The organism is Indolivaga alginatilytica, assembly GCF_003201355.1.
Taxonomy (GTDB): Bacteria; Bacteroidota; Bacteroidia; order Bacteroidales; family Dysgonomonadaceae; genus Dysgonomonas_A; species Dysgonomonas_A alginatilytica.
The window spans coordinates 1-57,671 of sequence record NZ_QICL01000006.1; the positions used below are offsets into that span (position 1 = coordinate 1).

Annotated in this window: 37 protein-coding genes and 2 pseudogenes (1 of these 39 running past the window's edge); 23 read left to right on the forward strand and 16 right to left on the reverse strand. The window is 38.9% G+C overall.

Annotated features, from left to right (window positions below):
- Positions 1-113 precede the first annotated feature (113 nt).
- The 7 genes and pseudogenes from CLV62_RS06735 (at position 114) to CLV62_RS06760 (ending at position 10,298) form a co-directional block, all read left to right on the forward strand.
- Positions 114-647, forward strand: a complete 534-nt coding sequence (locus CLV62_RS06735) for a glycosyltransferase family protein (RefSeq protein ID WP_110310026.1) — start codon at positions 114-116, stop codon at positions 645-647.
- A 24-nt stretch (positions 648-671) separates the two neighbouring features.
- Positions 672-2,495, forward strand: a complete 1,824-nt coding sequence (locus CLV62_RS06740; RefSeq protein WP_110310027.1) for a RagB/SusD family nutrient uptake outer membrane protein — start codon at positions 672-674, stop codon at positions 2,493-2,495.
- Between the two features lie 703 nt (positions 2,496-3,198).
- The gene (locus CLV62_RS06745) at positions 3,199-4,095 is read left to right on the forward strand and encodes an alpha/beta hydrolase (RefSeq protein ID WP_110310028.1); all 897 of its coding nucleotides are present in this window, start codon (positions 3,199-3,201) and stop codon (positions 4,093-4,095) included.
- Positions 4,076-5,383, forward strand: a complete 1,308-nt coding sequence (locus tag CLV62_RS06750; protein ID WP_245904034.1) for a glycosyl hydrolase family 8 — start codon at positions 4,076-4,078, stop codon at positions 5,381-5,383. Before CLV62_RS06745 ends, CLV62_RS06750 begins: the two co-directional genes overlap by 20 nt.
- A gap of 369 nt (positions 5,384-5,752) precedes the next feature.
- Positions 5,753-6,862 (forward strand): annotated as a pseudogene (locus CLV62_RS06755) (endo-1,4-beta-xylanase); the annotation flags it as partial.
- Positions 6,854-7,876, forward strand: a complete 1,023-nt coding sequence (locus tag CLV62_RS21895) for a glycoside hydrolase family 43 protein (protein ID WP_185144250.1) — start codon at positions 6,854-6,856, stop codon at positions 7,874-7,876. The pseudogene CLV62_RS06755 and the gene CLV62_RS21895, both read left to right, overlap by 9 nt.
- 58 nt (positions 7,877-7,934) lie before the next feature.
- Positions 7,935-10,298 carry a glycoside hydrolase family 127 protein gene (locus CLV62_RS06760; RefSeq protein WP_110310029.1) on the forward strand — a complete coding sequence of 788 codons (2,364 nt, stop codon included), beginning with the start codon at positions 7,935-7,937 and terminating at the stop codon, positions 10,296-10,298.
- Between the two features lie 610 nt (positions 10,299-10,908).
- Here the strand turns inward: CLV62_RS06760 and CLV62_RS06765 are convergent.
- The 5 genes from CLV62_RS06765 to CLV62_RS06785 all read right to left on the reverse strand — a co-directional run bounded on the left by CLV62_RS06765 (position 10,909) and on the right by CLV62_RS06785 (position 17,514).
- Complete coding sequence (locus CLV62_RS06765; RefSeq protein WP_110310030.1) at positions 10,909-12,444, reverse strand: alpha-N-arabinofuranosidase; 1,536 nt, start codon at positions 12,442-12,444, stop codon at positions 10,909-10,911.
- 121 nt (positions 12,445-12,565) lie between these two features.
- Positions 12,566-14,239 carry an endo-1,4-beta-xylanase gene (locus CLV62_RS06770; RefSeq protein ID WP_110310031.1) on the reverse strand — a complete coding sequence of 558 codons (1,674 nt, stop codon included), beginning with the start codon at positions 14,237-14,239 and terminating at the stop codon, positions 12,566-12,568.
- A gap of 23 nt (positions 14,240-14,262) precedes the next feature.
- On the reverse strand, positions 14,263-15,297 hold the full coding sequence (locus tag CLV62_RS06775; protein WP_110310032.1) for a DUF5627 domain-containing protein: 1,035 nt from the start codon (positions 15,295-15,297) through the stop codon (positions 14,263-14,265).
- 35 nt (positions 15,298-15,332) lie between these two features.
- Positions 15,333-17,081: a RagB/SusD family nutrient uptake outer membrane protein gene (locus tag CLV62_RS06780; RefSeq protein WP_110310033.1), complete on the reverse strand. Its 1,749-nt coding sequence runs from the start codon at positions 17,079-17,081 to the stop codon at positions 15,333-15,335.
- Between the two features lie 25 nt (positions 17,082-17,106).
- Positions 17,107-17,514 carry a hypothetical protein gene (locus CLV62_RS06785; RefSeq protein WP_110310034.1) on the reverse strand — a complete coding sequence of 136 codons (408 nt, stop codon included), beginning with the start codon at positions 17,512-17,514 and terminating at the stop codon, positions 17,107-17,109.
- Positions 17,515-17,551: 37 nt separating this feature from the next.
- Between CLV62_RS06785 and CLV62_RS06790 the strand changes: the two are divergent.
- From CLV62_RS06790 to CLV62_RS06815, 5 genes and pseudogenes are all read left to right on the forward strand, one after another.
- A pseudogene (locus CLV62_RS06790) lies at positions 17,552-18,163 on the forward strand (glycoside hydrolase family 31 protein); the annotation flags it as partial.
- A gap of 284 nt (positions 18,164-18,447) precedes the next feature.
- Entirely contained in the window at positions 18,448-19,026 is a 579-nt protein-coding gene (locus CLV62_RS21900) for a hypothetical protein (protein ID WP_394337195.1), read from the forward strand.
- Positions 19,027-19,379: 353 nt separating this feature from the next.
- Complete coding sequence (locus CLV62_RS06805) at positions 19,380-20,525, forward strand: clostripain-related cysteine peptidase (RefSeq protein WP_110310036.1); 1,146 nt, start codon at positions 19,380-19,382, stop codon at positions 20,523-20,525.
- A gap of 837 nt (positions 20,526-21,362) precedes the next feature.
- Positions 21,363-24,476, forward strand: a complete 3,114-nt coding sequence (locus tag CLV62_RS06810) for a SusC/RagA family TonB-linked outer membrane protein (protein WP_110310037.1) — start codon at positions 21,363-21,365, stop codon at positions 24,474-24,476.
- A gap of 70 nt (positions 24,477-24,546) precedes the next feature.
- On the forward strand, positions 24,547-26,166 hold the full coding sequence (locus CLV62_RS06815; RefSeq protein WP_110310038.1) for a RagB/SusD family nutrient uptake outer membrane protein: 1,620 nt from the start codon (positions 24,547-24,549) through the stop codon (positions 26,164-26,166).
- Positions 26,167-26,393: 227 nt separating this feature from the next.
- On the opposite strand, the gene CLV62_RS06820 is transcribed toward CLV62_RS06815, so the two are convergent.
- Positions 26,394-26,801, reverse strand: a complete 408-nt coding sequence (locus CLV62_RS06820; RefSeq protein WP_110310039.1) for a hypothetical protein — start codon at positions 26,799-26,801, stop codon at positions 26,394-26,396.
- A 439-nt stretch (positions 26,802-27,240) separates the two neighbouring features.
- Complete coding sequence (locus CLV62_RS06825; protein ID WP_110310040.1) at positions 27,241-28,101, reverse strand: glycosyltransferase family 2 protein; 861 nt, start codon at positions 28,099-28,101, stop codon at positions 27,241-27,243.
- A gap of 78 nt (positions 28,102-28,179) precedes the next feature.
- Here CLV62_RS06825 and CLV62_RS06830 point away from each other — a divergent pair, with 78 nt between their 5' ends.
- Both CLV62_RS06830 and CLV62_RS06835 read left to right on the forward strand, forming a co-directional pair.
- Positions 28,180-29,043 (forward strand): glycosyltransferase family 2 protein, encoded by an 864-nt coding sequence (locus CLV62_RS06830; protein WP_170120026.1) that lies wholly within the window; start codon positions 28,180-28,182, stop codon positions 29,041-29,043.
- An 11-nt stretch (positions 29,044-29,054) separates the two neighbouring features.
- Entirely contained in the window at positions 29,055-29,918 is an 864-nt protein-coding gene (locus CLV62_RS06835) for a glycosyltransferase family 2 protein (RefSeq protein WP_110310042.1), read from the forward strand.
- 141 nt (positions 29,919-30,059) lie between these two features.
- Here CLV62_RS06835 and CLV62_RS21680 read toward each other — a convergent pair whose 3' ends face one another.
- The 9 genes from CLV62_RS21680 to CLV62_RS06880 form a co-directional block, all read right to left on the reverse strand.
- Entirely contained in the window at positions 30,060-30,215 is a 156-nt protein-coding gene (locus tag CLV62_RS21680) for a hypothetical protein (RefSeq protein WP_170120027.1), read from the reverse strand.
- Positions 30,216-30,309: 94 nt separating this feature from the next.
- Positions 30,310-31,071 carry a galactosyltransferase-related protein gene (locus CLV62_RS06845; RefSeq protein WP_170120028.1) on the reverse strand — a complete coding sequence of 254 codons (762 nt, stop codon included), beginning with the start codon at positions 31,069-31,071 and terminating at the stop codon, positions 30,310-30,312.
- Complete coding sequence (locus CLV62_RS06850) at positions 31,068-32,099, reverse strand: glycoside hydrolase family protein (RefSeq protein ID WP_110310045.1); 1,032 nt, start codon at positions 32,097-32,099, stop codon at positions 31,068-31,070. The genes CLV62_RS06845 and CLV62_RS06850 overlap by 4 nt, the downstream gene beginning before the upstream one ends.
- Positions 32,100-32,450: 351 nt before the next feature.
- Positions 32,451-34,085, reverse strand: coding sequence for a hypothetical protein (locus tag CLV62_RS06855; protein ID WP_221409226.1), 1,635 nt, complete (start codon positions 34,083-34,085; stop codon positions 32,451-32,453).
- Between the two features lie 79 nt (positions 34,086-34,164).
- Entirely contained in the window at positions 34,165-36,480 is a 2,316-nt protein-coding gene (locus tag CLV62_RS06860) for a fibrobacter succinogenes major paralogous domain-containing protein (protein ID WP_110310047.1), read from the reverse strand.
- Positions 36,481-36,555: 75 nt separating this feature from the next.
- On the reverse strand, positions 36,556-37,434 hold the full coding sequence (locus CLV62_RS06865) for a FimB/Mfa2 family fimbrial subunit (RefSeq protein ID WP_110310048.1): 879 nt from the start codon (positions 37,432-37,434) through the stop codon (positions 36,556-36,558).
- A 73-nt stretch (positions 37,435-37,507) separates the two neighbouring features.
- Complete coding sequence (locus CLV62_RS06870; protein ID WP_110310049.1) at positions 37,508-38,707, reverse strand: hypothetical protein; 1,200 nt, start codon at positions 38,705-38,707, stop codon at positions 37,508-37,510.
- Between the two features lie 656 nt (positions 38,708-39,363).
- Positions 39,364-40,212, reverse strand: coding sequence for a class I SAM-dependent methyltransferase (locus CLV62_RS06875; RefSeq protein WP_110310050.1), 849 nt, complete (start codon positions 40,210-40,212; stop codon positions 39,364-39,366).
- A gap of 16 nt (positions 40,213-40,228) precedes the next feature.
- The gene (locus tag CLV62_RS06880) at positions 40,229-40,618 is read right to left on the reverse strand and encodes a hypothetical protein (RefSeq protein ID WP_110310051.1); all 390 of its coding nucleotides are present in this window, start codon (positions 40,616-40,618) and stop codon (positions 40,229-40,231) included.
- A 180-nt stretch (positions 40,619-40,798) separates the two neighbouring features.
- Between CLV62_RS06880 and CLV62_RS06885 the strand changes: the two genes are divergently transcribed.
- The 9 genes from CLV62_RS06885 to CLV62_RS06925 form a co-directional block, all read left to right on the forward strand.
- Entirely contained in the window at positions 40,799-41,689 is an 891-nt protein-coding gene (locus tag CLV62_RS06885; RefSeq protein ID WP_110310052.1) for a HEPN domain-containing protein, read from the forward strand.
- A gap of 225 nt (positions 41,690-41,914) precedes the next feature.
- Complete coding sequence (locus CLV62_RS06890) at positions 41,915-44,446, forward strand: Kelch repeat-containing protein (RefSeq protein ID WP_110310053.1); 2,532 nt, start codon at positions 41,915-41,917, stop codon at positions 44,444-44,446.
- Positions 44,447-44,809: 363 nt separating this feature from the next.
- Positions 44,810-47,116, forward strand: coding sequence for a GH92 family glycosyl hydrolase (locus tag CLV62_RS06895; protein ID WP_110310054.1), 2,307 nt, complete (start codon positions 44,810-44,812; stop codon positions 47,114-47,116).
- Between the two features lie 344 nt (positions 47,117-47,460).
- On the forward strand, positions 47,461-49,293 hold the full coding sequence (locus CLV62_RS06900) for a carboxypeptidase-like regulatory domain-containing protein (protein ID WP_110310055.1): 1,833 nt from the start codon (positions 47,461-47,463) through the stop codon (positions 49,291-49,293).
- Positions 49,294-49,407: 114 nt separating this feature from the next.
- Positions 49,408-50,853, forward strand: a complete 1,446-nt coding sequence (locus tag CLV62_RS06905; RefSeq protein ID WP_317048074.1) for a glycoside hydrolase family 76 protein — start codon at positions 49,408-49,410, stop codon at positions 50,851-50,853.
- A 19-nt stretch (positions 50,854-50,872) separates the two neighbouring features.
- Positions 50,873-54,049, forward strand: a complete 3,177-nt coding sequence (locus CLV62_RS06910) for a SusC/RagA family TonB-linked outer membrane protein (RefSeq protein WP_110310139.1) — start codon at positions 50,873-50,875, stop codon at positions 54,047-54,049.
- Positions 54,050-54,092: 43 nt separating this feature from the next.
- Positions 54,093-56,162 (forward strand): RagB/SusD family nutrient uptake outer membrane protein, encoded by a 2,070-nt coding sequence (locus CLV62_RS06915; protein WP_110310056.1) that lies wholly within the window; start codon positions 54,093-54,095, stop codon positions 56,160-56,162.
- Between the two features lie 34 nt (positions 56,163-56,196).
- Positions 56,197-57,012 (forward strand): DUF3823 domain-containing protein, encoded by an 816-nt coding sequence (locus CLV62_RS06920; RefSeq protein WP_110310057.1) that lies wholly within the window; start codon positions 56,197-56,199, stop codon positions 57,010-57,012.
- Positions 57,013-57,120: 108 nt separating this feature from the next.
- A protein-coding gene (locus CLV62_RS06925) for a hypothetical protein (protein ID WP_110310058.1) crosses the window boundary here: on the forward strand, positions 57,121-57,671 show its 5' end (the start). Its footprint extends 1,636 nt past the window's final position; the window shows 551 of its 2,187 coding nt (coding positions 1-551); its start codon is at positions 57,121-57,123; its stop codon lies off the right edge, out of view.

The following is a 57,671-nucleotide window of genomic DNA, read 5'->3' on the forward strand; positions in this document are numbered from 1 at the left end:
TTTATCAGTTTAAGCTCTTTCTTCTTGGGAATCATAACTGAAAAATAATGGGGATTATTCTTTTAAGTTAATGATTTTCAAGAGATTGAGCAAATAATCAATCGCTTATTTTATTGATTATAAACATTTTAACTAAACAAATCAGCGGAAAAGTTCAACTACTGATTCGCATTACTAACTGGAAATCGACTTTACTGGGCGGATTTGCGGCAAAAAATCAGATGACCGACATGAACGATCGTTTCAGAGCCGGAGACCTCACTTTCACTACCGCAGGAGGCGAAACAATAACTTTGCCTGCCAATACCAACACTTCTGTGCCACGTGCCGTACTTAACGATCCGAATAACAACCATCAAAATGCATCGGACTATTTCATCGAAAACGGTTCTTACCTGCGTTGCAATCGTATCACTTTAGGTTACACTTTCCCTAAAAACAAATTGAAAAACTTGTCGGTAGAACAATTGCGTCTTTTTACAGGAGTGAAAAATCCGTTTACAATTACAAAGTATTCGATGTTCGACCCTCAAGTGCCCAACGGTGGTACTACCCTCGATCGGGGTGTCGATGGTACAGTATACTATTCGTCAAACACTTACTGGAGTCAACGTGAGTTTTTCGCAGGTATACAGTTAACATTCTAATGTAAATCTTAAAATCAACATAACATGAAACGAATAAGATTATATATCGCAGTTATTATAATAGTAACTGCATGGGTATTCCCCGGATGCCAACCCAATATGGATTATACAAATCCAATGGCGGAGAGCGATGCTAATTTTTATAATACGAAAAAAAATCTGATAGGGGCTGTCAACGGAGCATACAATATTATGCAACGTGGCGGAGGATGGACACGCTGTATGCCGTTCATGCTCAATGCCCGCAGCGATGAATATACATATACGAGCGGAGCGGTTGCCGGAGAGACTGCTTCTGCCAACATATCTCAATTTGTGGTGCAGGGCGATAATGAATTTATGTCGCTGTCTTATCAGGATATGTTTGTACTCCAATATGCTGCCAATCTTGCGATAGAAAGATTAAAGATCAATCAGGACGGAGCGTTCGACCTGAACAATGCCGAAGACAAAGCGTTATACGACCGCTTGATGGGAGAAAGCATATTTTTACGAGGACTAAGTCGTTTTTATCTCGTTTACTTCTGGGGAGATGCCATTCCCGATCGTAATTACACTACCACCGGCGGAGCCGACTTTAAGCTCGGTCCTTCCAGTCCCGGAGTTATTTATCAAAATATGATAAGCGATTTCAAAGAAGCAGCCAATCTCTTACCTGTACGTTCGATTGTATACACAGACCCCGAAAATCTTGGACGAGCCACCAAAGGCTCAGCCTTTGCCTATTTGGCAAAAGCATACATGGCTCGCCCTATTCTTGATGCAACGGCTAAAGCCGGTGATGCGGAGTGGGCTTTGGCGAAAGAAGCCTTAAAAAAGATTATAGACTCTAACGAATACGAATTAATAAACAACTATCGAGATAACGGTTCGGAAGCTAACGAAAACAATAAAGAATCGATATTTGAAGTACAGTTTTCGAGAAGCACCGATACCGACGGATTTAATCCGGTAGCAAACGGTGACATAGGCACTTGGACTATAAGCGGTCAGAATACATGGCGACAAATAGAGTTGACCGCTCCCAACTCAAGCGAATCGGGTCGCTGGTGGAACGGGCAACCATCTTTGGCGTTATACAATGAGTTTGAACAAGATGCAAACGGAAAAATAATCGATCCTCGTGCATATCAAGGTCTATGGATACCCGACGGTGCAAAGTATAAAGGAAAATCGGGTGCATGGATCGGTCATAATATCTTGTTCAGTGGAGGAACTTTCGATGAATGGAAAGGCAAGTGGTTTGGAGTACGTAAATATGGTGAAGATGAATATGTAAACGATGCCGGAAAGAGTGGTATAAACGACCGTCTGATTCGTTATGCCGATGTACTGTTGATGTATGCCGAATGTTCTATCGAAACAGGAGACGAAGCCACAGCACTTACCTATATAAACAAAGTACGTGAAAGAGCCAATAAAAAAATGCTTAACGCTACGGAAGCCGATCAAGGTATGTTTTATGCCACAGGAACAGGAAATCTGCCTACGGCAGAACAACTGATTTCGAAGGCTCCTACATTGGGACGAGTGGTGTCTGCCAATGGACAAGTAGTGTGTGAAGGCATAAAAATAAATACCGTTCGCCGCCTGTTGAAGCACGAATATTCGGCTGAATTGTATTGGGAAGGCTGGTGTTTTTTCAATCTCATGCGTTGGTATAACAACCCCAACGACCCCGATGCATCGTCGATACTGGATAATTTGAAGAACAAAAATGCTCTGCAAGTGGAGCAAACGGGACTGACAGGAACTATTCCATTCACTTATCAAAGACATCTGAGAATGCCTATACCTTCGTCCGAGCTCTCTACAAATAGCAATATGAAAGGTAATTCTGCAAATTAAAACCTGTGTAATATGTTTTGCCGGCTGTATAATCTTCTAATGACAGTCGGCAAAATGCTTACATATAATTGCAATCAGTAGTTGGATTGTCTCTAAAAAATGCTCTTTAAAGTTATTAATACTACGCACAATCAAAGATTGTTTGTGTCCCTTTTGCCACCTCCCCTCTATCCCCTCCACAAGAGGGGAAGCCAATTGACTCCTCCCTTGTGGGGAGGACGGGTGGGGTTAAAAGGAATCAAAAAGTCTTTTGCCGACCACTTACGGGTGTGATCCGTTAGCAACTTGCCATCGGAATAAAATAAGCCGTCCTGTCGGACTTTTTGTATTTTATTCTTATCGACTGCTTCGTTGAACGGATACCTCACCCCCGAAGTAAATGTCGGCTTTGCTTACGCCCGTCAGGTTCTCCGACATTTGCCGGTTGCACGGGGTACCCGATGTGAGAAGAAAGCGTAAAAAACAAAAAGAAATCAATCAAGAAAGTATTTTTTTGTTTTCGCTTTCAAGCACCTATCGGGTCGGGCAAGGAGGCTCAGTCTTGATCTTTTGTTTCGTTTTGCATCAAGGCAAAATGAAAGACAAACCTCGATAGAGGTGCGTCAGTAAAAAAAGAAAATAGAGCGTTTTTTAGAGACAATCCAACTACTGATTCGCATAAAAACTCTAATATTATTCACAACCATTAAAAAATAAAAATACGATGAAGAAGTTACTTCTGTTATGCCTCTTTGTTGCAGGTACATATATTAATATGTATAGCCAGAATTTCAAAAATGCACCCGACGGTTACGATATGCTGCGAAGCGGTATTCAAGAAGGGAAGATAGATACCATCGAGTACTCTTCGGCAACCGTAGGAACAAACCGAAGGGCCCTTGTTTATACACCTCCCGGATATTCGAAAGACAAAAAATATCCTGTACTCTATCTTTTGCACGGAATAGGTGGAGACGAAAAGGAATGGTTCACAAACGGGCAGCCTCAAGTGATTCTCGACAACCTGTATGCCGATAAAAAAATAATTCCCATGATAGTTGTGCTTCCCAACGGACGTGCAATGAAAGACGACAGGGCTACGGGCAATATCTTCGACAAGGATAAGGTAGAAGCATTTTCCGTTTTCGAAAAAGATTTAATCAACGATCTCATACCCTTTATCGAGAAAAATTACTCAGCCATCAGCAACCGTGAAGACCGGGCCATTGCCGGATTATCGATGGGGGGAGGGCAGTCCTTAAATTTCGGGTTGGGTAATCTCGATAAATTTGCATGGGTAGGAGGCTTTTCTTCCGCTCCTAATACCAAAGAACCCCAATTGTTGATGCCTGATCCGACAGAAGCCAAAGAGAAATTGAAACTGTTGTGGATCTCGTGCGGAGATCAGGATAACTTAATAAATTTCAGTAAACGCACACACGATTATCTTACAGCCAATCAAGTACCTCATGTATATCAGGTAATACCCGGAGGATACCACGACTTTAAGGTCTGGAAGCAAAACTTATATATGTTTTCGCAACTGCTTTTTAAGCCTGTAACACTTCGGTTGATAGAAGAATACAGTAATATTCCGATAGATGAAAACGTTGAAAATTGATGACAGCATAAATCTAATAACGATGAATCAGAATATAAAAATCGCTTTTTTTCTACTGACGTTTTGTTGTGTAAACATCAGTATCATAGGACAGACTAACAAAGGTGCTTATCATACAGGTACATACCGGAATGTTTTTCAGGAAGCCGGATATGCCCAATCCGATATAGACGCTAAAGTAGAGAAAGCTTATAAAGATCTTTTTGAAGGAGATAACCCCATTTACTTCGAGGTGGGCGACTCTATGGCGTATGTCTCAGACATTAAAAACCACGATGCACGCACCGAAGGTCTCTCTTACGGTATGATGGTTGCCGTTCAGCTTAACAAGAAAAATGTTTTTGATCGTATCTGGCGATGGTCTAAAACCTATCATCAGCATCAGGATGGAGCTAGGGAAGGATATTTTGCCTGGAGTTTCGATCCTGCAAAGATGAAACGAAACTCCGAAGGATCGGCTTCGGATGGCGAATTGTATTATGTTACTGCCCTTTTATTTGCATCTAACAGATGGGGAAACAACACCGGCATTGATTATTATGGCGAAGCACGCAGAATATTGGACAATATGTGGAAAAAAGACGGAACAGGAAATATCCGTAACCTTATCAATACCGAACACAAGCAAATAACATTTGTTCCCGAAGGCGATGCCTATAACTGGACAGATCCATCGTATCATTTGCCTGCTTTTTTAGAAATATGGGCAGAATACGCTAAAGACGGGCATGAACAGTTTTACCGGGATTGTGCCGATACGGCTCGTGTTTTCCTCCACAGGGCGTGCCATCCGATCACCGGGTTGAATGCCGATTATACCGAATTTAGCGGAAAACCGCATTCCACATCGTGGATGCCTGCCGCATTTCGCTATGATTCGTGGAGAGTGCCTATGAATATTGCGATGGATTACAATTGGTACGGAAAAGATAAAGAGTGGCAGGAAGATTATGCAGCATGCATTCAGAAATTTTTCAGATCGAAGGGCATAGATACCTACGAGGATCAGTTTAACCTCGATGGCTCGCGACCCGACTTTATTCTTAAGGCTGGCGATACCGAAGGGTTGAGGCATTCAATCGGGCTGGTGGCTACTCTTGCCACTACCGATACAATGAATGCGGACGATAAAAATATGGATTTTGTCCATGCTCTATGGAATGCCAAGCTCGAACCTTACGACGATGGTTATTTCGACCCATACTACGATGGGCTGTTGTATTTGTTCAGCCTGATGCACCTGAGCGGAAAATACAGGATAATAACCCCTGACTATGTATCCAAATAATTCGGAAACTATCTAACTTTTGAAGAATAATATTCAATAATCAGATGAGCCAGCATAGGGGCGTATAGCCTTTCGTCCTTATGCTGGCTTTTTATTAATCTTGAAGTAATAAACTGTATTGTATAAATACTTAAGTGAATCCAGAGGTATAAAGCTCTGAAGAATACGATGAATGTTACACATTAATAATAGTATGTAACGCACTGCAAAACATCTGAAACAATATAGTTTCTTCAATTATATCTTTCGCTATACTTTAGTTTATCCAAAATTTTCACACAAATCGTTCCTCATAGAATAACAACTTTAAATTATAAAATCAAACAATATAAATTTATGAAAAGAAAATGTACTCACCTTTCGCGTTTCATGTTCACGAGGTTGTTTCTCTGCCTAGCCCTATTCGGAGGTTTTTTTACTGCCAGAGCAGAGGGAATAAAAGAACCCGCACTAAAAGATGCACTCAAAGACAAGTTTAATATAGGAGTTGCTTTGAACCTTCAACAGATATGGGAGAGAGATGTCACTGCCACAAAGATTATAAAGAAGAACTTCAATTCTATTGTCGCCGAAAATTGCATGAAAAGTGCGATGCTACAACCCGAGGAAGGGAAGTTTATGTTTAAAGATGCCGATAAGTTTGTAGAGTTTGGAGAACAAAACCAAATGAAGATAATCGGGCACACACTCATCTGGCACTCACAAGCCCCCCGTTGGTTTTTTACCGATAAAGACGGAAAAGAGGTATCGAGAGAAGTCCTGATAGAACGCGTGAAGAATCACATAACCACCGTAGTATCCCGTTACAAAGGACGTGTAAAAGGATGGGATGTTGTCAATGAAGCCATTTTAGACGACGGTACTTTCAGAAAGAGTAAATTTTATAATATCATAGGAGAAGACTTTATAAGTCTCGCCTTTCAGTTTGCACGTGCCGCCGACCCCGATGCAGAATTATATTACAATGATTTTTCGATGGCTGCCCCTGGTAAACGCAATTCAGTAGTTGCACTGGTGAAAAAATTACAATCACAAGGTATAAAAGTGGATGGTATAGGAATGCAAGGACACCTAGGATTAGAACACCCTTCGATGCAAGAGTTTGAAAAAAGCATACTTGCTTTTGCTTCAACAGGAGCCAAAGTAATGATAACAGAACTTGATATATCGGTACTTCCTTTTCGTGAAAATGTAGGAGCTGAGGTTTCGGCAAATTTCGATTATAAAAAAGAGCTTGATCCCTACACTAAAGGATTACCTAATGATGTGTCCGAGAAATGGAATCAGCGTATGGGTGATTTTTTCGCACTCTTTCTGAAACACTCTAACGTCATCAATCGAGTAACGTTGTGGGGATTGTCGGATGGCGATTCATGGAAGAACAACTGGCCCATACACGGGCGTACCGATTATCCGTTACTCTTCGACCGACAACACAAAGCTAAACCTGTTATTGATGAGATTATAAAGATGGCAGACGCCGATCTGAAAAAAGGTAATAATCGAGCAAACACAACGAGAAGCCCCAGATACCTTGTTCCCAACGATTATATGGCAGACCCCGCAGCTCACGTGTTCGAAGGTAAATTGTATATATATCCTTCTCACGATTGGGAAAGTGGAGTAGAGGAGAATGATAATGGCGATCACTTCAATATGAAAGATTACCATGTATTCTCGATGCAAGATATAAACGGAGAGGTTACCGATCATGGTGTCGTGCTTACCGTTAAAGATATTCCTTGGGCAGGTAGGCAATTATGGGACTCGGATGTAGCTTTTAAAAATGGTAAATATTATATGTATTTTCCGTTGAAAGATCGTAATGATATCTTCCGAATCGGAGTAGCTATTAGTGACAAACCTTATGGATCTTTTATTTCGGAGAAGCATCCTATGTTGGGCAGTTACAGTATAGACCCGTGCGTGTTCGAAGATAATGGTAAACATTATATGTATTTTGGTGGAATCTGGGGTGGTCAGTTGCAACGTTATCGTAACAATAAGGCATTAGAATCTGCTGCTACTCCTGCCGATGATGAACCTTCGATATGTTCTAAAATTGCACAATTGAGTGATGACATGATGGAGTTTGGCGAACAACCACGTGATATTGTTATCAAGGATAAAGATGGCAAACCCTTGTTACAAGGTGATACTCAACGTCGATTTTTCGAAGCATCGTGGGTGCATAAATACAATGGGAAATATTATTTTTCGTATTCAACAGGTGATACGCACAACCTTTGTTATGCAACAGGCGACAATCCGTATGGTCCGTTTGTTTATCAAGGCGTGATAATGACTCCCGTTGTAGGTTGGACAACACACCACTCTATAGTAGAATATAATGGCAAGTGGTATTTATTCTATCATGATAGTGTTCCTTCGGGAGGAAAAACATGGCTCCGCAGTATGAAAGTTGTAGAACTAGAATACAACCCCGATGGAACTATAAAGACATTGGATGGAATGAATCAGTCGGAAGGATAAAAATAGTATATTGCATTTTATTAGCACTATTTTCTAAAATAGCCTTAAATAAAAAAACATGAAGAAACAGGTCTTATTTATCCTAGCACTTCTTTATCTGTCGTCTGCTATGGCACAAACACAACGAGAAGTAGAGTATTTTAAATTACAGGATATTCGACTTTTAGAAAGTCCCTTTAAACATGCCCAGGAGTTAGATAAAGAGTATTTATTGGCTTTAGATGCCGATAGATTACTTGCTCCTTTTTTACGCGAGGCAGGTCTTATACCTAAAGCCGAAAGTTATACAAATTGGGAAAACACAGGGTTAGATGGGCATATTGGTGGACATTATATTTCGGCTCTTTCTATGATGTATGCATCAACAGGAGATTTGTTGATAAAACAACGGCTCGATTATATGATTGATGAGTTGAAACACTGTCAGGACAAGAATGGTGATGGGTACATAGGCGGAGTTCCGGGAGGGAAAGCGATATGGGAAGAGGTAGCTGCCGGAAATATAAGAGCTGCAAGTTTCAGTCTCAATGACAAATGGGTTCCTCTATATAATATACATAAAACTTATGCCGGATTGCGTGATGCTTATCTTTATGCTGATAACAATATGGCGAAAGATATGCTCATAAAGATGACAGACTGGGCTGTTGATCTCGTATCCGGATTATCGGAAGAGCAAATTCAGGATATGCTTCGAAGCGAACATGGAGGCCTTAACGAAACATTTGCTGATGCGGCAGCCATTACAGGTAATGGTGATTATCTGAAATTGGCACATCAATTCTCACATCGACAGATTCTCGATTTTCTGCTTCAGCATGAAGATAAGTTGACAGGTATGCATGCCAATACACAAATACCTAAAGTGTTAGGATTTAAACGTATTGCCGATCTCGAAAATAATGAATCGTGGTCGGAAGCCGCTCGTTTTTTCTGGCAAACAGTCGTTGAAAAGCGTTCTGTATCAATAGGAGGAAATAGTGTGAGCGAGCATTTTAATTCGACAAGCGATTTTTCGAAGATGGTAAAAAGCATAGAAGGCCCTGAGACCTGTAATACGTACAATATGTTACGTTTGACCAAAATGCTTTATGGAACATCGAAGGATGAAAAATATGTGGACTACTACGAGCGTGCGTTATACAATCATATTCTTTCTACACAAAATCCCGTTCAGGGAGGGTTTGTATATTTTACACAGATGCGTCCGGCACATTACCGCGTATATTCACAGCCACAAACTAGTTTCTGGTGTTGCGTGGGTTCAGGTCTCGAGAATCATGCGAAGTATGGCGAAATGATTTACGCACATACTGAAAACGAATTGTTTGTAAACCTGTTCATCCCTTCCCGATTAGATTGGAAGGCTATGAATACGGAAATAATACAGCAGAATAAGTTTCCAGATGAGGATGAAACACATTTGACAGTGAATCCCGATAAGGATAAGATCTTTACCTTACAATTAAGATATCCTGAATGGGTAGAAAAAGGGGCTTTGAAAATTTCGATAAACGGCAAAGATTACCCTCTTTCGCAAGAGCCTGCAACTTATATAGCAATTAAACGGAAATGGAAGAAAGGCGATAAGGTAACAATGAAAATGCCTATGCACATAAAATTAGAGCAATTACCTGATAAGTCAAACTACTATTCTATTCTTTACGGTCCTATTGTATTAGCAGCCAAAGCAGGCACAGAGGATATGGAAGGCTTATTTGCCGATGATAGCCGTGGCGGACATATAGCACATGGAAAGCAAATTCCCATAAAAGATATGCCTATTATAGTGAGTGAACCCAATAAGATAGAATCATTGATAAAACCTGTGGAGGGGAAGTCTCTTACGTTCCATCTATCTGGGCTTTATCCCGATAAGTATGGTGATGGAATGGAGTTAATCCCGTTTTTCCGCTTACACGAATCACGCTATATACTTTATTGGGCACAAGCAACCACAGACGAAGTAAAGAATATGCAGAAAAGAATAGAGCAGGAGGAAGAAGTACGTATAAAGCTGGATGCTATTACCGTAGATAAGGTGGTATGTGGAGAGCAACAACCCGAGTCGGATCATTTTATACAATCGGATCATTCCAATAATGGTTTTGTTGATGACATTCATTGGCGTGAAGCCAAAGGATGGTTTAGTTATCGGCTACAAAATACAAACAGAAACAGTAAGGAGTTGTATATAAGCTATTTTAACTCTGACCCGAATCGCAGCTGTACCATTTATATAAACGGAATTAAACTAACTACATTGGACTTGGACGGCAAAGGCGGTGACAGTTTGTTCAGTACTGTTTACCCTATACCCGAAAGTGAACAAGGGAAAGATATTTTAGAGGTTAAGTTTGTAGCTTCTCCTGATAAAATGACAATGAAATTGGCGGAAACGAGACTCTTAAAGAACGATTAACTAATATCTGCTTATTGAAAAATACCCCCAAAAGTTATGCTTAACTTTTGGGGGTATTTTAGTCGTAATGCAATCAGTAGTTGAGTTGTTAGTCACAAACTCTCTTTTACTTTCGTTATACTACGCGCAATCAAAGATTGCTTGTATTCCTTTTGCCCAAATCCGCAAAAGGAACCAAAAAGTCTTTTGCCGACCACTTACGGGTGTGATCCGTTAGCAACTTGCCGTCGGAATAAAATAAGCCGTCCTGTCGGACTTTTTGTATTTTATTCTTATCGACAGCTTCGTTGAACGGATACCTCACCCCCGAAGTAAACGTCGGCTTTGCTTACGCCCGTCAGGCTCTCCGACCTTTGCCGGTTGCACGGGGTACCCGATGTGGGAGGAAAGCGTAAAAAACAAAAAGAAATCAAAGTCGAAAGTATTTTTTTGTTTTCGCTTTCGGAGCACGTATCGGGTCGGGAAAAGAGGCTCAGTCTTGATCTTTTGTTTCGTTTTGCATCAAGGCAAAATGAAAGACAAGCCCGATAGGGTGCGTCAGTAAAATGAGTGTTTATTTCCGACATCCAACTACTGATTCGCATTAGTAACTGACTCTAAGAAATTTCTCTTATTGTATTTCCAGTACAACGATAGATTTCGCTGGTAGCTTCAAATTGAGCTTACCATTTTCTATTTTAGCACCCGAAAATACCTGAGGTTTTACCAACTCGGGATTATCGAATGTATTGTGATCTTCGATGTTTTTCGAAGTCAATATTTTACCGCTTACTTTCCCTACTTTTGTATTGAAAACGTCTATGCTTACATTTTGGTCGTTATCCAAATCTATATTTGCTAAGGTTATATGCGTTAACCCATTCTTTTGCGATGCCGATGCACTCACCAACGGTACGTTACGACCTCTTATCTGTTTTGTTTCAGCAATAATATCCATGGGCAGATAAGTAGCATCTTGATGTACCCGATACATATCGAAGACATGGTAAGTGGGGGTAAGAGCCATTTTGTCTCCTTTGGTCAATATCATAGATTGAAGCACGTTAACTACTTGTGCGATATTAGCCATCTGAATACGGTCTGTATATTTATTGAATACATTCAGTGTAAGAGCGGCAACAAAAGCATCCCGCATGGTATTTTGCTGAAAAAGAAATCCCGGATTTGTACCCGGCTCCACATCCCACCATGTACCCCATTCGTCCACCATAAGCCCTACACGCTTGTCTTTATCATAGGTGTCCATAATAGCCATATGCTTTTGAAGCACATCTTCTATTTCGAGGCATTTACCCATCGTCCAGTAATGATCGTCGGCACTAAATTGTGTGGCAGAACCTTTGCTGCCGTTCCACCCTCTAACGGTATAGTAGTGAAGCGAAAGACCGTCCATCTTGCTTCCTGCTTTCTTCATCAATACATCTGTCCAATTGTAGTCGTAATCGCTTGCCCCGCTTGCTATTTTAAATAATTTGTTACCGCTGAAATTACGGCAATAGACAGCATAACGGCGAAACAGATCGGCGTAATATTCTGCTTGCATATCGCCTCCGCAACCCCAGCTTTCGTTACCAACACCCAGATATTTCACTTTCCAGGGTTTCTCTCTACCGTTTTTGCGTCGTAAGTTTGCCATCGGGCTTTCGCCGTCGGAGGTCATATATTCCACCCATTTGGCTAACTCTTCTACCGTTCCACTGCCTACGTTTCCACTGATGTAGGGTTCGCATTCCAGCAATTCGCACAGGTTAAGAAATTCGTGTGTACCGAAGCTATTGTCTTCTACAACGCCTCCCCAATTGTTATTTACCATTTTGGGGCGGTTTTCTTTAGGGCCTATTCCATCCATCCAGTGATATTCGTCGGCAAAGCATCCTCCGGGCCAACGCAGGTTGGGTATTTGTAGTTTCTTCAGAGCTTCGAGCACATCGGTGCGGTAACCTTTGGTGTTGGGTATCGGAGAATCTTCGCCAACCCACAGTCCGCCATAGATGCACGTTCCGAGATGTTCGGCAAAATGACCATATATGTGCTTACTGATAGTTTGTTTTCCCCTGTCGGGATAAACACGTATTTGTACGTCTTTTTGAGGATAGACGCATACACAAATGAAAGTAACGATAAACGAGAGTACGCATTTTTTCATGTTTTTTGTAATTAAGATTATTTGATATTCAGTTGTTTTTCAGGTTTCAATTTACTTAATATTCCTGTATTAAAAAAATACCCTCCCTTTTTATTACGAAGGGAGGATATTTTTTTCATTTTCAGAATCCTGTGCTTACATCTTTACCTGCAAGACCATCACAAAAACCTTTGTATGAAAGCTTACGGCGAAGGTTAAGATCCCAAAGAGCCTGTTGTTCACCCGGCAACCACTTAGAATCTTCGGGGCTATCGCTAACTCCCCACACCGTAATGCCATAACGCTGATTAGCGGGTGTATGTTTGAAATACATTTCGACTACATACCTGTACATTTCCGCTTGTGCTGCCAAATCGGCTTCGGTAGGGGTTTTACCCAATCGTATATCCAGTTCCGAAACACGTATAAGTTTACCGGTAGCAGCAAGTAACTGAAACATTTGCACTATCTTTTCCTTATCCGATGTCAACGAAAGGTGCATCTGAGTGCCTATACCGTCCACTTTTGCTCCTTTGCTTTCGATATATTGCACATACTGAATAATACCCCGGCATTTGTCGAGATTATATTCGAGATTATAATCGTTGATGAATAGCTTATCGCCTGCATTACCATACTGACGTGCAAGATTGAAGGCTTTTACCGCATAATCTTTACCTAAGTAGTCTTGCCAATAAAATTCGTCAGCCGCCTTATTTGTTTTGCCGATGCCTGTTTTCAGCTCGTAAGGCTTGCCGTCGTCCATCGGTTCGTTTACCACATCCCATGCTTTGACGTACTGTTTGCAGTGCGAAACCATTTCGGAAATCCATTTTTCCATCACCGAGCCGATGATTGTTTGCTCATCTTCCGAAGTGGTTTTTAATACATTAAGCGAAGAGCCGGCTATCTGGCTACGGGGGGTAGCATCTACTTTGCTGAGTACGATGTTGTCTATATAAATTGTAGCCGCAGATTCAGCCAGACTCATTATAACCCTGTTTCTGTCGTCTGCTGTTATGGTAGTATTGAGGCCAACACGTTGCCAATCCGTACTGGCATTGACTGTTCCAAAAGAGTCTGATGAATAGTTGCTACTTTGCATCTCTGGTCTTATAACAGCGGCTTTATCGGCTTTCACATCGAAGCTGAGATTGTAGGTCGATCCATTCAATAGAGGCAAGGGTAGGGAGTAGAGTATTTGTGCGTCCCAATAATTGGCTGAGGCGGAAGGATTGGTTACCCACATAGCATACCCTGCATTTCCATAGCCTTTGCCGTTGTCGGTAACACCCATTGTCGAACCATTTCCCCAGCCTGCCCAGCCTGCAATTGTTCCCAATTCAAAATCGCTGTTCGACATAAGATTAGCCGGTGCAATAAGACTATTGAGATAGCTTGCATTCTGGTTGGTGTGCCATACAAGGGTATGCCCGAAAACGCCTACTTTAGCTTCGCTTGTTGCTGCAAAAAGACGGTCTACATTCGTAAAGTTTAACTCGCCGTCGCTTTGTACTATTGCCCCATGCTTCATTTCGTAGCCGATGGTGATTTCGTCGAAATTGCTGTTAACGATCGAATTGGCTTTAACATTGTTCACATATTCGTCTATTCCGACTCCTGCTCCAACCCTGAAAACAGGGTTGTTTGCATAATCGACATAAGATTTCACAACATCGTATTTGCCAACGATTGCTTTAATGGAATTGCTCATATCCGGCTCCTGATAAGTTATAGCATCATGTCGGGCATCTTCGCAGGACGCAAACACGAATATCGCTGTCAGGAACAAAAATATATAATTAGTATATTTCATATTCAGATTTGTTAAGTGTTACTTTATTTAATGACAAAAGGAGTGAATGTTTCCATTGCCACACCACGGTCACGCACGACCAAAGTGTCGGTAAAAGAGTGAGTGGCATTGCCAAAATCGACATTGTATTTGATGTGTAAAACATTGCGTTTCTCTTCGCCCCACATATCGCCTTTTAGAACAAAGTTTCCGCTACCGGATATGTTATAAGCAACCGACTCGGGATTGGTGATAACACATTTTCCGTCTTTATCGAACTTCAATACCAACTCGTAAGGGAGATTTTCATTCTCTTTGGTTTTTGCGTTCAGCGAAATGGTAACTTCATCCATCGATTTTGTGACAACCTTGCATACTTCGTCTTTTTCCACATACTGATTGTGGTAGACAATTTTATTTTCCAAGGTCGTGTTGCCACTGTTGCCTTTCACTACATCTATGCCCCGGCGAAGATATGAGCCATGCCATGGATTGATATATTTAACGGCATAGAGGATATAATCTTTGGGAACGGTAGCCCAATCATCGGTTATCCGGCTATCGGGCTTCGGAAGGTTGCTCTTACCTCTCAGAATAGAATCGGCATTCTGAACCGAGGCTATACGCAATGGAATGACAAAGGTGTTTTTGACCGAGCGTGAGTCGGCAAAAAAAGCATCTGTCAATTTTACTTCTATTCCTCCCATAAATTTACCTTTCGGAATCATGATCTTCATATCGCTTGAAAGGGTGTAATACTCGGCAGGCATAGCTATTACCTGATCTCCATTGCTGTTGCCGAATCTAAGGCTTTCGCAAAGCGAATTGTCGACTACCACACCGAGCGAAATATCTTTCTTATTTTTATATACTCCGCCCATAGCTGCCATAATCAGGCATTTATGGTCATTGTCGAGCGAATTGTCGTATATATCCTCCCCCAAGGTTATTGTTCTGACGGGCGATTGATAAGCAAAATATACGGTCGAGTAATCGAAATCGGGAAATTCGTTCTCTTGATTTTCACACGAAGCGAATATTAATCCCAATATGATTGATGCAAAAAATAATTTTTTCATTTTCACTGTCTTTTATATATTAAAATTATAAGGCATTACCATCCTGCGTTTTGTACAAGGTCTAACTTCAATGCCTCTTGATAAGGAATCGGGGCATAATACATAAAATTGCTGTAAGTTCTGTTTTCTACAGCAGACACAGTATAGCTGTTATTCTCAATTTTTACACCGTTAGCCGATTCACTGATACTTTCTTTCCAGCGACGTAAATCCCAGAATCGGAATCCTTCGAAACATAGCTCTAACCGCCTTTCGTTGTGAATGAGTTTTCTCATATCGTCTTTTCCGGTAATAGAAGCTAAATAGGCATCGGGCTGACTTATTCCTGCTCTTTTACGGATAGCGGCTATAATTTCGCGTGCCGAATAGCTGTTTGTGCCTTTACCATCGGGACCCCATGCCTCGTTAGCTGCTTCGGCGTAGGCCAGAAATAATTCGGTGTAACGGATATGTACCGAATAGTGATTCTGGTCTGTCAACAAAGACGGGTTGAGATTTACATCCGAACGTAAGAGTTTACGCATATAATAGCCTGTGCGTGTAGAGGTACTTATTTTATCTACTGCATCGTTGCCGCCTTCGTTTTCGGTATAAATAACTTTATTTGAAAAGCTGCTCCGGTTATAAATTATGTAATTGGCTAAACGCGGGTCGCGTCCGTCATAAGGTTTCGTTGGATCATATCCACTCTTCGAGGCATCGGAAATAGGATATCCGTTTGCCATCGGAAAAGCATCCACCAGATTTTGTGTAGGATTGATCCTTCCGTTTCCGTAAAGCGTAGGCGGAAAATTGTTTTGCTCCAAACTACGGCTTTTGCTTATAGAGCCTCTCCATAGTATTTCCCCCTGATCCTTACCTGCTAGAATATCAAGTTTATCTACGTTCGAACCTAGAAAAAACAAGCCTCCTTGAGGATCGAGCCCGCTGATTCCTCCTACCAGCTTGAGCGATTCGCCTGCGTATTTTGCAGCATTTTCCCACGACTCTTGTCCATAAGCAGGACTCGCTGCCATTAGTGCTACTTTTGCACGGATGCCTTTAGCAATACGGGCTGTCATACGTTGTTTATTGTAATCACCCAAAACACGGTTGTAAGAATCTACGTCGACTCCCAGACTTGCATACATAGGTAACATTTGCGAAGCATCCGATATGTTGGAATAATCGGTAGGTAAATATTTTTCGGCTTCCGACAGGTCGGCGTAAATTTGCGTCAAACAGTCTTTGTAAGTATCGCGTGGTTTCTTAAAGTCCGATATGTTTTCAAGAAAGGCGGTGATGACAGGTACACCCAGCAATGTACCCTGAGCGTCATAGCCTCCATGAGCCTGCAACAGGCAGTACATAAAGTATGCCCTAAGACCGTATGCCTCACCTTTGTGGCGGGAATTATACAATTGACTCACTTTTTCGCCCGATATTGGAGCCCAGTTGATTTTGTCGGACTCCACTAATAACTTATTCAAATACATGATCGCAGTATACGACCTGTCCCATTGGTTCATAGGATTGAACTGAGCCGACCATTGCCCTGTTGCCATACGGCGGTAGTCGTTCGATTTGTCGTTCGATACGGCGTCGTCGGTGGCAACATCATTGAAGCTGAAACCGTAAATATTGGGTAAGGCGGTATACGCATTCAAAAGGAGCCCTTCGGCAAATGTAGGGTCTTTGTACACGTTTTCGAACGTAAAATGACTATCATCGGCCGGGGCAAACTGATCTTGGCAGCCCGATAGTATGGTTATAGCCAGCAGTAGAAGTATTATATGTTTTTTCATATCGTCACTTTTTTGTATATCTTAATTAAAATTTGGCAACAAGTCCCATTTCATAATATCTGTAATAGGGTGCATTACCTACATTGAGATCGAGTATGTCTTTGTTTTTTGACACAGTGAGCAGGTTAGATCCGTTAGCATATACTGTTAATCCCTTTACGAATTTGTCTTTCAGGATACTTTGCGAAAAGTTATACGTAAGTTGTACCTTGCTCAGGTTAAACCTATTGGTGCTGTACATCCAAAAATCAGAGTAACGGTTGTTGTTGGTATTACTTTGCGAACTGAGGCGGGGATAAGTAGCCGTGTTTTTGGTTGCCTCCGTCCAACGGTTCAGCACTTCTGTCGAGTACTTCTTATCGCCGTCTATCCAATAGTAGTTGCCCGATTTGATACCGTCGCCTCCTCTGTTTCCCGTACCTTGGACAAACAAGGTGAAGTTTTTGTACGAAGCGGATAGATTGAGTGCATACGACCATCAACGCTCGGTAACATCCGACAAGCGTGTGTTTATTCTTACCCGCTCTGCTTTTGCAGGGCAGCAACGGTATGCAGCTAACACGTGGTCGGGCGATATTGTTGCATCGTGGGAAACATTGAGAAACCAAATTTCGGCAGGTCTCAATTTCTCATTATGCGGGATTCCTTATTGGAACAGCGATATTGGCGGTTTTTTCCTTTGGGACTATAAGAAACCGCTCGAAAATGCAGATTATCGGGAGCTATATGCCCGTTGGGTACAGTTCGGAACGTTTTGCCCGATGATGCGTTCGCACGGAGCGGATGCTCCCCGTGAAATTCGCATTTATCCGGGTGCAAACGGCGAATTTACGTTATATGAAGATGAAAACGACAATTACAACTATGAGAAAGGGATGTATTCAACTATAAATTTTATATGGAACGATGCAAAAAATACATTGACTATTAACGACCGTAATGGTTCTTTCTCCGGAATAATTACCGAACGTAAATTCAATATTATACGTGTCGCTCCTGCCAATGGAACAGGTATAGTCTCTTTGGTGAAATCAGATAAAGAGGTAAATTATATTGGTAAGAAGGTTGTGATTAAATTATAGAATATCGGTTCGATTTGTTTTATCAGAATAACCAATTAAGGTCGCAGACCTTTTTATTGCTTTGGCAAGGCTCCCCTCTTAATCTCCCCAAAAGGGAGAAATAGCTCTCTCCTTTGGAGGGGTGGAGAGGCTTTATGTCGATGAATTATCGCATTAAATATTTAACGCTACTTAAGCATATGCTAATGAGTATAAAAAAAATATCTGCACTATTTATTGTTTTGCCTCTTTTTGCCTAAGGACAGGTTGTGAAACACCACCCGTAAGTAAAAGATGGAGTAATTATTGCATTACAAGAAGGGAGTCTTGATATAACTTATGTTGACGGAGGAGAAATTGCTATAACAGTAGATAAACAAACAGGAAAATTACTGCTTACTGAGCGATCAGGGAAAATAATGCTGAGCGAAATACCCGGTTCACGAAAATTAATACCCGACTCAATCATGGGTGAGCCTTGCTTTGTTTCCGAACAAAGTTTTGAATCACCTACCGATGAGTTTATTTTTGGTTTAGGTCAATTTCAGGATGGGCACTACAATCTGAAAGGGGTTAGCCATCGTTTGATTCAAGTTAATTCGCAAATCGCCATACCCTTCATTTTTTCAAGCAAAGGGTACGGTTTATTATGGCATCAGTATGGGCTTACCGATTTTAACCCAGCCGATAATTTTATTTCCCTCGATAAACAAGATAAATCAACCGAAAGCGAAAGAGTCTTATCAAAAACAGATACAAACCCATCTACATTAAACAATATGGCAGTTATTTTCTTAGAAGAAGGCGACTTGGATAATGCGAAAAAGCTATTCACAGAAGCAGTGAACGGAGGTTCTACGGAAGCACATCATAATTTACGTTAGTTACAACTGAAACGTGAAGATAAAGAGTCTTTCGAAAAAAATATCGGGAAATATCCATGGGTAGATAAACTTTGTGATTACCAGTCGTTCAGTGGAGAAAATTTCAAACGTTTTGGTATAGCAGCTACACCAATGTTATTTTTAATAGATAAAAATGGAATAGTAGTGGATCAGTTCACTAATTTAAAAGAAACAAAATTAATAGAATAAGTTGTTGATATTTAATTACTCTTTGATTACAAATAGAAGTCATTAACTAATGACTAGCTACATTAGTCCATGTTGACTGTGAAGTTCGCATGGATTTTCTAATCAATTATATTATGTGTAATGTAACTATATATAGATGATAAATGAATAAAATAATAAAAATAGCTTTAACTGCTTTTCTCGGGATATTTCTTTTATCCTGTGAAAAAGATGATGATAATTATACTGACTCAACTGCAACCAACCATGTAATTCTGGTATATCTGGGTGGAGATAATAATTTATCATCCGAAACTTATCAAAAAATAGAGGCCATCAGAGAAGGCTGGCAAGGAGGTTCAGGCAAAAAGCTATTGATATATACTGATCCGGCTGATACAAATCCTTCTTTAATTGAAATTGTCAAGGAGAATGGGCAGAATATTAAAAAAATAATACGCAACTATGACGAAGAAAATTCGGCAAGTAAAGAGGTTTTGTCGCGTGTAATAGGAGAGGTTACAAGTCTTTATCCATCACCTTCGTACGGATTTGTTGTATTTTCTCATGCTTCCGGTTGGCTACCTCAAAGTACATTGACAAGTCCCCGATCCATTATTATGGATAAGAAACAAGAAATGGAACTGTCGGATTTTGCTCAGGCTATCCCCGATAACACTTTCGATTATATCATATTCGAAGCTTGTTTTATGACAGGGATCGAGGTTGCTTACGAATTAAAAGACAAAGCCGATTATATTCTGGCATCTTCGGCAGAGATACTTTCTCCCGGTTTTACTTATATATATCCTAAGAGTATAAACCATCTGTCGGGATCTTTATCCGGTTTGCAGGCTTTTGGAGAAGACGCTTTTATCTGGTTTGATAACAAAGCCGGATATATGCGATCAGCAACATTCTCCATTATTAGAACATCTCAACTCGATCCTTTGGCAAATTGGATAAAGAATAACTGTGATCAAGCTAAACAAGTTAATATATCTGAGATACAACATTTCGACCGATATTCTTATCGCTTGTTCTTTGACTTCGAAGACTATTATGCATCACTTCTGAAAACAGATAATCAAAAGAGTGAGTTATCAACTTTAATTTCGAATTGCGTTGTCTGGAAAAATGCAACACCTGCTTTCATGAAAGACTACAATGGTTTTGATATAAAGAAACATTCAGGTCTAACCACTTATATTCCTCAGAAAAAGTATTCATTTTTGAACGAAGAGTATAAAAAGTTGAAATGGTATAAGTCATCTGCCTTCGAAAGTGACTTCGAATGGATAGTAGAGTGAAACATAAACTTGATAAGAAGACTATACAACTACAAAAATATCTTTCAAAAATATGCCTTGGAAATATCAATATGCCTTAGTGCTGAGATTAATGATTCTTTATTATAGAAAATAAGTAAATTAGACCGGAGAATTATAAAAGTAATAAATTACTATAGAGAGACTGCCAAACGGTGCAGAAGAGGATATGCGTAATGTCTTGAATTCTGGATAATTAAACTGGATTTTCAAGTTAACACAGATAAATATATTAATCAAGCCATTGATTTCTTAAGAGTTGAATTTACCGGATACACAAGTGATAAGATAAAATTAAGAAGAGTTATAAACCAGTTTGTTGACAAAGGAAATCTCAAAGCCATAGAATAAGGGATACTATATTTATGTGAATAAAATACCGCAAATATGGTATTTCGAGGTTCGTTAACAAATAATAAATTTGCATTATAAATTAACTGGTGATAATAAAAAGACTGGAATGAAAATATTATCTGGAATGAAAAACAAATTATGGGCACCTTTGAATAGTAGGAATTTTATTTCGATTATCTCAAAATATCCTTTTGCATTTATCTACACAAACTTAACCCTTTCCCTTTCTTTTGCACGAATGCGAATGTACTGCTGCTAATTTCTACTAGTAAGCAGAAGCTCTAACTGTAGCTTTGAAAATAATTTAGATACTCCATATACATGTCTTTACAATAGATATTCAAACTATTGGTATGGTTAACTGTATGGTATGGCTAATTAAAATAATATGAAGTTTCAATAAAAAACGAACACTTCCTCCTCCGACGGCAATTGGTATTGGAAGTGCTCTTGATAAAAATTATCATGACAAAAGTAATCTTTTTTTTCAGGGTAAAGAGCCCCTTTGCAAGTGTTAATAAACATATTTATGTTTTTTTAGGGTTATTATTTTGCTCAATTACCCTTTATTCGCAAACATCTCTGACAGGATATATCTTTGATGAGAAAACAAAAGAACCTATAATTGGTGCAGTTGTTGCGGAAAAATTTACAACAAATGGAGTAACCTCGGATGGTGAAGGAGCTTTTATACTCCGATCACCCGATAAACTACCGGTAACATTGGTTGTAAGCTTTCTCGGCTATAAATCCCAAGAGATAAATATCTCTGAGGAAAAAGAATCAATAAAGATTGCTCTGATTGAAGATGTAAATAGTTTAAATGAAGTTGTTATTGTCGGTTATGGTACCCAGAGAAGACAAGAGCTGACGGGAGCAGTATCCACGGTGCCTAAATTGCTGTTGGAGAATAATGTATCGCCAACAATCGATGGAATGTTAGCCGGATCCGTAGCTGGTCTAAACGTAAAGCAGGGTTCAGGACAACCGGGTGAAGCAGCTTCTATCCGTATTCGGGGAGGCAATTCTATTAATGCTAATAATGATCCGCTATATGTAATTGACGGCTTTATTTTTTATAGAGATGCCAGTTCTACCAAGACCGGACTGGGAAGTATCGAAAGCAGTATAAATCCTCTGGCATCCATTAATCCTTCTGATATTGAATCGATCGAAGTTCTTAAAGACGTTTCTGCAACTGCCATTTACGGTTCACGTGGAGCCAATGGGGTAATTATTATTACCACAAAAAAAGGTAAGCGAGGCGAAACCTCTGTCAATTACAGGCATTTTACAGGATGGAGTAAGCCTGCTAAAAAGCTCGACTTAATGAATGCCGGCCAATGGGCAAGAATTCAAAAAGACTATTTCAACAACAAAGGAAATTTCACTGACGAGGAGATATCAAAGTTGGGTAAAGGGTATGACTGGCAGGATGCTGTATTAAGAACAGGAACGACTCAAAATCACGAATTATCTATCAGTGGAGGCGATGATAAAACACGCTATCTTATATCAGGTAATTACATTAATCAGGATGGAATCATTATCAATTCAGGTTTTAAACGTTACAATGCCCGCGTAAATCTGGATAGAAATTTATATAAAAACCTAACAGCAAGTGTTTTTGTAACTTTTGGAAAAAGTACTCAAAACAGCCTCACCACTACCGAACCTGTGAACTATAATTCTTCACCTTTCTCGGCAGGAATTACCAATTCCCTCACTTATGCTTTGTTTATGCCTCCGGTAGTCCCTATTTATAATAGCGATGGAAGTTATAACTACAAGAACCCGTACGAGTATGCCTATTTTGCTATAGGTAGCAAAGCGGTAAACCCGGTATCGGATTTGGAAAATAGCGTAGCAGAAACCATCAACAACTCATTACTCGGTAATTTCCTTCTCCGTTATACAATTCTTGAAGGATTGGTTGCAAAAGTAAGTTTGGGTACGGATGTCAGTAATATTACACAAAATTTCTTCGCTCCATCTTACACTGCTATCGGGCTTGCGGAACAAGGCATTGGCGGTATCGGAACAAAGAGATATGAAACATTTCAGACCGAAAATACACTGGGATATACCAAGCAGCTAAATGATGCAAATTATATAGATTTATTGGGCGGCTATACCTATCAGAAGTCAGATATAAACTATGTTACATCTATTGCAACCCATTTTACAAACGAATCTTTAAAACACAATAATCTGGCGGATGGTTCTGTGGCTTACCCTCCTGTATCGGGAACATCAACAGCTTCATTGCATTCGGTTATAGGCAGGGTAAATTATACATTAGAACAAAGATATAATCTTACTGCAACTATTCGTGCCGACAATTCTTCCCGCTTTGCAAAAGAGCATCGCTGGGGTTACTTTCCCTCCATCGGTTTATCGTGGAATTTGGAGCAGGAGAATTTTCTGAAAAACCAAAGTACTCTTAATAATCTTAAGTTAAGAATGTCTGCCGGAACAGTTGGTAATCAGGAGATCGGAGACTATGAATATGCCCAAAGTTACAAAGCCAATCATTATAATGGTGGTGCGGCATACAAAAAAGACAATTTAGGAAATTCTAATTTGAAATGGGAAACTACGACTCAATACAATATTGGAGCCGATGCCGGGTTTTTTAAAAACCGTCTGAATCTGGTTGCGGACATCTATTACAAAAAGACATCCGATTTATTATTGAATGTGCCGGTAGATGCCTCACAAGGGGTTATCGAACAATTGGAGAATATAGGAAATGTAACCAATAAAGGAATTGAATTTGCTGTAAATGCAACATTGATCGATAATAAAAATCTGACATGGGTTGTAAATGCAAATATTGCCCACAATGTAAATGAAATAACAGATATGGGAAGCACCAAGAGGCTGCTTCAAGGCAATAATTCGGAGCAGATATTGCAAGTAGGCGAATCTCTGGGTTCATTCTATGGCCTTATTTTCGATGGAATTGTACAGACCGGTGAAGATGTCTCCAAACTCCCAACTACAACCAATGGAGTTCCTAAAGCCGGAGATCTTAAATTTGTAGATGTAAGTGGTCCTAATGGTATACCCGATGGTAAGATAGACCAATATGACCGTACAGTATTAGGCAGTATACAACCCACGCTTATCTACGGATTCTCTTCTTCATTGACTTACCGGAATTTCGATTTTTTTATTCTCCTTCAAGGTTCTAAGGGTAATAAAGTTTACAATTCGCTGCGTCGCACATTGGAACATCCGACCGATAGCTATAATATGTCTACGGCACTACTCGACAGCTGGACATCGTCAAACCCATCCAACAGGCTACCCTATATTACGGGTACCCGCCCTTATTCTTATATAGACAGCCGTTATGTGGAAGATGCTTCCTACCTCAAAATAAATAACTTGACAGTAGGCTACAGTATTAAATTTAAGAAATATCCTGTAAAGCTTCGATTATTTGCTGCTGCTCAAAATCTGGTAACTATATCCGACTATAAAGGATATGATCCCGAGATCTCAAGCGGTTTGGACATAGGTGCATATCCTACTGCACGCACATTTATGGCCGGTATGGAACTTTCATTCTAGGTTATTTAAAGAATCCACACTTTTATTTGAATTCAATACATATATCTTAATAATTTAACATTTTACAAGTATGAAAAAGTTAGTGTTATCCAAGGCTTTATTAGCCTTAGTATTGCTCGTTGCATTCTCTTCCTGTAACGATAAAGACGACGAAGGGTCTATTGTTGGCGGTTCGAGTGTTGTTAAAAGTGACGAAGAGGCTGTTGCTCTTGTCAATGGTGTGTATGGACCCCTTCAAACGGTTAGTTCTTCTTTCTCGTTTCTTATAGAATCGGCTACTGAGGGTACTATCAGTTTCGAAGGTGAAGAAAATGAAGCTGGACCTGAGGTGAGTCGCTTCGAAACAAAACCTACAACATGGTACCCTGTTAAAGTTTACAGCCGGCTGTATCAAGCTGTAGGTACTTCTAACGATGCGATAGAAAAAATAGGTGCTTCGACTGCTGTATCCGAAGCAACCAAAAAAGTCTCCATCGCCAGAGCTAAGTTTCTAAGAGGACTTTCCTATTCGTATCTGGTTCAGCTATTTGGGGAAGTTCCATTAGTACTACAAACCGGAACTTCAGTAAAAACGCGTTCGTCGATTAATGATGTATATACTCAAATCGTAAAAGACCTGACTGAAGCAGAGGCTGACTTACCCGAGTATGACAGTAGCCCTATTATTCCATCCAAGGGAGCTGCGAATGCCATTCTAGCAAGAGTATATCTTGCATGGGGACACAATCCGTTGACACAAGACCAACTGGCGGAGATAGCCAACAGCTCTTCCGACCCCGTACATGTTCATGTTGATAATGCAAAACTTACGAAGGCTGTAGAGTATGCCGATAAAGTGATCAAGAGCGGGAAATACAGTTTGTTGAGCGATTATACCAAATTATTTGGCAGATCGAATGAAAGCAAGGCGCCTGAGCATATCTTCACAATACGTCACGATGGTGATGCTGTAGATGCACAAGGCAATCACCAGACTCATTGTGCATTTACATTTGCTTTCGACCTTACTAAGGATAACCACATAGGACCTTCGAATGTTAAGCAACACGATGATTGGGATGCAGCCGATACACGCAGAGAGTTTTCATATACAACGTACTTGGAAAATCCACAGGAAAACAATAAAGGATATTATTTCTTACCACCTGTTACCCTGCCACGCTTTGGCAAAGGCATCGATCGCAGTTATGAGAACAGCGTAAACCATGCAATCACAACAAATGAAGTAGATCGTATAGAGATACGTTATGCCGAAGTGTTACTTATCAAAGCCGAAGCATTAGCTGAGTCCGGAAAAACCGGCGAGGCTCTACCTATTATCAATCAGGTTCGAGAAAGAGCTTACGGTAATACATTGCATAACCTGAAATCACTTACTGTTGACGATGTTCGTAAAGAATGGGGATATGAGTTTGTTTATGAACAAAAGAACTGGTTTAATCTGGTACGTTGGAAAACATTGATAGCAACTGTCAAAACAGTGAAAGACTTCGAACACTTCGATGATTCATATAAAACAGCCGGAGGAACAGGAAAAGATGGTAGTACTGTTAATGCATTTTTTGCAAAGGTATACAAACATTTGCATGCGAAATATGACAATGTGAGAGGTAAGCATTACCGCTTTCCGATACCTACAGGAGAGAAAGGTGAAGATTTAGGCATAACACCTCAGAATCCCGGATATTAAAAATATATTATAGGAAATCAAGGGACCCTACATTTTGTGTGGGATTCCTTGTTTATTATTGCATTAAACTGTAAATAGCTAAGACTTAACTGACATTCTTGAAAAGTAATCCCATTTTGTTGTGGTATCAATATATTATTCTGATTATTTTCTAATATTGATAATAAGATAGGGTATAAAAAAGGGTTACAATGATTGTAACCCTTTTTATATATGATAAATCGATTCTATTTTTTTTCGTATTTCCTTTCAAGTTCTTCTATCTCTTTTTTTAGTCTTTTTCTATGAAAGTAGAATATGACTATATACATAATTATGCTGGAAGCCAATACTCCCAGGCAAAAAAGAAAGTCTATGCTATTTACTCCCACATAGAAAAAAGTAGCATAAGATAATGATAAGATTGTAATACTTGCTACAATACAATTCAATATTTGGATTAATTTATAATCATTCATATTAGATTGCATAACTATGGTACTCATTGCTAAAAAAAGAATCAAAAGACACCCTGTTTTGTCATCTCCTTTAATAAACATTTTGAGAGGGCTAATAGGCGTCGGAATAACACAAAATGCTATAAAAATAGCTACTATTACTATTAGAATTAAAATATTTTTGTTCTTTTTGCTCATAATAAGGTTGTTTAGAACTGCAAATATAATATTAAATTCTTATTTAGGTTGCATTTACTCTTCAGATGGAAACAGGCAGATTTATATTAATTCCTGAAACAAGTTTGAAATAATCTTACCATCTAGTAGTAAATGTGCAGGAGAGTGAGTTTCTTTAGTAGAATATTTCTCATTGGTGTAGCATTCCTTCCATTTATATAAAGCAATCAATATGTCATTAATACAACAGTCTCATAAATTTCGCTCATTTTGTGTGTTAAATAGCACGCTTGAAAGGTGAAGCTATTACTAATTTAGATGAAAGACCGATTAGAAAAACAGGAGCAGGGGAATGTATTAACTAATTAATGATATTCCAAACTACTATGAGATCCATCGATATCAATTAAATACGAATTCACCCCTATATTCAGTTGAGGATACATCTAAAGTTATAGTTTTAAAAATATAGATAACTAATAAAATCAGAGAATATTTGTTGATCAAATACTTTCAGCTTTAGATTTTGCTTCATTAATGAATCGAGTATAGGTTTACTGATTTGTTTATTTAAGTTCTTGTTGCGACTCATAAACTGCGAAAAAACAGCCTCTTCATTTTTAGGTAGACGAAAGCCACAGGTTCTTAGATACTTTATTCTGATTAAATCAGCATAATGACATTGTCGGAAGTAATCTTTTGATGAAATTTGTTTTTCATGTATACGGTAATGCATCAAAATATCAGGGGTATTTATAACTTTCCCGATCAAAGATATTTTGCACATCAAATCATAGTCTGAAGAATAATAAAACTCTTCATTGTAATAATTTACTTGTGCTAAGACCTCATTTCTTATGATAAGAGAGGGATGTAGAAACATATTGTTTTGTAACAGAAATATTTTTAAAAGAGAATAACTTTTCGGCTTTTTCTGAATATAACCGGTATTTATAAATTGAAAGTCTGTTCCCATTGCTAATATTTCAGTATCCTCTTCCATTATTTGGACTTGCCTTTCTAATCTGTTGGACATGGCAATATCATCCCCATCCATAACACAGATATATTTACCTTTTGCCATTCTGCAACCCTCATTTCTTGCATTATAATTACCTTTGTTAATTGCTCTGTCGATGTATATAATTCTAGAATCTTTCTCTTCTCTTATCATAGAGGAGGTATTATCTGTAGAGCCATCGTTTATAATGATAAACTCAAAGTTGTGATAACTTTGATTAAGAATACTATGAATGGCTTCTTTAATGAAGCCCTCAATATTATATACAGGCATTATTACCGAGACCAAAGGTGTTTTCATCTTTTGTGTTTGAAGATATACGAATATACAAAAATATTCTTAACTTTAAGCATTGACCTTTATCTCAACGTTTATGCTATGACTTGGTTAGTTTCTGTAATTATACCCACATATAATGTTGAGCTATATCTTGAGGAATGTGTTTTATCTCTTCTGAATCAAACCTATATAAATCTCGAGCTGATTTTTGTCAATGATAATTCCACAGATAGGAGTTTAGCTATTTTAAGACAATATCAATTAATTGATAATCGCATAAATATTATTAACTTAGATACCAATAACGGTCCCGGATATGCCCGTAATATTGGAATTGAAAAAGCTTGTGGTAAATACATCTTTTTTGTTGATGCAGACGATTATATAAATGATGATCTGATTAACAACTTAATAGAACATCTAAAGTTTAAGTCGGCTGATATCTTAATATACAATGGTACCTCTTTTGATGAAGATTCTGGAAAGCAGACTAGTATCAAGTATTTTAACTTAGATGAAAGCTTTTTTAGTTATGGCAAAATAAAATCGAGGTATCAAATGTTTTTGGCTGACTGTCACTCCCCCTGTCTGAAAGTATATCACTGCTCTCTATTTAAAGAATCATGCATCAGATTTCCATCTCATGCATATGGTGAGGATGTCGAATTTTGGATAAGATGTTTACTACATACAAAAAAAATCTCCTATATTGATTTTGTTGGATATCATAGAAGATATAGAACTGGATCTATTATGACTAGTGGGTCACTTAAGAATATAAAAGACAGAATTGATAGTTTCGACACGCTACTGGGAATTTGCCAACAAAATATTGCTCTTTATAACTATATTGTTGGAATTTATATTCCTTCTGTTGCACGAAAAGCTCTAGCATCAGATAATAAAGCCTTGATTGATTATCTGAGCGTAGCGATGAAAGAACTTGAAATTAAATACGATTAAAATACTATATTATGAAAGCTCCCTCAATAAGTATTGTAATGCCTGTCTATAACTCCTCACGCTATCTATCGGAATCTATTGACAGTATTTTGTCACAGACTTTTAGCGATTTTGAACTGATTATAATAGATGACGGATCTACAGATGGTAGTCGTGAAATTATAACAACTAATTATAAAGATTCGAGAATTAGGCTGATAAAAAATGAGCATAACTTTATACAGTCTTTAAATATTGGGATGACTCAATCAAAAGGGAAATATATAGCCCGTATGGATGCCGACGATATAATGTTACCTGAAAGATTACAAATGCAGTATCATTTTATGGAAGAAAATCCGGATATAGATATTAGTGGTACCTGGATGCAGGTTTTCGGAGATATGGATGGCATATGGAAAAATACAACGGCGAGTGACGAGATAGAGGTGCAAGCAATACTTCATAGTCCTCTGTATCACCCTACCGTTATACTAAAAAGAAGTATTATTACTCAATTTCCATTGGTAAATGATACCAATCAAGTATACAATGAAGAATATATATATGCCGAAGATTATCAACTGTGGACCGAGTTAATGAAAAGAGGATATAGATTAACAAATCTGCCTCACGTATTATTGCGATACAGAAAGAGTGAAGGACAAATAAGTCGACAAAAGCAAACAGAGATGCAAAATACAACTCTCAGGATACAGACAGAATATCTTGAATATATAATGGACAAGATAGCAAAACTAGATGAAGATTATTATAATATGCTAGATCATTCTATAACCTTATGCAATAAAGGTAAAGTTCATTTTATCGATTTACAAAAAATCGTCTATATTATTGCATCTAGAGTTATTCCCGGTAGTTCTGTTCATCAATAAAATAGTTTGTATCTTTTCTGTTGTTGGCACGATATTGCTAATATAAAAAGAGATAAGGGAAGAACCATTATCGATTAGTATACTTATTATTTTTTATAATCAGATTAATATAATTCGTGAATGTATTTATCCGGTTATTAACTAGTTGGATATTTGAGTCTTGCATAATCCTGCCGACTGCTCTGAAAAACCGAGATAATTAGATGAATATACACTGATTCCTACCCCGTTACCGCAATATCCTACATAATAATTAAGACCTCCTCCACAATCAAAACCACCTTTAAGGGTTTTCATCTCTTTCTCACTCCTAATAAACTGAGAAATGTAACAAATATATTCTGAGTTTTTTTGTAGTGCTGGTATCTTCATAAACATAGTTCTATTAGTTTTATATACGATTGTCTATCTCTTCTTTCGAGCTGTTCTTCATTAGTAAATGTTGGCTATCTGATATCTGTTGGGATACAAATGACCGGAATTGGCTATTATTCCCTCTTGGATGCCAGAGGTGAAACAAAACTTTATTTGTACGATAGACTTTATAGTTAAGGGCTACAAACCTGAAATGCCTATCAAAGTCATCATTTCCCCAGCCATAATGTTTTTCATTTTCCATTCCTGCTTGTATATATTTTTCTCGATCTACGATAACTGCTCCGCCAACCAGTAAGTGTGGATATAATCTATCCATCTTATTTTGATGCCTATGCAATATTTTCAGATCATTTTTCTTTATAAATAAGGTTCTGATTATTTCTGGTATTTCCAGACATATTCCATTATAGGGTAAAGTAATATCTGCTTCTTTATTTCTTAATTTTGTAACTGCCTCTAATATGGCATTTTTGTCAATTACAATATCCGAATCCCAAAGTGCAATATAAGGAGACGAAATATCCTTTACCATTTGGTTAAAATATTTTGTTCGATGGAAAATAGGATCCCTATCTTCAATAAAAAGATATCTTACTTTTTTATTTAGCAGATATTTTAGAATTCCATTGTTATAATTGTCAGCTTCGAGAATAACAATATTGGTGTCAAAGTATCTGCACAAACAATTTATCACTACAATTATATTCTCTAATCGTTGAATAGAATCCAACTTTATCGCAATAATAAAAGTTACATCACTTAAATTTGTTTTCATAGTTGACATTCTTTATTATCAGAAAAATATAATGTAGGTATGATACAAAAAATATTTGGTAAATTACCATATTTACTGAGGTATTGAGGGGCTTGTAACAAATTCCATATTCCGGAGGATTCTATTTTAGAAAATGTCAGATCCGATATAGTGTTTAACTCCTGATCTGTAAATAATTCTTTCAAGTCTTTAATTATAAGATATATACTTGAAATGCCATCCTGAAAAAATATATTCTTATCCCTTAGTTCATCATTAAAAATAGAGAAGATATTCAGGCTATTTTTTAGTAGTGTGATATGCCTTGCCCAGTTCTCTAGTTCAATCTCTTTGTTTACTAAGTTTATAGCCCAAAGCAGTAGCAACTTATTGGCGTTGAGTATTGGAATAGTAGATAGGGCATGATATGATAATTCCTCCAGTATTTTAGTTACTCGATTATTATAAAATTGAAGTTTATGTAACTTGCTTAATACTGCTAAGAATAATGGAAGTCTGCATTCTTCTATATTATAAGATAATGATTCGTTGAAGAAATCAGAGTTAATCTGTTGATATATATAATTAACTGTTTGAATAATGATTTCTTGGTATATATAATTATTTTCACTAGAGACTTTCTGATCTTCGAGCCTCAAACATAAATAATATAAAATAGGTATTAAAGAAGAGCTTGTTAACTGAGTGTAATATCTAGGATAGCTGAGTTGTTTTATAATCTCGTTATCTATATCTTCTAACACATGATTAATATTCCCTTCCACATACTTATTTTTGATGAGATAATGAACACCTAAGCCAATGCCGCTTAAACCATCTTTTATATCTATCTTTTTCAGTGTTTTGATATTCTCAAAAATATCATCCAGAAGTTTCTCTGCAGCTAATAGATATTCTTTATTATCACTCTTTCTTCCTATATAGAAAAAATAGAGGGATAGTCTCATCTTTCCGTGATCAAGTCCAAGAGAATTATTATTCTTTGAAGAGAGTAGGAGTGTCCTGTTCAAAGTCTGCAAATTAAGCATAGCAGGTTTAATTTAAGGTTATATTGATATCGTAAAGTCTTTGATTTTCAAATATAGAATAATATTTCTATGTGCAAAAAGAAATGAAGTAATCTTTGCTAAGTAAATGTGAATAGAGGGCTTAGTGTAGCTACCTGTTTTTTGTTGTTGGGACAGTTATACTGCCGCTATGATAAGAGACCATTGTATTTTGGTATTCAATAATTGATGGGTATTGGTGGTCTTGGAATATGAAATATCACCACAAAAGACCCATCGAAGCATAATTTGGCTATGACAGAAAAAGCAGGCTCTAAAAGCCTGCTGAGATTATATTTTGTCATACGGGATGTCCCGATAATAGGAGAGGAGTTAATGTGCCTGAACGATATATAACATCAGACGTCCCCGATCGTAACGGGTGAGATAAACTATGCCGACCCGGTCGACTCCCGTATTATTTGCTGTGGCAAATAAATAGTATGGCCCCGGATTGGGACCGGCAATCATAGTTGCACCGCCTGTTGATGAGTCATTGATTGATGAGAGGGATAACCAGCTTACACTCGCATCATTTACCTGCCCTCCTACATAAATAGGCGTTGCGGAGGAGATCAAGCCTCCGATCGCTCCTACCGCTGCCGTGGCTCTGGTTACTGCGATCGTCTTTACAATATTACCAATTTTTAATGTGATTGTTCCGGAGGTAAAAGCAGCTGTTACACTCATCGTTACATTCCATGAGGTTATATTACCAATTATCGTCGGAGCAGGAACAACAGCTGTTATTCCTCCACTGCCAATAGCACTCAACGTATTTGGAGAGGAGGCATTGGTCGTTACCGTAACCGCAGGGATTCCGTTGTATGCAAGTTGGTTGGCAAGCATATTTAAACTGGAGTTCGACACGCCCAGATAATATTGTCCGTTGTCCAAAATATCGAATGAGTTCAGGTCTGTCACACTGAGAGTCACTTTAATAGCATTTGATGCCGGATTGGCTATTGCCTCTGCTACCGTAGGATATCCGCTATCTGTAACCGAAGTAATGGTAAAAAGATAATATTTGTTGCGGTACACATTAACCAACTGAGTTGGACCCATAAATACAAGGCGATAGTAGCCTACAATACCATTGTAGGTTCCTTTGATGATCACTGACGTTGCACGCTCTTGTGACTCATAGAGATATATGGGATTGGCTACAGTTGTGTTATTGGTTGCCGGAGCTATACCCGTAACGCCGTCACCCGTTGTCGATGTAAGATAGTCGGTCAGATTACCCGCATTACTCTTTATGGCTATCCCAAGATCAGCTAATGCGCCGTTTCTCGGTGCTCCGACTACTGTTGCTCCGGAAAGTGTGAAAGTGTTGATGACTTCCGAGGCATCGACAGTTACTTTAGCAACAATTCTATTGATTGGCAGTGCACTTCCTCCGGCTACTCCGGTACTGTTGATAACGGTATTTTCATTGATTGCAGCGACTACCGGCATTAATGCCGACATCGGGATAGCCAAATCCGGAGTATAGGGCACCGTAGTTTGGGGTGAAGCTAGCTGCGGCGAAGTAAGGAGATTAGCGACTGCTGCCGTTAAGGTTTTGCCCGTAAGTTGCGCTGTCAGATTATTTTGATCAAAAGAAAATGACGTTCCCGAAGCATCTTGAAAATTAGCAGGAGCATTAGCAATAACCAGAATACGGCATGCCGTTGTGGTTTTGGTTAAGATAACAAATGTTTTTCCATCCAGAACTATAGACTGTTGCACTTCTGAAAATATGGCATTGTTATCGCTACCACTAAAAACAAATACCCACGGCGTTGCATCTACTGAATTTTCCAATGCCGATCCTATGCGGGTCTCGGGTCTCTCGTAGTTTCCTGCATTTGTAATCAGTTGTATACGCACCTTTCCACCAATATCAGGAGTCTCGTCAATAGCAGCGCTTTCCTTAGTGCATGAGCCTAAAGTCAAAAGTACCATTCCCAATATTATGTATTTCAATCTATTAATCATAATAATTATTGTTGCTTTTAAACTGAAAAATACTATCTGCCTGCCATAATATATAAGTCGATATCAATTATTGCTGTATGCAGCGTACCGAAAAAGCACGCGCTTTAGCATATGTTCCATTGTTTGGTGTAACTGTCGATGAATTAAACAGCAGTATATTGGCATTAGAACCTACTATGTCACTTGTGACATAATTACCGCTAGACGTAGTTTGCAACCCACCTCCGCTGATACGGTTACCTGCCACCGGTAAAAACACCGAGGCATTGGTGGCAGCATTAAAAAATACTCGTCCGTAAGTTCCAAACTCATAATTGTTGACGCCTGTAACGTTAGCCGAGCTTTTTACGAGTCTCCTGTCAAAAAAACCGTCGGAATAAAATCCCCACAAGCTATTTCCTGTATCGGGTGCAAAGGTGGTAAATTCGGCACCTGTGGGATGACGGTAGCCTGCAGGACATGGATCGTTGTTCGTATTCCAGCTTGCAGCAATGCCGGTCGGATATCCTGTAATAGCTCCGGCAGGATTCAACGGATGGAAAACCCGGTTGGCGTTTGCCGTAGAACCATTATAAAGGTTCCATTGGAACATATATCCTACCTGTGTAGGGAAATCGGCAAAAGTTGTTGAAGATACGGCTGCTCGCGGAGTAAAGAGGTTATGATTGGAAATATCCGCACCTCCCAATCCGCGCAAAGGATCGGACAGATTGAACGCAGACCATTTGACGGTGCTGTTGATGACACCGGGAGCTTCGCCCTGACGCACATAAAGATAAGAGGTGCCACTAGTCGTAGTAACTCTTATAAGACCGTAACGGGGTGCAGTGGTTGCCGAAGCAAGTGTACCGGTCAACCCCACGCGGAAATAGATTCTATTGATGCCACTCACAGTGGTTGTGCCGTCCGTGACCGGATAGTTTTCAGCATTGTTGGGAATATTCGGGCTGTCCAGTCCCAATTTGGGATCAAAACTTCGTCCGGAGCTCAATAGGATGAAGTCTCCCTGCATTACGGTCGCAGTCCAATCTCCGACGTTATTGGAGTAAACAATGCGTTCTCCGGTTTGATTCCAACGGTGGAATGTTCCTACATACGGAGCGGTAGACCAAGCGGGCGGTATTGCCGGCAGTACTGTGGTGACAGTTATCTCGCGTCGTAAGCCTCCTGCATTCAGGTATATACGATGAATGTACGTAGTGTTAGCTACCAATGTTCCGTAAAAAGAGGTATAAATATCTATGTATCCCAAACCTGTAGCCGGATTGTAGTTTAAGTTACCCGCTGTCGGACCTAACAAATCATAGAATACATTGTTTACGTTGAACTGTGTAGTGCCGGTAGCTCCCACGTACCCTATAGCATCAACGCTGACGCTGGGCTGATTGGAAGTAAAGTAAATCCTTGCCCTGTTTCTATCGGTAATGGATGCTGTCAGTGAAGCTACATTCAGTGTGCGATTGGTTATATTGCCATTTACATTTTCCGGACCCCATTCGGCAATGCTGATATTTACTTCCATCGGGTAATTCACGATGGCATTTACAATGAAATTGGTATTGGGTGTCATTGTATAATCATTATTATCCTCATCCATTCCGAAAGTACAGCTTGGGTTGAGATTATCACCTGTAAGAACTGAAAAACCGACAAGCCGGTCTTCCTGATCAGCCGGTGTAAATTTATTTGGCGGTAGAATTACTCTTTTTACTATTTTAGCCCATGGATATCCTGCGATAACAGTATCTGCAAAATATTCGGGATTTGCGGTTGTCGTAAATATACGTTGTGCTGTATGAGTCCCTGAATAATTTCCTGTAATAGGTACATTATCAGGTAAATTATGAAATTCAACACCTGTAAAAGTTGTGGATAAGTCTCTTTTAGACTTTAAGACCAAATCGAACCTTACAGCCAAATGTTCTAATGCTACATGCCAATTACTATAATATACGCCTTCCACCACTACGCCTTCCTGATCGGGTAATACTGTAACATTAGGCACATAGAGGGTCATAGGTATATTGTTATCAGAATTTATACCTGACGAAGGAATTTGTATATTATTCAATCCTGCTTGATTTCTTATGGCTTCCAGTGAATTAAAAGATTCGTCGGGTGCATTTGCTATAAAGAAAAAATTATATTCACCTGCATGCATATTAAGAGTGACCGTGGTTATATCTCCTGAATAATAAAAATTATTCTTTATATTTTGGTCTGTTACATTAAATGCCATTATTCTCAAATTAGAAATTTTACTGTCAGCCCCTATACTTAAAGAAACAGGAGCAGCTATAGGCGGATTATCATCAGAGCAAGATAATAAAGAAAAAATAGCTATTGTTAGCAAAATTAATTTATGGATATATTTTGGTTTCATATATATTCTCCTTCATTTTCACATTGTAAATAGTACAAAATATTTAATACTATATTTTAAATAATTAACTATTGCTTAGTTAATTATTTTATCCCATTGATGGGTCTGATTCCATTCTGTATTTTTTATTGTTACTGATATATCTGCTGAACCATTATATTCAATCAGAAGGTTAAGCGTTTTGTTCTGAATAGTTTGTAGAGGAGAACCATCATTGTCGGTTGATACCTCATCGATCAATGTACCATCATGGAAAATCTTAACTGAGAAATTTTCCTCTCTTGAAGGAAAAAGACGGAATGTTTTAGCTATAAACTCGTTTTGTGTATTGAATGATGATTCGGGTATATATGAAGCACCATTGCCATAGTATTGTCCTGTAAAGTCCATATATGTTTTTGTTGTACCAACCACGAAAGAATAATTATCGTCGTTGAAACCTGCAAATTTCTTCAGGTTTCTGACTGTAATGTTCATTGAAGCCACAACTCGTGCTACGTATAGTGTGACATATTCATTAGCCGACTGATTATTAATAACCGGTGCAGAACCAAACAGGATATCGTCCGGAATCTGATAAATATTAGGAGATGATATTCTTCTCAATCTGGCGTAACCGTCTCTTAAAAAAAGGTCGGGACTCAAGGATGTTATATCTATCGATCCATTCAATGTATTGCACCAGGCCACTACTGTCAATTTCCCGGCATTGGGGTAGGATAGAATTTCTGTCTTGCCAAGTTGGGTTTCTTTTGTATCAAGAAATTTTTTGTTTTCATCAAATATATATAGAACAATGTCGTTTACAATCGATTTATCATCTGCAGAACCACTGCCCTCGGCAATCTGTACAGTTACTGCTATCTCACACGGTGGCACATCCTCTTTAATGCAAGCATTTGCAATAAGAATCAATGTTGGAAAAGCGAATAATATGTATAGTGCTTTCTTCATATTCGACAGTTTATATATTCTTTGATTGTTTATTGGCAAGGGATACTTTGGTTTCCCTTGCCAATGGGGGATATTATTGAATTACTTTATCTACTATAAAAGGAGTCCATAGTGCGCTATTTACAGTAATATCAACATATGCGTTGTCATATATTTCTGTAGGGTCGGGGCTACCTCCTCCTCCGGTATTTGCATTTCCGGTAAGTGTAATATTAATAACATATTTTTCACCGGAAGCAATTGCATTCGCCAAACCGTCGCTACCACCGAAAGCAAATGACCAGAAGTAATTTGGCTCTGTTAAATTGCTTGCATTTCTGGTTTGATTTGGATCATAACGTCCGAAAATTGTTACATATGTTTTATTGGTTGTTATGGATGGGAATACATAGAAACCTTCGGTTGCAGTTTGAGCAGCGACAGCCGGTATTGTAACAGCAGATGTCATCGGAAAGTATGTTACCGGAGCCCATTTATAAATAGGATTTACAACAAAATTTCCGGCTGCGGGTTGGTCTATATAAAGAGCAGGATTTATAAAAATACCATTATAGAAGAATGCTTCTCCTGCAGGTATTTGTGCTTGTGTTGGTTTAAAATCACCATTATTCATGGTAAAACGAGTCCATGCTCCTCCATTTATTATGGATACACCGTCTAAAATGACATTCCCTGAGTCGAAGTTAGTCATTTGATTATTAACTCGCACGTAAATTTTAGCCGGTATATATCCTAGATTTACTGTTGCAGTTCTCAATGCATTACCGTTGCCATCTACTCCATTTGCCACCAGATTTGCATTACCTGACATCCATACATTTTGGCTGATACATTGACTGCCTACATTAGGATTTCTATCAAGAGCTGAAACTACAGCATTCAAACTAGCTACATTGGTAACCGCATCAAATGCTCCGGTGGAGAACTGACCGGTATTGGTAATAATGATAACCGAAGTAGCTTTGGTTGTTCCATTAATTGTAGGAACTGTATTTCCTCCAATTATATCTGCTGCCGGAAAATAGAAAGGACCGGTATCGAAAGTATTATCAGCTCTCACCAAAAATACAATCAGGTCATTAATCACATTGTCCTCATCTACAGGATTATTATCTACTGATCTGACTGCGGTTTGAGCTCCTTTCAAAATAAGGTTGATTTTCATTGGCTCTGGTTTGCTGTCATCTCCATTTTCACCATCTTTATCATTCGAACAGGAAAACAGCATTGTAGTCACTGCGAAGATCGCTAATAAGAATTTAGTTTTTTTCATTTTCTTAAAAAATTAGTTTGGTAATTAAAGTCTGTTTTTATTATTTTCTTTCAAATAGTCACAATATGTCTTGTACTACGTAATTCAGGACAGAAATTATCAGATATATGGATAAAATTTCCCTTAATTAATTGCACTGGACGTCCTGTTGTAAAATTTGAGCTTCGTATCCGAATATTGAATAATTTTGTATTTATTCTTTAATTCAGCTATTTTAGCTTCTTTTTTTGTTTTTATTATATTGTTTTATAACAATTTAAATAATGAATTGTTTAAAGCGTAACTTAATGTCTAATTTATCTCATAATAACTTGGAGATAAACGAAAGACACATTTTTCTTATTCGAGTGATTTAGATGTTTTAACATCTGTGACTGTTTAGAGGAAGGAAGATTAGATTTTTCTATATTCTGATATCGTGTTTTATTATCTAAGAAGTCGCTTTCCATCCAACACTTTTGTTTATCGACCTACTTGGGTATTTGAACATAAAACGCCAGATGGTTTAAAGATTTATACCAATGTTCTTTTAAAAGTAATTGAAGACTGCTGTGTATTTATAAGAGTTTGTAAAGCTAAAGATAGGACTGAATTTATCTTAATGGCATGAAAAACTACCTTGATAATCTTTCATGCCATTATTTGTTTATTGAATTTTATACGCCAAAACCTTTCTCTTTTCTGGCTTCAATATAAAGCATGGGAATTGTCAACCGTAATTCGCCTTGCCGATTGGCATAAGCATTCAGTTTTTGTTCGAAATTGTCGAAAAACAATTCTTTATCAGCTTCTTCAAACATATTTCTCCATGAATCGATAAAACCAATAATTATAAATGAATGATTAAGGAATGCTGATCCATTGTAAAATCGCATGCTATGTTCAGACTTTATTGTATTTATTATTTTGAATCCGCTATTTTCAAATAGTTTTATGGAGCTTTCTTCCGTTCCCCGATGATTTATATGATTATCTAATTGTGCCAGATATTTTTCAAATCCTAATTCAAGTAAGCTTTCTCTAAATAGCTTATAGAATTCATCGAAAGTACCTGTGAGGTTTGTTGTTGCACAGAATGTTCCTCCCTGTTTCAAAGTTCTGTAGCTTTCATTCATAACCTGAAGAGGATCTTCAAAGTTGTTTATACCAAGGTTGGAGGTTATCAAGTCAAAATGATTATCCGGAAAATTAATACTTTCGGCACTGCCTTCAATTATTGAGATATGATCGAGTTGAAGTGTATCTATTTTAGCTTGGGCCCTTTTTACGGCTTCCTCCCATGGATCAATTCCTGTTGATTTACAATTGTTTCCGAGTCGGTTTGCTATCTCGATTAATGGAAATCCCGTGCCACAACCAATATCTAAATAATTTTGATATTTGCGAATCGGAAAGTTATCTAAAAGTAAAATACCGAACGGTGCTGCCCATATGCCTAATTCATCGCAGGCATTTGTAACATCGCTTTGTAAATAATTCAGGTTCTTATTTAAATAATTTTTCATAATTACCTCCTACTGTTTATTTATGGCTATTGCCTAAAATTTGTTTTACTTCGTCGAGATTGAAACAGGCTTTTACCTGGAAGAATTTTTTCAGCTCTATAGATTGTCCTTCAAGCTCTTCTTTTAAGTTGTTATCAGGGCTAATGATAAAGAAAATAAATTTGCAACCGGTGGCTGCGGCAAGGGGGATGAATTCGTTAAATACCCACAGTGTATCTGCTTCTTCATTCTCAAAACCATTGCGGGTATCTGCCATATAATGACAGTTTTCGTTTGCTTTCATTATTTCAATAGCGTGAAGAAGTGGTTTACGGTAATCATTACCTTGGCAGAACTTCTTCCATTCCACATAAACTACATTGGTATCGGGTAAGTAGGTAACATCACAAAATTCTGATCGATACATATTTTCATAGATTATTTTTATTCATTGTCTATTGTCTTATGCAACTATAAGAGGATATAGATACAAATATACGATTTGGTCTGAAAAGTTAATTCCGGTTTTTCTTTTTTCTATATCTTTAGGGTCACAGACCCTTTTATTATTTTTATAGCTAAATTTGCAGTAAACGAATATATCTGTATGAGAAAGTCAATATCATATTTACCATCAACCAACCAGAGAGATTTACATTTTATTGTTGAGTCTGTTTTACAAAGACTAAAACAAACCGAAATGATAATCCTCTTTGGCAGTTATGCCCGAAATGACTATGTGGTGTATGATGAAAAATATGAGTTTGGCAAACTACAGTTTTATGTAAGCGATTACGATATATTAGTTATCACAAGCGGAGTATCGGATGGAGGAGCAATCAGGTCACTCAGTAATATAGAAGATTTGTATTATGACAGGGCAAAAGACCCTGACAGACAGCCTCCTGTTCAGTTTATCAGCGAAGATATGAAGAAGCTGAATAAATATCTGAATGAAGGGCGATACTTTTATACGCAAATAAAGCAAGAGGGCGTTGTTCTATATGATAGTGGTAAACATAAGTTAGCTAGAAGACGTAAATTGAATTTCGAAGAAATAAAGCAACAGGCACAGGAATATTTCAATGATAAGTTTGTTTATGCAAATAGTTTCTTAAGAAGTGCAAATCATGACTATAACGATAAAGAATATAAAATGTGTTCTTTTCATCTTCATCAAACTTGTGAAAACTATATTTATGCAATCCGTTTAGTTTTTACATTAGAAAATCTGAAACAACATAATCTCACGAAATTATTAAACTCAGTAAAGAAATATTCAACAGACTTTGTAAAAGTATTTCCACAAGACACTCCAGAGGAAAAGCGGCTTTTTGAACTTATCAAAGCAGCTTATGTAAATGGACGTTATGACCCTGATTTTGTAGTAACAAAAGAGGATGTCGATGCACTTATCCCGAAAGTCGAGTTACTGCGGGATATTACAGAGTCAATTTGTGAAGCGAAGATTAAGGAGTATGAAGAAAAAAAAGACTAGCTAATCTAGTGAAAAAGGAGCTGCAAATCATTTGCAGCTCCTTTTTTGTTTCCTATCTATATTAGCTTCTTTTTGATTGAATAATAGAGGACTGTCATTTGCTGAGGGAGATTAACATTTAAAAACATATGTGTGTTTTTTGAGAGTCTGAAAACCGTACTGGAAGTAATTTCAGAAATTAACAAGCTAATTTTCTATATTTGTAGATAATAAAGTATTTTTATTATGAAATTATTTGTGTATTTCGTTTTATTACTCTTCTTTCCTCTAAATATCTTTTCTCAGGGACTACGATTTCATGGAAATGAAAGTGTAATTAATGAGAGAACTTCATATTCCGTATTTGAGAATGGATCTCCGTCTTTTTCCGAAAAACTGGCTATTAATTTCGAATTATCGTTGCTGCCACCCTCTAATGTCGGTTATATTTTCAGATTAAAGGATACTAATCTGAATACGACTTATAATTTGATGTATGATAATGAAGGGCGCGAAAATACAGTCTTTAAATTTAATGAAGAAGGGCGAAACAATTTAATTACTGTCGTTTTTAAGAAAGAAGAGCTTTCTAACCGCCAGTGGGTGAGTATCGGTTTGTCATTTGATCTCCGGCAAGATTCGATGATTTTGAGAATTAATGATGAAGAAACCAAAATCGGAGGTTTGAACCTTCTAGAAAAATGGAATCCTGTTATTTATTTCGGTAAGAGCGAGCATGTGGTCGATATCCCTTCGTTTGCAATTAAGAACCTTATAGTTAAAGATAAGCAGCAGGAATATTTTTTTCATTTAAATGAAAATGAGGGTGAATTGGTACACGATTCGAGAGGTAAAGTCAGAGGTCAGGTTTCGAATCCTGTCTGGCTGATTAATAATGCTTATTACTGGGCGCCAAGGGCTTCTTTTAAGTCGAATAATGTAGCAGGCTTAAATTTCAATACCCAAACACAGAATATATACTTTTTCGACAGGGATTCTATCGTATTCTTCAATGTTCGTTCGAATACTGTATCATCTAAAAAATATGGTAACGAATTACCTGTAAAACTCAGGCTAGGTATGAGTTTTGTGGATAAGGCAGACGATCGTTTGTATGCCTACGAGGTATATTCAGAAGAACCTGCGGGGTCTGCTACTTCTGCTTATCTTGACCTCAATACTTTAATGTGGACACCGGAGTCTATCGACAGGTTACCGACTCAACTACACCATCATAATGGCTATTACGATTCAGCCAATCACCGATACCTTGTATTCGGAGGTTTCGGAAGCCAGCATTATAGTAAAGAATTTTATTCGTATGACCTGATCGAAAAAAGATGGAGTTTACTTTCATTCGAAGGAGATAAGATAACACCCCGATACTTCTCGTCGATGTGCTATGAGAAGGAAGCGAATGCCTTATATGTTTTTGGAGGTATGGGGAATGATTCGGGAGACCAGACTATCGGGCGTCGCTATTATTATGATTTATACAAGGTCGATCTTAATGAAAAGAAGATAACTAAGCTATGGGAAATACCTTGGCAGGGAGATAATGTGGTTCCTGTACGTAGTATGATAATGCTCGATGATTCGTGTTTCTATACGTTATGTTATCCCGAACATTTTTCGAACACATCTTTGAAACTGTATCGTTTTTCGATTAAAGATGGAAGTTTTGATATTCTGGGTGATTCGATTCCGATTCGCTCCGATAAAATTACTACCAACGCCAACTTGTATTACAATGAGAAGCTGAATGAATTGTATTGCACCGTTCAGGAGTTTGATGAGAATGATATATCATCTGTTGCCCGTGTATATTCTTTATCTTTTCCCCCGATAAGCTTCGATGAACTTGTAGGGAAAGGTAAAGATGAGTCAATGGCGTATATCTGGATTGTAATGATCTCATTATCTATTTTAGCGGCAGGTATATACTTTTTCTTCTATAGAAAGAAGAAAAAAACTGAGGATGATATTGAAGATGAGGATAATCAGGTTTTGATTTTAGAATCAAAGGATGGAAAAATACGTGAATCTTTTTTGCGAAAAGACCAATCAAATTCAATTTATCTCTTTGGCGAATTTACGGTAAAGGATCGGAACAATAAGGATATTAGTTATATGTTCAGTACAAAGTTGAAGCAAACTTTCCTACTGATTCTTCAATACAGTATCGAAGATGGTATATCCTCCCAACAATTAAGCGACATTCTATGGCCTGACAAAACTGAAAATAAAGCCAAGAATCTGAAAGGTGTAACTCTCAATCATATACGAAAAGCTTTGGCGGAACTCGATCATATAGAACTCATTCATGATAAAGGTTTCTTTAAAATCGTATTAGATGAGGGATGTTACTGTGATTGCCTGAGATTTTTTGAAATAACCAAGGGGGCAAATATTATTAATAACAAAGAGCTGATCGAAATTTTAACAAGGGGTAAGTTCCTGAAAAATACAGAAGACGAAATGTTCGATTCGTTTAAACAGGAAATTGAAAATAAAGCGGAATCTATTCTACAAATGGAAATAGAAAGCAGGTATATTCAACAAGATTATCAGACAGCCTTGTTACTTATCGATACTCTTTTTACGATCGATTCCCTCAATGAAGAGGCTTTATATTATCAAATTCATTCTCTGGTAAAATTGAAAATGCCCGATCAGGCAAAAAATAAATATCTGTTATTCTCTGCAGAATACAAAAAGGTAATGAACGAGAATTATTCTATCGGTTTTACCTCCCTATTGAATGATAACAAAGCATAATTAGACTTATTAGAGGGACAAAATTGGGTCTGCACAAGTATTTGCAGGCTGGTTTGTCTTGTGTGTATAGGTATTGTATAATATTCTTCTTTTTTCACACATATTGATTAAATATATGCAGATTAATAAAATAAGTAAAGCTTCTAACCCTTTTTTAACCACGAATTAACCCAATAGTTAACCATGCCCGCATACATTTGACCCTGTTAGCTGATAGGAAATACCATTGACCTGTAATGAAGATTAAATTCTTCAAATTCTATTTGAATATACCATGTAAGCAATTTTTGAAAAGCAAAGGCTCTTTATTTCTGTGCAAATGTTCCTACTTCAATTTACGATGTTAACTTATATATAAACCTTATGCGAAATTTTACTGTATTTTTATTAATCATTTCTTTCTTTTCTATTAAAGTGAATGCCCGGACTACTCCTGTCGATTATGTGAGTACGTTGGTTGGCACACAATCTAAACATTCCTTATCTACAGGTAATACCTATCCGGCAATAGCTATGCCCTGGGGGATGAATTTCTGGATGCCCCAAACCGGTAAAATGGGTGACGGATGGGCATATACTTATGATGCCGACAAAATCAGGGGCTTTAAGCAAACCCATCAACCCAGTCCGTGGATAAACGATTATGGTCAATTTGCAATTATGCCTGTTACCGGAAAAGTTGTATTCGATCAGGATGAGCGGGCAAGTTGGTTTTCTCACAAAGCGGAAGTTGCCAAACCTTACTATTACCGTGTTTATCTGGCAGATCATGATGTGGTTACAGAGATTGCACCTACCGAGCGTGCAGCCATGTTTCGTTTTACCTTTCCGGAAAATGAGAATTCGTCGGTAATCGTAGATGCTTTCGATGACGGTTCGTATGTGAAGATCATTCCCGAACAAAATAAGATTATTGGCTATACTACAAAAAACAATGGTGGAGTGCCCGATAATTTCAAAAATTACTTTGTAATACTATTTGATAAACCATTTACCTATACAGCTTCCTCAATCAATAATAAAATACAAGAGGGAGTATTGGAAGCAAAAGAAAATCATGCCGGAGCAATCATTGGTTTCTCTACTAAAAAAGGAGAATTGGTACATGCTAAAGTAGCTTCTTCGTTTATCAGCTACGATCAGGCAGAACTTAACCTGAAAGAACTGGGTAATGATACTTTTGAGGAGATAAAGACAAAGGGTAGGAGCGAGTGGAATAAAGTCTTAGGACGTATCGAAGTAGAAGACGATAATATTGATAATCTTCGCACATTCTATTCGTGCCTGTACCGTTCGGTACTGTTTCCACGCAGCTTCTATGAAATGAATGCCGAAGGAAAACCCGTTCATTACAGCCCGTATAACGGAGAAGTTCTTCCCGGATATATGTTTACCGATACCGGATTCTGGGATACATTCCGTTCTTTGTTTCCATTTCTGAATCTGATGTATCCGTCTATGAATGTGAAGATGCAGGAAGGGTTAGCCAATACTTATAAAGAAAGTGGATTTCTGCCCGAGTGGGCAAGCCCCGGACACAGAGGATGTATGGTTGGCAACAATTCTGCATCTGTAGTAGCCGATGCTTATCTTAAAGGATTGAGAGGATATGATATCGAAACTCTTTGGGAGGCCGTTGTGAGTGGAACTACCAGTGTACACCCTACAGTGAGTTCTACCGGGCGTTTAGGATATCAGTATTACAATAAGCTGGGATATGTACCCTATAATGTAGGTATCAAGGAAAGTGCTGCCCGTACCTTAGAATATGCGTACGACGATTGGACTATCTATAAACTGGGCAAAGCATTGAATAAACCGGAGAAAGAGATCGCGATATACGCCAAAAGAGCCATGAATTATAAGAACCTATTCGATCCCGAGCACAAACTGATGAGAGGAAAGAACGAAGACGGAACATTTCAATCACCATTCAATCCTCTGAAATGGGGTGATGCTTTCACCGAAGGCAACAGCTGGCATTATACATGGTCGGTATTTCACGATCCTCAGGGATTAATAAACCTGATGGGAGGAAAGGACGGTTTCAACCAAATGCTCGATTCGGTATTCAATGTACCCCCTCTATTTGACGATAGCTATTATGGGTTTACCATTCATGAAATACGGGAAATGCAAGTGATGAATATGGGTAATTATGCACATGGAAATCAGCCTGTACAACATATGATTTACCTGTACAATTATTCGGGTGAACCTTGGAAAGCTCAGTATTGGGTGAGAGAAGTGATGGATAAGTTATATACACCTAATCCTGACGGATATTGCGGTGATGAGGATAACGGACAAACTTCGGCTTGGTATGTGTTTTCGTCTTTAGGTTTCTACCCTGTATGTCCCGGAACAGACCAATATGTAATAGGTTCTCCTCTATTTAAAAGTGTGACACTTAATCTGGAAAATGGAAAACAGGTTCATATCAAAGCTGATAACAATACTAAGGGCAATCGTTATATTTCGTCACTATCGGTAAACGGGCAATCTTATGCCAAAAACTATCTGACTTATGATGAATTGTTGAAAGGAGCAACAATTGACTTCAACATGTCTTCGACCCCTAACAAACAAAAAGGTATAAATGATGCCGATTTTCCCTACTCATTTTCAAATGAATTGAAAAAAGCAACTATAGCCGGAAAGAAGAAATAAGTACAAACCTTAAAATAAGTAAATCCATGAGAAAAAAAGGACTAGAGAATCTTTATTGTGATTCTTCTGTTTGAAATCGTATCCTTTATTCTGATCAATTAATTTGCCTTTTATTTTCAATATATGATTTAAGGTCGCAGACCTTTTTATTGCTTTGGTTGGGCATAACAACCAGAGATAGTTATGCTGATAAAACATCGCATTAAATAGTTAGCATTACTTAAATCTATTAAAGAATATCAGAGGAAAATGCAAAACTGTTAAACAGTGGGTTGATTTTTAATAACGAGTATCCAATATACCTGATTTGAATTCAACCCTTAACTTTTTATTTAATTATTAACATGAAATTATTGAAGATTTTACGAACTTTTATGTTCATGGTCTTGCTGGGTACTATAGTATGTGTAGTAAGTTCCTGTAATAATGATGATGATCCGGTCAATAAAGGTATAGGTACAATTACCGGTGTTGTTCTTGATGAAGCAGGAACACCCATCGACGGAGTAGCTGTTACTATCGGCGGAATGGGCGGAACCGAGGGAACGGTAAATACCGGAAACGACGGAAAATACACTTTCGAAAATGTTTCTATTGAGTCACATTCCGTGACATTCTCTAAAACGGGATATCAGACAATCAGCCTGACGGTTACAGCAAATAAATTTGATGCCAACAAAGTAGCCAACACAACGGTAGCTATGGTAAGTGCATCGGCTAAGATTAGCGGTGTTATTACCGATGGGAAAAATGGCGGAGCAGCACTTTCCGGAGTGACTGTCAGTATAACTCCTGCTATATCGGTTACCACTGCGGGCGATGGCAAGTATAGCCTCGAAAACCTGATTGCCGATGATTATATCGTAACATTTATCAAAGCAAACTATGTGACCGTGACCAGAACAGTAAGCAAAGCCGATTTTGTTAACGGTGTTGCAACACTGGATGTAGTGATGGGAGGTACGGAGCTGCTTCGAGGTTTGACTCAGGCTGATTTATTAACTGCTGACAAATGGTATTACAACGAATACCGTGGTGGAGGTAACGCCGATGCTTACCCTCATTGGGATTGGGCTTGTAACTATTTCAGCTCTATGACTTTCCATGGTAAATGGGAAGAGCAATGGGAAGGTACGACATTACAGATTCGCAATGATCCGGCTGACCGCACTAATCCTTCCGATTTGGAAGTGTTCGACTCGTATACATATGGCAGCAAAAAGATTACGGCAGATAATAAAATTCTTTCCGTGAGATTACGTACACATAATGCAGACGATGCATCACCCGCTTATTTTGGAGTACAGGTAGTCGACCTTTCGGCAGCCGAACCTCAAGCAGTGCAAATAGGAGAAACCAAACAATACGGTTCGGGTAATTATACCGACTTTACTTTCGATCTGAGTGCATATGTTGGTAAAGAAGTGATTGTTGCTATCGGTATCTATCGCAAAGAAACAGGAGACTACTGGAAACAACTTGTTCTTCGTGCAATTCGTTTTGCTGACCGAAAAGTTGAAGGTTGGGATTGGTTACCGGGTAACGAAGTAATAGACGGATGGAAGCTGACCGAAGAGACAGTACGTTCTACTATGCCTCAGACCAAAAAGCATTTTACAGGTATCAGCCCTATCAGTGCAGGAAGAGATGTGGATATGAAAACCGGATATCCGGCAGCTTATCAGGCATGGCGTGCAGTTTCGCATATTGGTCACGAATGGTCGTTTGTTCCTTTGAAAAAAGACCCCGAAGTATTCCCATCGGAAGGTTATCTGATTAAAACCCGTAATACATCCGAAGTAAGTACCGAGGTTCCCGAATCATATTACTATGCGAAGTTTACTATTGCTTCAGGTAGCAATCAACTGACACTGAAGACCCGAAACTTCGGCAGTAATCCTACATTTTTTAAACTGACTGCAATTAAAGAAGATGGTACAGTGACTCATATTGCTCCTAAATCCAATACAGCTCAGGAGGCTTCTGCTGCAGATAACGGCTGTTGGAAGTTTAAACATGGAGATGGTGGAGCCGGTAATCCCGAAGGTTATGCTTCGTTTGTATATGATCTGTCGCAGTTTAATGGCAATAACGTAGTACTTGCTTTTGGAGTATACAACGGGGTTGCCGAGTCAGGTGAAAATAAACTGGTTTTCTATTCGATTGATCTAAAATAAGGTCTCAGACCTATTATTGCTTTGGTGTAGGGGTGTATCCAGATGTGCACTCACATAGGTCTGCCCCTGCAACTAAAGTATATCATTAATACTTTGATTTACTTAAAAGCTGATATGATGAAAAAAATTCTTACTATAATTATTAGTTTCCTATTGGTAGCAGTTGCCTGTAGTGAAAGTTCGTCCTCCGATAATCCCGATAACCCTTCGGCGGGAGGACCCCTTAAAGAACAGAATCTTGTACGTGCCATGCAAATAGCCGATCAGACTATCTCTCTTTATTTTACAGGAGATGGCATGGCAATGGCCAGGTATTATAATCCTTATACGGAAATCCGTTCCGAGGAAAAAGGCAGTGTGTGGATGTATACCAGTTCCATTGAAGCGGTGAATGCTATTCTTCACGGTCTTAAAGCTCAGAAAGAATACGGTAATGCCACCCTTTATGACCAACACTTCAATCGTTATGTAGAGCTATTGAGTAAGTTGTATGACAATGCAGACTATTATCTGGGAACCTTTGAACTGGTCTCTTATACCCAGACTAAGGAATGGTCGGTGTATGGTGTTAATAGAGGAGGTTCTAAAGGAGCGGCCAAAGTAGAGGGCATCGAGAATGTATATGACGATCAAATGTGGCTTGTACGTGAATTCTTAGAAGCGTATAAACTCACCAATGATAAAAAGTATCTGGATAAAGCGGAATATCTGACCGAATATGTACTCGATGGTTGGGATTGTACACGTGATGCCAATGGCGAAGAGATTGGCGGTATACCATGGGGACCGGGTTATGTAACTAAGCATTCGTGTAGTAACGGACCTATGGTTAGCCCATTGGTGTGGTTACACGAACTATATAAGAGCAAAGCCGATATGATTGAACACCGATATATAGACGCTTCGGATAAAAAGACGCGAAAAACCCAAATGGAGAAGAAAAGCGACTATTACCTGGCTTTTGCAAAGAAAATATACGACTGGCAAAAGAAAAATCTACTGCGTGCTGATGGTGTATACGATGATATGATGGGCGGTTGTACTCCCGGAAGTCCTGAAACCGAGAAGATTGATGGCGTGCCTTATCGTAAAGGAGGTACTTGTGTGGATCGAGTAGGTCCTGCTATCACTTACAATAGTGGTACAATGCTTTCGGGTGCTGCCGATCTGTTTCGTGCAACCGGCAATAATGCCTATCTGGAAGACGGTCAAAAGCTGGCGACTGCAAGTTTCGGATATTTTGCTAAGCTTGGCGTTACAACTCCCGAATATTATACCTATGATATCAGCGGTTTCAGAGATTGGTTCAATGGAGTGCTGATGCGCGGATATGTAGATATGTATCCATCCTATAAAACTGTTGATATCTGTATTAATAGTTTTCAGCGGAACCTTGATTACGGGTATGATAAGTTCCTTTACAAAGATATGCTTCCTACTAATTTATTGGTGGGCTGGAATCTCGATAGAGGTAAGAACAATACCGAAGGCATGTTTATGTTTGCCTTTGCTGCGGAATATGCTGTCTTGGCACGCTATGAACTGGAAAAAGAAAAATAACTTAATTTTTAATATTGTTATGATAAAAACACGATATGCTAAAGCCATGCAACTCTTGCATCTGATGATGCTTCTTGTTGTTTTTGCACCTTTATCGATGCAGGCACAAAATAGTACCGTATCAGGTATAGTTACCGATAATAACAATGAACCGGTTATTGGAGCGACTGTAGTAGTTAAGAATACTACAGTCGGTGTAGTTACCGGTCTCGATGGCGGATACACCATCAATGCTCCTGCAAATTCTACGCTGGTATTCAAATATTTAGGATACGCTCCCAAAGAAGAGAGAGTGAATGGGCGTACCACGATTAATACTGCGCTGCAAGTGGATGACAATGTTCTTGATGCTGTAGTCGTTGTGGGATACGGTACACAGAGAAAAGCGACTCTTACCGGAGCGGTAGCAGGCGTTAAAGGAGCTGAAATGCTGCGAACCCAAAACGAAAACCCTCAGAACATGCTTGCAGGACGGATTGCCGGTGTGCGTGTGTGGCAAAAAAGTGCCGAACCCGGCGCATTCAACAGTAACTTCGATATTCGGGGTTTAGGTGCTCCCTTGGTGATTATCGATGGTATTCCACGCTCGACAGAAGAGTTTCAACGTCTTAATCCGAACGATATTGAAGATGTGTCTGTGCTTAAAGACGCTTCAGCAGCTATCTATGGAGTTCGTTCTGCCAACGGGGTACTTCTTGTAACTACTAAAAGCGGAACAAAAGACGGGAAAACAAAAGTGAGTTACAACGGCTCGTTTACTTTCCAGAAGGTATCTAAAATGCCTGCACTAGCCAATGCATTTCAAACCATGACATTGTATAACGAAAAATCGATGAACAATGTAAACGGAGGCAATATCATATATAAGGAAGCGGATTTTGAGGCTTTCCAGAACGGTACACGCAGAACTACCGATTGGAACGGACTGGTGTTCTCCGATGTTTCGCCACAAACCCAACACGATATAAGTATTACGGGTGGAACCGAAAAAACTCAGTTCTTTGTGAGTATGGGGTATTTTTATCAGGAAGGTTTCTTTAAATCAGGCGATTTAAACTACAATAAATACAATATACGTTCCAATATCAATACCGAGATTGTGAAAGGGTTAACTTTCGGAATCAACCTCAGCGCTATTGCCGATCAACGTAACAATCCGTATACGGATGCAAAGGAGATTATCCGTAATTATTGGCGGCAAGGTGTATTGTTTCCTGCATATGCAGATACTGAAAACACGATGCTCAATTATGAAGGATTGGATTTGGAAGAAAATACGATCGCAGAGATGACCTCCGATATATCGGGTTATCGCAAATATGAACAGAAATATTTCCAATCCTCGGCAACACTTAATTACGATTTCGGGACTGTAGCACCGGCATTGAAAGGATTGTCGGCAAAAATTCTGGCTAGTTTGGACTATAGACAAGATAATAATACCATATACCGTAAAGAATATTATCAATATGCGTATGATCCTATAAGCGAGTTGTATCTGTCTAAATTATATGACTTAAGTTCGCCAAACCAACTCCGACGCGAAATATATGATAAGCAACAACGACTTGGTCAGTTTATCATTAATTATGACCGTACTTTCAATTCTGTACATAAAGTGAGCGGACTGTTGGGCTGGGAAACTCAAAAACGTATAGGTGATAATTTCTATGCACAACGCGACCTTGCATTTTCGATGGACTACCTTTTTGCCGGTATAGATGCTAACCAGCTGGGAGGTATGAATAAAGGTAATAATGATCTCTATGAATCAGCTAATGCTGCATTAATCGGTAGGGTAAACTATGCATTTGCCGATCGTTATCTGCTGGAGGCACAGTTTCGATACGATGGTTCGTCTAAATTTGCTCCCGGTCATCAGTGGGGTTTCTTCCCATCGGCTTCCGCAGGTTGGCGTATATCGGAAGAGCCTTTCTTTAAGTCGGTTGCAGCAATGTCATTTGTAAATCAGTTGAAACTACGTGCCAGCTATGGTATATTAGGGGATGACTTAGCTAATGATTGGAATTACGAATGGTCGGGAGGCTATAACTATCCCTCCTCAGGCGAGAATCCCGAGGGCGGATATTTTAATAAGTATGCTCCCGGTTACATGTTTGGCGATAAATTTATTTATGGAGTAGACACTAAGCCCGTTCCTAACGAATTTATTTCATGGTATGAATCGCATATGTTCAATGTGGGTGTAGACTTTGAAGGATGGAATGGTTTGTTCGGATTCTCGTTTGATTACTTCGATCGCCGTCGTGAAGGACTTTTCGCCCGGCAAACAGGAGACTTCCCTACGGTAATAGGCTCCACAGCTCCTTTGGAAAATCTCAATAGCGACCGTAATTTTGGTATCGATCTTGAACTTACACACAAAAACCGGATCAATGATTTCACCTATAAAGTGAAAGCTATCGGTACGATTGCACGTCAACAGCATATGATTGCCGTAGAAAAAGGACCATATGGCAACTCCTATGATAAGTGGAGAAACGACAATCTGACTAACCGTTATCAGGGTGTGCAGTTTGGCTATGAATCTGCCGGGCGTTTCCAAAATTGGAATGATATACACTCGTATCCGCTTTATCACGAACGTGATGTATTGCCGGGCGACTATAAGTATGTGGATTGGAATGGTGATGGACAAATTGACGGATTGGACGAGCATCCTTTTGCTTACGATCAAACACCGTGGTTCAATTACAGTTTGGCTTTTGACGGGTCGTACAAGAATTTTGATGCAAGTTTCCTTTTTCAAGGATCGGCACTCGGTTCTATGGAATATAAAGAACCGCTGTATAGTATATGGGGAACTAATGGCGGGGGCACTCTAACACAATATCTGGATCGCTGGCATCCTGTCGATCCGAGTGCAGATCCATATAATACTTCTACGGAATGGGTGAGCGGCTACTATGGCTACACGGGGCATTATCCGATTACAAATTCGGAGTTCAACCGTGTGAGTACAGCTTATTTGCGTCTCAAAAGTATAGAACTGGGCTATACATTGCCTCACATAAAAGCCTTATCATCTATGAACCTGCGTGTATTTGCCAATGCCTTTAACTTGTTTACCTTAACAAAGGTAAAATTTGTTGATCCCGAACATCCTGATGATGAAAAGGGACGGATGTATCCGCTCAATAGAACTTATACATTAGGTATGACGCTTTCGTTTTAGAAATTTGTGTTAAAAAGTTACGAATTATAATTTTGATATATATATGAAAAAGATATTTATATTATCTCTGCTCAGTTTATTATTCTTTTCCGCTTGCGTGGATTTGGATGTTCCGCCGAAAAATATCGTTACAGATGATGATCTTTTGACGAATGAGTCCGGTATGGATATTTATATGGCGAGAATGTATAGCAATATGCCCTTTGAAGATTTTAAATACCTGGCTCAATGGGGTATTAGATTCAACGGGTGGTTAAATGCGACGGGTATAGACGGCACCGGCGAAGCGTTGAACCGCGACGGTATATGTACCGCATTTACCGGAGAAGACGATCCCTACTGGAACAAGGACAACGCCAAGCCGTTTTCTTTGCTGCGTGATGCCAATTATTTGCTCGAAACATTGCCAAAATACCAAAAGGCTTATCCGGAAGCAACTTATAATCATTATTTAGGGGAAGCCTATTTTGTGCGTGCTACTGTATTCGCTGCTATGGCTCGACGTTTTGGCGGTGTACCTTTGGTGACAAAAGTAATAGCTTATCCTGCTGATCAAAGTGCATTGGAAGTACCGCGTTCTACCGAAGAGGAAACTTGGGATCAGGTACTTGCCGATTTCGACAAGGCGATCGAGCTATTGAAGCCAATCAGTCCAAAGGTTGGATATTCCAACAAATATGTAGCCTTAGCGTTCAAATCAGAAGCTATGCTGTATGCCGGATCTGTAGCCAAGTACAATGAAACGGTACCGGGTCGTCTGACCGGTTTCGGACAAAAAACCGGTATACGGGTAATGGGTTTTGCTGAGGATAAATGGCAGGTGGCTTCCAGGAAATACTTCAGGGAAGCCTATAAAGCTGCCCGCGAAGTGATGCTTGACGGCGGATACTCGCTCTATAAGAAAAAATGGGCTGCATCCGACCGCGATGCACAATACCAGAATATGGTAGACATGTTCAGCGATTTGAGCAGTCCCGAAAATATTTATGTGAAGCAATATACATATCCTACTTTGACGCATGGCTACGATGCTTACAATTCGCCGTTTATTTTCCGTGCTCCCCTGTCAGCGGGTACATGTCCTACACTCGATTTTCTGGAGTTATTTGATGGGTTCGACAGGTATCCCGACGGTACGGTAAAACTTACCACAGGAAATTCGAATACTCAGGGAAATTACCTGTTATATGATAAACCGATGGATTTTTTCAAGAATGCAGAACCACGTCTGCGTGCTTATGTGATTTTTCCGGGCGATATGTTTAAAGGTAAGGATATTGAGATACGTGCCGGTGTATATACGGGATCTACACCGATTAAACCTCTATTTAGCGACTATTCTTATGCTTCTGCCGATAATAAATACCAGAGCCTGAGTATTTACACTCAAAAACCCAAAACGTTATACCTTAGTCCGATGGAAGGGCAAAGTCAGGAGTTGGTTTCATACGATGGAGGTACCATAACTGCTGCCGGGGCTAACGGACCTTTTTATAATAATGGTGAAAGTACATTAACCGGATTTTACGGACGCAAATGGCTTAATCCCGATCCGTCGGCTGTAATTGGTCAAGGGAAATCGGCACAACCGTTTATCCTGATGCGTTATGCAGAGGTTTTGCTTAATGCAGCAGAAGCAGGGGTTGAACTGACCCTTGCCGGAGAACAATCTCCTGACGGGTCCAATATGATGCAGGTAGCCACGGAAGCCGTAAATGCTATTCGTGAACGGGCGGGTGCAACGTTACTTACCGGTGGTATTCCATCGAACGAAGCTGGACGCAACACTGTGCGTAAAGAGCGACGCAAAGAGCTTGCCTTTGAACATAAAACAAAGTGGGATTTGAGACGCTGGCGTGTACAGCACTATGATAGCAGAGATGGTTTTTGGGGCGAAACCAAAGATAAAAATATATTCAGTAACAATTCGCGTTACCGTTTCAGAGGTTTGTACCCGTTCCTCTCTACCGAAAGCGGAAAGTATTTCTTCGATGCACATTTTCAGTGGGTGAGTATGAAAACATTCGAGTATAACCCGATTGACTATTATTTTGCAATCCCCGGTAACGAAGTCACAAAGAGTCCGTTAATCGACCAGCAACCCAACAGATAATGAATTACTTAAATAATATAAGAATATATAGAATATGAAAAAAATAGCATTTTATACTTTATTATGTGTGTTGTTTTCGTTCAGTTCCTGCGATTTGTTCAAGATGGACAATTATGAGGAGCCTGCCGAAACGTTACAGGGTGAAGTGGTGGATGTTGTTACCGGCGAACCTGTATTAACTGACCAGGGAAGTGAAGGTATCCGTGTGCGTCTGACCGAACTCAGTTGGGGTCCGAATGCCACCCATAACCCTGATTTTTACTGTATGTCTGACGGATCTTTCCAAAATACAAAACTGTTTAAAGGTAACTACAATGTTCGTATCGATGGTCCGTTTATCCCTTTGGTTCGTGAAGACCCGAGTGGAGTTCCCTTAGCTGATGAAAGTCAGACACTGGATATTAAAGGTGTGACTAAAATTAAGTTTAAAGTACAACCTTTCCTGAAAGTGGAGTGGGTAGGCGAACCTACATTAAGTAATGGGAAAATTACTGCAAAAGTGCGTGTTACACGTGGTGTATCGGAAGAGGACTTTCGTTCTAAAATAGAACCGATGGGAAGTTACAGCAATAGTTTTCTCAATATAACCGACATCCAATTGTTTGTCAGCTATTCATCAAGTGTAGGTTATCGTGCACAAGATTCGCGCTGGTCAAACAAGATAGAATACTCGGGTTCGGCGTTTAGCTCCTTGTTGGGAGAAACAATTACAATTCAATCCAAGGATGCTATTCCCGGAGGACGTTCGGTATTTATCCGTGCCGCAGCACGTATAAATTATGATACCCCTCAAGGTAGCGGAACACGCCGTTGGAATTATAATGAAGCAAGAGAAGTAATGGTTCCATAAAGTTTTAGATTTAATTGTTCAGGTTTAAAGCTAAGCGTTTATTTGTTTAGCTTTAAACCTTAAACTATCACGGAGAACATACTTTTATAAACTACTTAACAATTTAATATGAAAAAGAACATACTGGTTTTAGGTCTTTTATGTTTGGCAATTCAGGTTGGAGCCCAAACTAAAGACGATGTTAAGACCGTTTTCCAAACTTCCCATCCTTGGAAGCCATCTATTGATAATAGAGCGGATGCTGCCATTGTATATGGTATTGGGGGAAATCCTTCGGATAATTCTAAGAGAGTATCGTTTGAAGAACGTGTAAAATCGTGGCAGGACCGGGGTTATAAAACCCATTTCATGACGGGGATAGCCTGGGGGGAATATCAGGACTATTTTACAGGTAAATGGGATGGTAAATGGCATCTCGATGAAGGTCAGGTAACCCAAAACGGAGACACTATATGGCATGGTCATTTAATACCCTATATCGTACCTACCGAAAACTTCATTAAATACATGAAGGAGGCACAAATCAAACGGGTAATAGATGCCGGTATTGATGCTATATATCTGGAAGAACCCGAATTTTGGGCACGTGCAGGTTATAGTGATGCTTTTAAAAGAGAATGGAAAAAGTATTACGGGTTCGATTGGAGACCGCAACACGA

What these genes read in the sequence shown, in the direction of transcription:
- CLV62_RS06740 (WP_110310027.1), top strand. Translation starts at nt 672, where the DNA reads ATGAAACGAATAAGATTATATATCGCAGTTATTATAATAGTAACTGCA.
- CLV62_RS06745 (WP_110310028.1), top strand. Translation starts at nt 3,199, where the DNA reads ATGAAGAAGTTACTTCTGTTATGCCTCTTTGTTGCAGGTACATATATT.
- CLV62_RS06750 (WP_245904034.1), top strand. Translation starts at nt 4,076, where the DNA reads ATGAAAACGTTGAAAATTGATGACAGCATAAATCTAATAACGATGAAT.
- CLV62_RS21895 (WP_185144250.1), top strand. Translation starts at nt 6,854, where the DNA reads ATGGCAGACGCCGATCTGAAAAAAGGTAATAATCGAGCAAACACAACG.
- CLV62_RS06760 (WP_110310029.1), top strand. Translation starts at nt 7,935, where the DNA reads ATGAAGAAACAGGTCTTATTTATCCTAGCACTTCTTTATCTGTCGTCT.
- CLV62_RS06765 (WP_110310030.1), bottom strand. Translation starts at nt 12,444, where the DNA reads ATGAAAAAATGCGTACTCTCGTTTATCGTTACTTTCATTTGTGTATGC.
- CLV62_RS06770 (WP_110310031.1), bottom strand. Translation starts at nt 14,239, where the DNA reads ATGAAATATACTAATTATATATTTTTGTTCCTGACAGCGATATTCGTG.
- CLV62_RS06775 (WP_110310032.1), bottom strand. Translation starts at nt 15,297, where the DNA reads ATGAAAAAATTATTTTTTGCATCAATCATATTGGGATTAATATTCGCT.
- CLV62_RS06780 (WP_110310033.1), bottom strand. Translation starts at nt 17,081, where the DNA reads ATGAAAAAACATATAATACTTCTACTGCTGGCTATAACCATACTATCG.
- CLV62_RS06805 (WP_110310036.1), top strand. Translation starts at nt 19,380, where the DNA reads ATGAATAAAATAATAAAAATAGCTTTAACTGCTTTTCTCGGGATATTT.
- CLV62_RS06810 (WP_110310037.1), top strand. Translation starts at nt 21,363, where the DNA reads ATGACAAAAGTAATCTTTTTTTTCAGGGTAAAGAGCCCCTTTGCAAGT.
- CLV62_RS06815 (WP_110310038.1), top strand. Translation starts at nt 24,547, where the DNA reads ATGAAAAAGTTAGTGTTATCCAAGGCTTTATTAGCCTTAGTATTGCTC.
- CLV62_RS06820 (WP_110310039.1), bottom strand. Translation starts at nt 26,801, where the DNA reads ATGAGCAAAAAGAACAAAAATATTTTAATTCTAATAGTAATAGTAGCT.
- CLV62_RS06825 (WP_110310040.1), bottom strand. Translation starts at nt 28,101, where the DNA reads ATGAAAACACCTTTGGTCTCGGTAATAATGCCTGTATATAATATTGAG.
- CLV62_RS06830 (WP_170120026.1), top strand. Translation starts at nt 28,180, where the DNA reads ATGACTTGGTTAGTTTCTGTAATTATACCCACATATAATGTTGAGCTA.
- CLV62_RS06835 (WP_110310042.1), top strand. Translation starts at nt 29,055, where the DNA reads ATGAAAGCTCCCTCAATAAGTATTGTAATGCCTGTCTATAACTCCTCA.
- CLV62_RS21680 (WP_170120027.1), bottom strand. Translation starts at nt 30,215, where the DNA reads ATGAAAACCCTTAAAGGTGGTTTTGATTGTGGAGGAGGTCTTAATTAT.
- CLV62_RS06845 (WP_170120028.1), bottom strand. Translation starts at nt 31,071, where the DNA reads ATGAAAACAAATTTAAGTGATGTAACTTTTATTATTGCGATAAAGTTG.
- CLV62_RS06850 (WP_110310045.1), bottom strand. Translation starts at nt 32,099, where the DNA reads ATGCTTAATTTGCAGACTTTGAACAGGACACTCCTACTCTCTTCAAAG.
- CLV62_RS06860 (WP_110310047.1), bottom strand. Translation starts at nt 36,480, where the DNA reads ATGAAACCAAAATATATCCATAAATTAATTTTGCTAACAATAGCTATT.
- CLV62_RS06865 (WP_110310048.1), bottom strand. Translation starts at nt 37,434, where the DNA reads ATGAAGAAAGCACTATACATATTATTCGCTTTTCCAACATTGATTCTT.
- CLV62_RS06870 (WP_110310049.1), bottom strand. Translation starts at nt 38,707, where the DNA reads ATGAAAAAAACTAAATTCTTATTAGCGATCTTCGCAGTGACTACAATG.
- CLV62_RS06875 (WP_110310050.1), bottom strand. Translation starts at nt 40,212, where the DNA reads ATGAAAAATTATTTAAATAAGAACCTGAATTATTTACAAAGCGATGTT.
- CLV62_RS06880 (WP_110310051.1), bottom strand. Translation starts at nt 40,618, where the DNA reads ATGTATCGATCAGAATTTTGTGATGTTACCTACTTACCCGATACCAAT.
- CLV62_RS06885 (WP_110310052.1), top strand. Translation starts at nt 40,799, where the DNA reads ATGAGAAAGTCAATATCATATTTACCATCAACCAACCAGAGAGATTTA.
- CLV62_RS06890 (WP_110310053.1), top strand. Translation starts at nt 41,915, where the DNA reads ATGAAATTATTTGTGTATTTCGTTTTATTACTCTTCTTTCCTCTAAAT.
- CLV62_RS06895 (WP_110310054.1), top strand. Translation starts at nt 44,810, where the DNA reads ATGCGAAATTTTACTGTATTTTTATTAATCATTTCTTTCTTTTCTATT.
- CLV62_RS06900 (WP_110310055.1), top strand. Translation starts at nt 47,461, where the DNA reads ATGAAATTATTGAAGATTTTACGAACTTTTATGTTCATGGTCTTGCTG.
- CLV62_RS06905 (WP_317048074.1), top strand. Translation starts at nt 49,408, where the DNA reads ATGATGAAAAAAATTCTTACTATAATTATTAGTTTCCTATTGGTAGCA.
- CLV62_RS06910 (WP_110310139.1), top strand. Translation starts at nt 50,873, where the DNA reads ATGATAAAAACACGATATGCTAAAGCCATGCAACTCTTGCATCTGATG.
- CLV62_RS06915 (WP_110310056.1), top strand. Translation starts at nt 54,093, where the DNA reads ATGAAAAAGATATTTATATTATCTCTGCTCAGTTTATTATTCTTTTCC.
- CLV62_RS06920 (WP_110310057.1), top strand. Translation starts at nt 56,197, where the DNA reads ATGAAAAAAATAGCATTTTATACTTTATTATGTGTGTTGTTTTCGTTC.